The sequence below is a fragment of the Campylobacter sp. BCW_6468 genome (assembly GCF_001762865.1).
GTDB lineage: Bacteria > Campylobacterota > Campylobacteria > Campylobacterales > Campylobacteraceae > Campylobacter_D > Campylobacter_D jejuni.
Genome location: NZ_MJXQ01000031.1, coordinates 1 through 49,902, shown reverse-complemented (window position 1 = coordinate 49,902; position 49,902 = coordinate 1). Strand labels below are relative to the sequence as shown.

Below are 49,902 nucleotides of genomic sequence, written 5' to 3'. Positions count from 1 at the left end.
CTAAACCCTAGTTTGTCCTATAAGATTATTAAGTCTATCCATTATAGAATTAACATAAGAGTCTATACTTTGGTTACTTGCTTTCCAACCATTAGCTTTTACTTGATTAAATTCTCTATCAAACCAAGCTCCACCATAACCTATGCTTGTATTTTGCCAAGCAACTCCTTTTTCCATTGCATATATATCTGCATCAAGCCAGCCATCTTGTGCATAACCTTTTAACAAACTTGCAAAATCAACTTTGCCTGTCATAATGTCATTTAAAGCAATGCTATCACCATTAAAACTTTCTTTAGCCATAGCCCTATTGTAAGCTTCTACTTTTGGATTAAGTGTGGTTTTTGGACTCTCAACAGGTTGTCCGCTACCATATGATTTTAAAAAACTCATAAATAAAGCTTCTTTAGAATAGCTTCCATCTTCATTTTGTGGATAAACTGACATATTAGGATTAAAAGTATCTATTGCAGTGTCTTTATCTAAATTTTGAGTTTGCATACTTTGCGGAGTGAAATTTAATGGTTGTAAGCCTATATTAATATGTCCAAACATTCCTAATTGTTCTGCTTCATTATATTGCTCTTGTGTATTATAATAGTTTGTTATTGTTAGCTTGTCATAATTTTTCGGCATAATACCTATAGTTTTATCAGATGATAATTCACTAATTCCCTTAGGCATAGAATTTATATCTGCTTCAGTGAAACTTGTTCTATTGGTATCATTAAAAACATAATTAATAATTTGATTAAATTGATTATAATATTGTTTTATGGTTTCAGCCATATCTATGTTTGTATAATATTTATCTATACCTAAATATTTTTTTATATCTGAAGTATAAGAGTTATTTTCAGCTTTCCTCTCTATCTCATCCAAAGTAGATTTATGTATCTTAAAATCTTCAGGAAGTCCCGCAGCTTTGTTAAAATCACTTCCCATATAACCATCTTTATCTACACTATAACCATAGGCTGTATTGGTAGAAGTGCTTATATCTGCTTGTTTATATTTTAGAGTATAAATAGAGTTTTTAAATTCACTAGATATATTATAATTAGGGGAAGCTGTTTGAGTGGTATTATTAATGCTAAGATTAGTGCTATTGCTAGTATTTGTTGTATTAGTAGAATTTGAATTATTGCTTAATGCATTGTTGTTACTTAATATTTCACTTCTTGCTAGAGTTTGTGAATTTTTACTTTCTATATCACTTAACTTGCTGGCATTTTGTTTTAAAAAAGCATTAGCAAAACTTATTTTAGAATTTTCTTTACTTTCTTTATTAGCTTTACTTTGTGAAAGTATAGAATTATAATTTGAGTTATCATTGATGCTAAAGATACTCATATTAATTCCTTGATTTAGATTTTTTTGCCTTCAATCTAAATATATTAAAATAATATAAGCAAGATCTGTTCCGTTTTGGGGTGAAAAGAAAATATTTATCACACCAAAGGTAAGGTAAAATAAAAATTCTTAGGATCACTTTGAAAACTTAACTCTCCCTTATGAGCGTTTATGATTTCTTTAGAAAGAGACAAGCCAAGTCCATTGCCTTTAAGTTTTGTTGTTTTAAAAGCTTCAAAAACCAATTTCTCATCTTTTATTTCACAACCATTATCATACACTCTGATGCATATTTTTTCATTATCATAACTTGCTAAAATTTTAATCATAGGCTTTTCACATTCGCTTTCTTCTATCGCATCAATAGCATTATAAATCAAATTTTGCAAAACCAAACCAAGAAGAGCTTTATCAGCACAAATCTGCTTATCCAAAAAAGATATTTCAAAGTCTATTTGAGAAGTGAAATTATAAGAGTTAATGGCACTTTCACACTCTTCTTTTAACTCTAAAAGATTAAAATTTAAAGCATTGATGTGTACACCCTTAGTAAAAAGTAGAGTTGAATTTACGATACGCTCCACTCTAGCAATAGCCTTTTGGATTTCAAGAACTATATGCTTATTTTTAAGCTCACTACGAGCAAAAAGGGTTGAAGCAAGTAAAGATATAGATCCAATAGGATTTCTTATCTCATGTGCCAAATGAGCCGCTACACTACCCATGCTTGCAAGCCTTTCATTGCGTTTTTCATCGCTAATATCTGTAGCTGAAACTATAGTTTTTTCATTATGCGCTATGATTTTTACCGCATAAAACCTACCTTCAAATTCAAGCTCATCACGAATTTTATCAAGACTAATGATACTAAGTAATTTTGGATTTTTCAAGGCTTCTTGATTTTGTAAAATAATATTTTTTTCTTTATCTAAAATCCAAAGCGCACTAGGCAACACCTCTATAATCTCATCAACCATTGCGCGTAAGGAGTTATAGTTTTCATTTAAAGTTTTGTATTCATTTTCTATTACATAAGTTTGTTCTATAAGACTTTCTAAGCCTTTTTGTAGGGTTTCTTTTTCATTTGAGTCTAAACTTTTTAAAATACTTTCATTCATTTATCATTCCTCTAATAAAATCTTAAAATCATTCAAATCAAGTAAAAGCAAATTCTGTTCGCATATTTTATCAAATTCCTTGCTAAAACCATTTTTTGAGATTATAATGTAATAATTTGGAGCCAAATTCAAAGACTTTGCTTTTGATTTTAAAAGATTTAAAATATTTTTACAAATTTTTTTATTTTTAAATTTAACTTCTCCGACAAAACGCAAATTTTCATCTCGATAATAAAGATCAAGTTCTAAATTCTTATCCCAGTAACTTTGCACTCCATTGATATTGAATTTTTTCTCAAGCAATTCTCTAGAAAGCTGTTCAAAACAAAAACTTTGATAAAGTTCAAATTTTTCTTTAATGCATTCTAAAACTTCTTTATAACGATTTTGCAAAATAAGCTTTTCATTGGGCTTTAAAAAATAAAAAAAGAAACGAGTAAATTGGTTGCTAAATATAATCTTATCTTGGACAACATAAGATCTTAGTTCTTTTTTGATTTTTTGTCTTTTATCTTTTATTTTTTTAGCTTCCTTACTATACTCAAGTTTTATTATACCTGTTTCTAAAAGATATTTAAGTGTAGATAAAGCTTTAAAATGCTGAATTTTTCTATTGATAGAAAAACGCTTGCGATTGTTTTTAGCTAGTAAAGTAAGAGCGTAAGAACTTGTTTCATCCAAGGCGAAATAACTTTTAATTTTTAGATAATCATCAAGCAAAATTCGCTCTATATTTGTAAATACATCGTCTTCAAAATTTAAAATGTTTAATTTTTCAAAACCTTCAAACACACTATAAAAATCAAAAAGCTTACTTAAAGACAAATTCTTATGCAAATCTACAAAGTTCTTAAATTTTATATTTTTCCTTTTATAAAGCATTTTTATAGTATAATTTTAGCAAATTTTTATAAGGATTGTATTTGCAAATTTCAGATTTAAAAAAAGAATTGATCTTAAAAAAAGGTATTTTGCATTTTGACTTCACAGCAAGTGCTTTAGCTCTAAAATGTGTAGAAAAAGAAATTTCAAAAATTCTCCCAACCTATGCAAACACACATTCTGATAGCTCTTTGAATTCTTTTAAAACTCAACAAATTTACGAACAAGCAAGAAAAGATATAAAAAAAAGTTTATCATTAGATGAAAATTTTGCCCTTATAGCCTGCGGAACAGGATCAAGCAGTGCTATTAAAAAATTTCAAGAATTGATCGGCATTTACATTCCCCCTCTTGTAAAAGAAAGATATTTTACGCAAATTGATAAAAATACCTTACCTTTAGTTATCGTAGGGCCTTATGAGCATCATTCTAATGAACTTTCATTTCGAGAAGGCTTGTGCGAATGTATTAGAATTCCCTTGGATAAAAATGGGGAAATTGATTTTGATTTTCTAGAAAAAACTTTACAAAAAAACAAAAAAAGAAAAATAATCGCTAGCTTTTCTTTAGCCTCAAATGTTACTGGGATATTAAGTGATTACAAACGCATTTCTGAAATGGTTCGTAAATTTAAAGGGATAGTTGCTTTTGATGCATCTAGTTTCATTCCCTATAAAAACATATCTTGTCAATACTATGATGCGTTGTTTATAAGTTCTCATAAATTAATCGGTGGTATTGGCGGTTCTGGACTTTTAGCCATCAAAAAAGATCTTTGTGGAAACAAGCCTAGCTTTGCAGCAGGTGGAACTGTGGGCTATGTTTCTCGCACTTCACAATGCTACCTTTGCAATGAAGAAGCTTTAGAAGAAGGAGGAACACCTGGAATTTTACAACTCATTCGCGCTAGCTTAGCTTTTAAAATCAAAGATTCTATAGGGATTAAAAATATAGAAAAAAAAGAAGAAATTCTAAAAGATTATTTTTTTGAAAAACTAAAAACTATACCTAATTTAATTTTATACGCAAAGAATTTAAAAACCCGATTGCCTATTTTTGCTTTCAATATCAAAGGAATTTCTCCTTTTGATATCGCTTACGAACTTAGTAAAAAATACCACATAGAAACACGCGCTGGATGTGCTTGTGCTGGGCCTTATGGTCATGATTTGCTAGGCTTAAAAGATAATCAAAAACTTAAAACAAAACCAGGTTGGTTAAGAATAAGCTTGCATTATACGCATGAAAAAGAGGATATTGATTATTTTTTTAATGCTTTAAATAAAACTATAATAAAATTATCGCATTAAAATATTATAGTTTTATTATTATATATAAAAATTCTATCTTCAAAAGCCAAATCAAGTGCTTTTGAAAGAACATCTTTTTCTATATTTCTACCTGCTTGCTGCATATCTTGCCAAGTAAATTCATGATTTACAGGCGAAACAGCTTGAGTGATAATAGGACCTTCATCAAGATTATTATTTACAAAATGTGCCGTAGCTCCAATTATTTTAACCCCTCTTTCAAAGGCTTGTTTATAAGGATTTGCTCCTATAAATGCAGGTAAAAAAGAATGGTGAATATTTATAATCTTGCCTTCAAAATGCCTAACAAAATCAGGAGATAAAATTCGCATATATTTTGCTAAAACCAAATAATCAAATTTATATTGTTCAAGACATTTTAAAATCTGATTTTCTTGCTCTTTACGATCTAAATTTTCAGCGCTGATAAAATGATAAGGAATTTCAAATTTCTCAACTAAATCCTTTAAAGAGTTGTGATTTGAAATCACAGCTTTGATATTTGCTTCAAGTTCGTTACTATAATGCTTTATTAGCAAATCTCCCAAACAATGACTTTCTTTAGTAGCAAAAACAACGATATCTTTTTTTCTCTTCTCGCAAAGCTCTATCAAGGCTTCTTGTCCAAGCATAGCCTCAAGCGTTCCTATAAAAGCTTCTTTATCAAACTCACCTTCTAAAAGAGCACGAAAAAAAAACATTCCTTCGCCTACAAATTCATCGTTTTTTACTATATTGATATGATATTTAAAAATAACATCAGAAATTCTATAGATTAAACCTTTTTGATCTTTGGTGCAAATTTTTAATACAGAAATCATTTAGCTAAACCTTTTATATATTCTTTTAATTCATTCTCTCTTGCTTCTTGAAGCTTTAAGCCAAGAATTTTACCACAAAATCCAGCATTTATGAAATCTTTTGCTAAAATTTTACTTTCAAACTTATTCTCATAAAGCCCTAATCTTTTAGCTTGCTCAATACGCTTTTTACTCCAAAGTCCAAGCCATTTCTTCAAAGGCATTTCAAAAGCAATTTTTGCTAGCTCAAAATCACTTATATCATCAAGATAAAAAGCTTGATTTGCGTATTTTAGGTATTCTTTTTGAAGTTTGGTTCTTTTAAAAAATATATCTTTTTCTAAATTAAAAAAATTCAAATACAAATACAAGAATAAAGCATCGCTTTTTACAAATTCTCTACTTTGTCTGAGCAAATTTTGAAATTCCAAACTCTTAAAAATACTCTCAAAGCCGAAAATCTGTTTTTCTAAGTCAAGTTCTTGCAAATATCTATAGCCAACATCAAGTCTAGGGCTTTTAAAGAATTTATAAAGCTCCGCATTGATCCTATCTTTGCTAAGATCAGTTATATCCATACTTTGCATCAATTTCAAGCTTTCGCTAGTTATCTTAAAGTTAAACCTTGAAGCAAATACTACCGCTCTTAATACTCTTAAACTATCCTCTTGAAAGCTTTGTTTATCAATATGCCTTAAAAAGCCTGCTCCTAGATCTTTTAATCCTCCATAAAAATCTAAAAACTCATCGTTAAAAAGATTAATCATCATAGAATTTATGGTAAAATCGCGTCTTTTGGCGCCAAGTTTTTCATCATTACAAATTTGAACTTCAAAACCTTTATGTCCATAGCTTATTTTGTTTTCGGTTCTAGCAAGAGCTAAATCATAATTTTTAAACTTATACACAAAAAAACTTTTTCCAAAGCCTTGTGCGCCCAATTTTTGCATAATCTTTTCAAAATCTTTAGGTTTTATATCATAAAGCTCTATATCATAGTCACAAATTTTTAAGCCTAAAAACAAATCCCTAACGCTACCTCCAACCAAATACGCTCGTTTAGTATAAGGCTTTAAAAACTCAGCGATAAACTGTAAATCGGGATTATTTTTTAAGCTTATCTTCGATATTTGCAAGCAAAAACTCTAAAAAATTTATGGTCAAGTTTAACCTATTTTCAAGATCATCTTTTTTTATGCTATTTAAACCTTCAAAAAGAACTAAAATTCTCTCTCTAAGATGTTTTAAAAAAATATCCTCATTAAGCGTTTGAACCTCTGTCATAACACTGGGATTTAAAATTTCACTTTGTAAAAAAGGCTCTTCTTTTTTAAACTCTTCATTTTCCTGAGTAGAAATTTCAATATTATTTTGTATTTTTTGCTCTTCTTCAAATTTTGCCATAGAAATTTTATCTTCTAAGTCTTGCGGAGTATCAAGCTCTTCGCATACAAACTCCATAGGCGGTAATTCATCTTTTATTTCAGTTTTTCTATTTAATTCTTGTTCTTTTAAAATTTCATTTTGTCTTCTTTGCTCTTCCATGATAGAGCTAACTTCGCTAATGGTTTTTTTAGCTAAATCTTCCAAATTCATATTTTTATCAACCACCTTTTAAATTCATTAATTTCTTCATCGCTTTTCATATTAATAAAAAAATCCAACATTTGAGTGTTTAAATCTTTATGCTTGGATCTAAAACCACTAAGACGACGAACCGCATCGATAGCGTTTTGGTTATCTGGATCTTCTTTTAAGATATTTTTATAAATTTCTAAAGCTTCGTCTTTTAACCCTTGAGCCTCATAGATAGAAGCTTCAGTGACTGTATTTTTCATCACTGTTTCCTAAAATTTTTCTTTAATTCTAGCAAAAAGCTTTTTAATTTATCTTTAAGAAAATAAGATGATTTTTAATGTCTATTTTGTTTTAAACAATTTTTCTATATATTCTTTTTTTTCTTTCTCTAAGCTAGAATTTAATTCTTTTTGTTCTTTTTTAACTTGCACTTTTAAATCTTGATTTTTAAAATACACATAATCAATTCCAAAAATAACACCAATTATAATAAGCAATGGGATTAAAAATACCATATACTTTACACTTTAAGAAAATTGATTAAATACACTACCATAGTAGCGAATATTCTCAGCATTTTCATTTTTTTCTATCGTTTCTATTGCGCCGCTATTGATTGCTTTTTGGATATCATCATTTAAATCTTGATAAGAAAAAACCATATTAATGCTGATAATATTTGGCAATTTCTCAAGCATTTTATAAGAGTTTAATTCATCTTCTAAATTTTCACTTTCAATCACAACTATAATCTTTTCATTTTCACAAAGTTCTACAGAACAAAAAGGAATTTCAGATATAGCCTTTTTTAAATCATTTATATATTCTTCTTTTGCTAAAATCAAAACACTAGAAAGATTATTCATCAATACTCCTAAACATTATACTATCACCAAAGCCTGAAACGATAAAATCTTTATTGTTTAAAAAAATAATAAACTCACTCATCAAATTTTCATTATTAAAAGTTTTAACAGGCTTAAAATCACTTGTGCTAAAAACTTCACTAACTCCAGCTTCATTATCGCTATAAACAGCCAATTCTCCATTAAGACTTAAAGCACAAGTATATATCAAAAAATCTTTTTGTAAAAAATTTTGTTCTTCATTTTTTACAACTCCTATACGCCTATCCGTTCCACAACTTAAAATAACATTATTTTTAAAATCTACTTGATAGATATTATCTTTATGCATTTTATCATAGTTTTTCAACATCTTCCAATTTTTCAAATCAAAAAGTTCTACTTCGCCACTCTCAAAACCTGCAATTAGTCTACTCTTATCTTCATTTAAAGCTGCATCATTAAGACTGGAATGGGAAAAATTAAATTTTTTTATATTTTTTAAACTTTTATCAATCAATTTTATTTCAGAACCAATAGAAATCAAAAGATAAGTATTTTCATTGATAAAAAATGCTTTTATTATGCTATTTTCTTCGAGCTTTTTGATTTGTAAATTTTCCTTATAAAAACTTAAATTTTTAGCACCAAAATCACCCTCGCTAAGTATTAAAAGTGTATGTTTAAAAATATCAATGTTGTAAATTTTAGCAAAATCATCACCATAATAATTTTTAATCTTTGGCAAAGATAAAAGTTCTTTTAAACTTTTATCTTTAATGTTATATTGCAAAATTTCACCTTTATCAGTGCCTATATATAAGTTTTGCTTATCAAGCTTTAAAGCTGTTATATTGGCATTTAATTTCAGCTCATAAGCATAAGACAAAACACAAAAAAGACTCAAAATAAAAAGAAATTTTTTCATTTATTTACTTTACACCCTCATTAATCACATCAATTAAATTTGAACGACTTTTTAATTGTTCATTTTTAAATTCAGGTTTAAAGCTATTTCCCACTAAAGGTTTTGCATCACTTTGTGGAACATGACACTGAGTGCAATTAAAACGACTATCGCTAATCACATCTCCTGTGGTTTTATTGTGTCTAAAATCATAATAATGACTAGCAGGAAGTGGAGTTGCACCAGCATCTGCTGCTATAGCCTTATCATGGCAGCTTAAGCACATATTGTTATCTTTAGTTATAGGTAACAAATCTTCAATAGCATGCGGAATTAATGGTGGTGCATTTTCATAAGAACGCTCAAAACGAGTAGATTCCCCAGGTTGTAAAGTTGTGAAATTTGCTTCCACTAAATTTACTTTATTTTCATTTTCTAAACTTGCTTTTCTAAGTCCAATTTGTTCCGAACTTACCCCACTATTCATTGCACAAGCGGCAAAAAATACCACTGCAGCACTTCCTAATAAAACCAATTTCTTCTTCATTATTTATTCCTTAAATCAAAAATATTAAAATTCAAAGCATCATCATTACAAACTTCTATACATCTTGCACACCTTATACACTCTCCTGATTTCACGCTAGTACTTTCTTTTCCAACCATCCACAAAACCTGTTTTTCAGGACAAATACGGATACATTCATAACATTTAGTGCATTTATCACTATCATGCTTTATTTTAAGCAAAGCAAAACGAGAAATAAAAGCATAAAAAGCTCCTAGTGGACAAAAATGTGAACAAATTGCCCTAGGACTTAAAAAAGTATCGATACAAAAAAGTATAAAGGCTACAAAAATCCAAGAACTTGTAGCAAAAATAATCCCTCTATGTATCATTCCTATATAAGAAAAACTTTCAAACACAGGCAATGAAAATACAAAAGAAAGGACTAAAACCAAGACCAATACAAAATAGCGTAAATTTTTAGGCAAAATTAAAAATTTATTATTAAGGGTTAATTTATTTCGCACAAAAGCAGCAAAATCTGTGATTAAATTAACAGGACAAACCCAAGAGCAAAAAACCCTTCCTAAAAGCAAACCATAGATAAAAAATATAATCAAAGCTCCTATTAAAGCCACTAAATCTATACTCCAGCTTGCTAGAATGATTTGCAAAACCGCAAAAGGATCGCTTAAAGGTATGGTATTAAAAAGTCTAGAAGAACTTAAATTTCCCTGCAAGATAAAATCTGTAGCTTTAAAACTAAAAAGCGCTAAAATTCCAAGCTGAACGATGCGTCTAGCAATTAAATACTTCATCACAGTTCTCCATCATTTAAATAATTGGTTGCTTTTTTAGCATCAAAATGTTTTGAAGTATCTGCATTTTTTATACGACCTTCATCTTTTTCATCCCAGCCTTTTACATAATGAGATCCTGCTTTTCCCAATACATACTCCCTTGGCAAAACACGAATGGCCGGTTTTTCAGTAATACAAGCCAGTTCACAAAGCCCACAACCTACACACACTTCATGATCCACACTAGGTAGTAAAAAAGCATGTTTGGCGGTGCGTTCATTGCGTTTAAGCTCAAGTTTTAAAGCCCTATCTATCAAAGGACAAGCTCTATAACAAGCATCACATTGAATTCCCCAGTGTGCCACACAAGAAGCACTATCAACAATAGCAATACCCATTTTCAAAGATTCTATACCCTGCTCTAAATGCTTTTTATCTAAAGCATCAGTTGGACATTCTCTAATGCAAGGAATATCCTTACAAAGATAGCAAGGAATTTCTCTTGCCTTAAAAAAAGGCGTGCCATTTTTTGGACTATCTAACAAGCTAGCAAGCTTTAAAGTATCATAAGGACAGGCTTTTACACAAAGCCCACAACGAATACATTTGCTTAAAAATCTAGCTTCATCTTCAGCCCCAGGAGGACGCAAAGCATAATTATCATCGGCTTTTAAAGCCAAATTAGCCAAAAATCCACCTCCTGTACATAAACATGCAGCCTTAAAGGCACTAACGAAAAATTCTCTTCTACCTTTCATTTAATCAAAACCCTAAATTAAGCCTTATAAATTTTTACAGCACATTTTTTAAAGTCAGTTTGTTTTGAAAGCGGACAAGTCGCATCCAAAGTAACTTTATTGATATATACATTCTCATCAAACCACGGCACATACACAAGTCCTACAGGCGGTTTGTTTCTTCCACGCATATCTACTCTTGCTTTTACTTTACCACGACGAGATTCCACCCAAACCAAATCACCTTGATTTAAGCCTAATTTCTCTCCATCTTTCTCACTCATATAGCAAAGTGCTTCAGGCACAGCACGGTAAAGCTCAGGCACACGCATAGTCATAGTTCCACTATGCCAATGCTCTAAAACCCTTCCTGTTGCAAGCCAGAACGGATACTCTTTACTTGGTCTTTCAGGTGCTTTCATAAATGGCCTAAAGAAAATTTTAGCCTTATTTTTAATACTGTGCTCTTTTTCATCTTTAGGAGCTATTAAATCCCCATTTGTAAGCATTTTGTTAAAATCACCATAAAAAGCAAAATCTGAATTTGGAGCCGCTTTTTTAGCATAATAATCAAATTTAGTATTAAATCTCCACTGTGTTTCCTTGCCATTAACCACAGGCCATCTTAAACCCCTTACTTTATGATAGGTATCAAAATCCGCTAAATCATGTCCGTGTCCTAAGCCAAATTTACGATATTCTTCCCAAAGATATTTTTGAACGAAAAAGCCATAGCCTGTAAATTCTTTTCCATCACTGCCTTGAATTTTTCTCTCATCACCTTTAACATCGGTATTATCAAAGCCTTTTGCGATGGCATCGTTTGGATTAAAGCTTTTTGCTTCTTTATTGGCAAATAGTACATCAAAAAGTGTATCATCTTCGCTATAACCCATAGCTTTCGCCTCTTCTAAAACACTTGGCAAGGTAAGCTTATTATCCACTTTTTGCTCTTTCCAAACTTCTTTAAGCTTAAAGCGTTTTGCAAATTCTAAAATTTGCCAAGTATCACTCATGGCAGCACCTACAGGTAAGACTTGTTGTTTCCAATGTTGAGTTCTTCTTTCAGCATTACCATAAGCACCCCATTTTTCATAAATCATAGCGCTTGGTAAAATAAGATCAGCTACTTTTGCTGAAATTCCAGGATAACAATCACTTACAACAATAAAATTATCCATTTCTCTTGCTGCTGCAATCCAGTGATTTGCATTTGCAGTGTTTTGCCATGGATTATTCACTTGCACCCATGCAAATTTAATTTTTCCATCTTCTAAATCTCTCATGATATTAAGATAAGGAGAACCTGGTTTTGGGTTGATAGTCTTTGCAGGAACTTTCCAAATTTTTTCAGAAATTTCTCTGTGTTTTGGATTGGCTACAACCATATCTGCAGGCAAACGATGTGAGAAAGTTCCTACCTCCCTAGCTGTTCCACAGGCACTTGGCTGTCCTGTTAAAGAAAAGGCTCCACTACCTGGTTTAGCTTGCTTTCCTAGCAAAAAATGTACCATATAAGCTTGTTCATTTACCCAAGAACCTCTTGTGTGTTGATTAAAGCCCATAGTCCAAAAACTTACGACTTTGCGATTTTTCTCTATGTAAAGATTAGCTAATTCTTGAAGTTTTTTCTTAAAATCTTCCAAAGACTCATTATCATCACCTTTGGCTACTCTTGCAGTGTATTCTAAAGTATAAGGGGCTAAACCTTTTTTAAATTCGTCAAAAGAAATTTCCCAGTTTTTATCAGCCACACCTTGATGTTTCATTTCAAATTTATCACCCGCTTTAACGCCAAGATAAGATAAAGAAGTAGCCTCTTCATCGTCTAAAGTGATTACATTTTCTTTTTCAACCGTATCTTTTTCACTTTCTTTAAATTTTGGATGATTTGGATTATTTCTCATACCATAACCAATATCAGCATAACCAGTTGCAAATACGCAGTGATCTTTGATAAATTTCATATCCAGAGCCTCTGGATGATTATAAACAATCTCTCTTGCTATGTAGTTCCAAATAGCCAAATCTGTATTTGGTTTAAAAATAATTTCAATATCAGCAATATTTGAAGTACGGTTAGAAAAAGTGCTTAGATTCACAACTTTAACCTTATCAAGATTGCTTAGTTTTCTATCACTTACTCTTGACCAAAGGATTGGGTGCATTTCAGCCATATTAGCTCCCCAAGTGATAATAGTATCTGTAAGCTCTATATCATCATAACAGCCTGATGGCTCATCTACACCAAAAGTTTGCATAAAACCAACCACTGCAGAGGCCATACAATGTCTTGCATTTGGATCGATATTATTTGTTCTAAAACCCGCTTTTGCAAGCTTTAAAGCAGCATAACCTTCTTGGATAGTGTATTGCCCACTACCAAAAATCCCTATACCTGTAACGCCGAGTTCATTGTAGGCTTTTTTAAATTGTTTTTCCATTTCATCAAAGGCTCTTTGCCAAGAAACTTGTTGAAATTTGCCTTTTTTATCAAATTCGCCTTTTTCATTCATGCGAAGCAAAGGCATAACAAGACGATCTTCACCATACATGATCTTAGCATTAAAATAACCTTTGATACAATTAAGTCCGCGATTTACGGGTGCTGCAGGATCACCTTTTGTTGCTACGATTTTGCCATCTTTTCTAGCTATCATAATTCCACAGCCAGTTCCACAAAATCTACAAACAGCTTTATCCCATTTCCAATCTTCTTCTTGCGCGCCAAGCATAGAGCTTGGAACACTAAGCCCTGCAACACTAGCAGCACTTGCAATAGCGGTATTTTTAATAAAATCCCTTCTATTCATCCTTATTCCTCCAAAATAAAAAAATCATCTTATTATAAAAAATGAAGTATAAAAATCTCTTGAAATTTTAATAAAAATAATAATTTTAAAGCTCTATTTTATAGGAGTTTTATTGTCCTTTTTATATTATTATTACACAAAATAAATATTAAAAATAATCAACTTAACAATTAAAATATAATCAACTTAAAATAATAAAAAAATGAAGATATAAAAATTAAGCCCTAAGAATGGGCTTAATCAAAATTAATGGCAACCACAACCACCGCAGCAGCTAGAGCCACCAAAAAATGCATCAAGTTTTGCAATATCTGGCATTTCTGTGATTTCATTTACAAGTTCTTTATATGCCACTTTACCCTCTTTAATCACAAATACGGCACGAGCTAAAAGCCCTTCTAAAGCACCTTCATTTATCAAAACACCATATTTTTCACCAAATTCTTTTGCCACAAAATCACTTGCAACACTTAAATTTTCAATACCTTCTGTACTGCAAAATCTTCCCATAGCAAAAGGTAAGTCCATACTTACTACAATCACTTCAGCACCATTGTAACTGGCTACTTTTTTATTAAATTCTCTAGCCTCTGTAGCACAAACTGGTGTATCTAAGCTTGGAACACTTAAAATGATTTGAGTTTTACCCGCTGCACCGATTTCAATCACGCTTAAATCTTTAGCTTTAAGATTTACCTTAGGAGCATCTGCTCCAACTTCTACTGAATTTCCTTTAAGTTTTACAGGATTTCCTTTAAAATTTACTGTACTCATTTAATTTCCTTTTTTTGATATTTTAAACATTATTGCAATTAATGTTTTAGGAGTGATTATATCCTATAAATATTAATTATTTTTTAATTTCACTCAAAATTATTTTACTTCTTTCCAAGTATATTTTTTCCACACTTTTTGAGCTTCCTTACTCTTAATAAAATCTACAAATTCTAAAGCTTTTTTATTTTCTAAACCTTTTTTTGTAGGAGCAATTTCAGCTGCACGATAAATCACTGCATTTTTATCTTTGATAAATAAAGCTTTATCATCGCCTAAAGCCTTTGCCCAATGAGACCAAATGATTAAAGCATCAATATTTGGATTGTTATTCCACTCATCTACAGCAGCTTTGGAATTTTTAGCATAAATTTTTATATTTTTACGTAATTTTACCAAATTTTCTCTTTTTGCACTTTTTAAAGCCATATCTTCATAAAGTCCAACTTGTCCTGCACCATCAACCACCATAACATTTATGCCATCTTTTAAAATGTCTTCAAAATTTTTAATATTTTTTGGATTATTTGGACGCACGATAATACCTGATGGACGCACATTTAAAACGCTTAAATTTTCTAAACTTAAACTTGGAATTTTTTTAGCAAAATCATCCATCATTGAAGTATTGCCTGAAAAAATCAAATCTGCATTTTCTTTTGCTTTGTCTATCCAAGCTGGAGTTGGACCTGCGGTTACAATCACCTTTTCTTTTGTTTTTTCTTCAAATTTTAAAGCAAGCTCTTTTAGCACAGGAGCGGGACCACCTGGACCATAAACTAAAATTTCAGCATTTAAAAAACTTGCTGCTGCTAAACTTAAAATTAATATTTTTTTCATAAAATAAACCTTTCTTTATAATAATATAAAGGAAATTTTATCAATCTATAGTTAACTCTCCCTTGCAAAGCCCTGCTTCTATAAGAAAACGAGAAGGAGCGAAAGAAGTTTTTTTATTTTTATCATATTTAGCATAGCTTAAATAAAGTATATTTTTTGCCCTAGTTACTGCAACATAAAAAAGCCTTCTTTCTTCTTCTAAGCTTCCACCCATTCCCATAAGCTTTTGATTAGGAAAGCGACCTTGCGCAAGATCAATCACAAAAACAAGATCAAATTCCAAGCCCTTGCTTGCATGTACGCTAAGCAAATTAACTCCTTTGCCACTACTCATTTCACTTGCACCTAAAGTTAGAAAATTATAATACTTATAAATATCGCTATAATTTTTTGTAAGCTCTTTTAAGACATTGAATTTTGTTTCTATTTTTTCTAAATTTTCACTCTTTCTTAATAAATCCACCTGTCCTGCTTTATTTGTTGCTCTTTTGGTTGCAAGTTCTTCACAAATTTCTCTATAAAAAGAATTTTCACAAATTAAATTTACCAAAGTCAAAGAATGTTTTATTTCCATAGCTTTTTTTAAAAAAAGATAAATTTTTTCTAAATTTCTAGCACATAAATCATTGATTTTTGAAAGTTTTAAAATAGGATGTGCATCAAATTCACTCTCAAATTTAAAACGAGTTTCGCTGGCTAATTCTTCTAAATCCGCAAAAAGCCCAAGTTGATAATTTCTTTTTTGATGATTTTGCAAATTTACATTTTTATCAGGATCTAAAAAACCTTTTATTAAATTTCCATGCCCTAATTTTAAAAGTGCGTCAAAAATTTCTTTTGCTAAAACTCCACCCACACCTTTGGTATATTGAACCAAATGAATAAAAGCCATGATATCTTTAGGATTTACCACAAGAGCAAGCATAGAGCTAAAAGCTTTAACTTCTAAACTTTCAAAAAAACTTCCACTTCCCTTTCTCACACTTGCAATGCCCTGCTCCCTTAAAGCTACTTCAACCCCATCAGCACTTGAGTTGTTGCGAAAAATCACGGCAATTTCTTCCAAACTTACTCCGCTTGTAAGTATCATTTTGGCTATATTTTGATACTGATCAAATAATTCTTCAAAAGTAAGCAAAGATGGGGCTTTAAACTCATCATTTCTTGTAACAATAAGTTCTTTTGGATATAATCTTTCGTTATTTAAAATCACTTTATTAGCCAAAGCTAAAATACTTCTTGATGAACGGTAGTTTTTATTTAAAGAAAAAATTTTTGCATCTTTAAAACGATCTTTAAACCCACCTATGATATTAATATCCGCTCCATTAAAAGCATAAATACTTTGATCATAATCCCCTACGCAAAACAAACTTTTACTATGAAAAGCCTCTATTAAGGAACTTTGCAAAGTATTTGTGTCTTGATATTCATCTACTAAAATTTCATCAAATTCATATTTTTCTTCTTTTAAAAGATCTTTTAGATTGATAAGCAAGTCATTAAAATCTACATAATTAAAACGCTTTTTTTCATTATCATATTCTTTTAAAATATCTTCATAAATTTCAGCATAAATACTTTGATCTTCGTAGTTTTGGCAAAACCAAGTATAAAAATCTTGATTGTGCGCTTTGTTTTGAAACAAAGAATAAAGATCATATAAATAACTTGATTGATAAGGTTTTATATCACTTAAATGCCTAAAAGTTCTTTTTTCATAGACACTTTTAAGTAGAGTTTTTAACTCGCTTGCTTGCTTTAAGGCTATATTTTTATCCGCATTTCTAAGTAAGGTATAAGCCGTACTATGAAAAGTTCCTGCAAGTATTTTACTGGTAATATTTTTATCAAAAAATTTCCCTAAACGCCCTATCATTTCTTTACTGGCTTTATTTGTGAAAGTTAAAAGCATGATTTTTTGAGGTGCCACTCCCTTGCTTAAAAGATAAGAAATTCTTGCAACAATAGTAGAAGTTTTTCCCGTCCCTGCACTTGCAATAACAAGATTGTGTCCAAAATCAGCAGTAGCAGCAAGATATTGTTCATTATTTAATTTTGAAAGTGGCATTATTTTCCTTATAAAAGTTAAAATTATAAAAAAAAATTACTTAAAAATATAAAAATTTAAAATTACTTTATATTAGATTATAGTACAATGCTAAAATTATTTAACTTTCTGTTTTTAAGGGATAGCAAATGAATTTGAAAATTTTTTCTATTATTGTTGGCATATTAATTGCTGTTATTGTGATATTAGGTGGAACATATTATTATCTTTTTGAATATTCAAAACCAAAGAATTACACCTTAAATACCAACACTTACACCGAACAAAAATCGTATACCAATAACTACGATAATTCCTATTCACCCTCGATCCAAACCAACAATAGTTCATCAAATGTAAATACTAATAACAATACCATCCAAAAGCAAGAAACAAACCCATTATTAGACGAAAATCAAAGCTTAAATAACGATACATTTAATACATCAATAAGCGAAAACAATCAAAGCTTAAATAATGACACCAATACAAGTAATAATATTAATACAAATGAAAATAAGCAAATTTTAGATACGGATAAAGGAAAATTAAAACAAGAAAATAAACAAGCCAAAATAGAAGCTCTTAAAAAAGAAATCAGTAAACAACAAAAGATCTTAGAAAGAGAAAGAGCTGTAAAAAAAGAACTTCAATCAAACAAATCAAACAAAAATAAATATCTAAATACCGCTAGAGAGTATCTAAACATAGGAAAAAACAGTCGTTTAGAACCTGAGCTTAGCACAGAAAATATGAAAGTTTATGTTTTAGATGGAAAATTTTTAAGCCAATACAGAATCAATCTGTTAAAAGATATGCTAAGCATTATACAAGATAATGCAAAAGATTATTATCTAAGTATTTTTGTTAAAATGCTACCAAAAGGGGAAATGAAATTAACTATCTATAACAAAGAAATTATCTTTTCAGATATGAAAAAAGCTTATAAATATATTAGTTTAGATAGATTAAGCCCATATTTAAACAATCCAAAAGAATTAAATGAACATGTAGCACGTGAAGAAATTTTAGAAAGACTTAAACTTCAAATTAAAAAAGATGGCAAAGGAAGTGATTTTTCTAAACATATCAAAAGTTTGAAAACTGGACTTAATACAGCACAATATTTCTTCCCGTTTTGTGAAATTATAGAAATTAGCTCTATTAAATAAGCTAAAACAATAAAGGCAAATAATGTATGATAAAAATTTAGAAAAAGAGTATTATCAAATTTGCGAAGAACGCGGATATTTTGAAATCGATGGCAATAAAACCATACAAGAAAAAGATAAAAATTTCTGCATTATGATGCCTCCTCCTAATGTCACTGGAGTTTTACACATAGGACATGCTTTAACTTTTACTCTACAAGATATTATGACGCGTTATAAAAGAATGGATGGCTATAAGGTTCTTTATCAACCAGGGCTTGATCACGCAGGTATTGCCACTCAAAATGTTGTAGAAAAACAACTCCTTGCTCAAGGCATTAAAAAAGAAGAACTAGGTAGAGAGGAATTTATAGAAAAAGTCTGGGAGTGGAAAGAGCAAAGCGGTGGAAAAATTTTAGACCAAATGAGAACACTAGGCATCACTCCTGCATGGAGTCGCTTGCGTTTTACTATGGATGAAGGTTTGGTTAATGCCGTAAAAAAAGCCTTTGTAGAACTTTATGATAAAAGACTTATTGTACGTGGAAACTACATGATAAATTGGTGTACTCATGATGGCGCTTTAAGTGATATAGAAGTTGAATACAAAGAAAACAAAGGAAAACTTTATCATATTAAATACTTTTTAAAAGATAGCGATGAATTTTTAGTAGTAGCCACAACGCGTCCTGAAACTTTTTTTGGCGATACTGCAGTTATGGTGCATCCTGATGATGAACGCTATGCTAAATTTGTGGACAAAGAAGTGATTTTGCCTATAAGCAAAAAAGCCATTAAAATCATAGCCGATGAACATGTAGAAAAAGAATTTGGAACAGGAGTTGTAAAAGTTACTCCCGCTCATGACATGAACGATTATGAAGTAGGACTTAGACATAATTTAGATTTTATAAGTGTTTTTGATGAAAAAGGAATTTTAAACGAACATTGTTTAGAGTTTCAAGGTTTAGAACGCTTAGAAGCAAGAGAAAAAATCGTAGCCAAACTTGAAAGTCTTGGTTTTATAGAAAAAATAGAAGAGTATAACAATCAAATAGGATATTGTTATCGTTGCAACAATATAGTTGAACCTTATATCTCCAAACAATGGTTTGTAAAAAAAGAAATCGCCCAAGAAAGTATAGAAAAAGTTGCGCTTGGAGAAAGTAAATTTTACCCAAATCACTGGATAAATAGCTTTAATGCTTGGATGAAAGATTTAAGAGATTGGTGTATTTCAAGACAACTTTGGTGGGGGCATCAAATTCCTGTGTATTATTGCGAATGCTCTCATGAATGGGCAAGCCAACATACGCCTAAAACTTGTCCAAAATGTCAAAGTCAAAATTTCAAACAAGATGAAGATGTGCTTGATACTTGGTTTTCTTCAGGACTTTGGGCTATGAGTACTCTAGGCTGGGGAAATGAAAATTGGGGTAAAGATAAAATTTGGTCTGAAAAGGATTTAAAAGATTTTTATCCCAATTCTTTACTCATTACAGGTTTTGATATTTTATTTTTCTGGGTGGCTAGAATGATGTTTCAAAGCACTAATGCCTTACATCAACTTCCTTTTAAAGATATTTATTTACATGCTCTTGTGAAAGATGAGCAAGGTAGAAAAATGAGTAAAAGCCTTGGAAATGTTATCGACCCAAATGAAAGCATTAAAGAATATAGTGCTGATATTTTACGCTTTACTTTAGCACTTCTTGCTATACAAGGACGCGATATTAAACTTAGCAATGATAAACTTTTACAAGTTAGAAATTTTACAAATAAAATTTATAACGCTACAAATTATCTGCTTTTAAATGAAAGTAAATTTGAAGATTTGGAAAATATCACACTTCATTCAGAATTAGCAAAATATATTTATGCCAAATTTCAAACTTGTGTTAAGGATGTAAGAGAAAATTTAGACAATTATCGCTTTAATGATGCGGCTAATACTCTATATAAATTCTTTTGGGATGATTTTTGCGATTGGGGTATAGAGCTTAGCAAAGCCGAAAAATCAAGCGTTAAAGAACTTGGTAGTATTTTCAAAGAAGCTTTAAAACTTTTAAATCCTTTCATACCTTTTATCAGCGAGTATTTATACCACAAACTAAGCGATACAGAACTTAAAACAAGCCCTTCTATTATGATAAGCAAATATCCAAAATTTAAAGAACAAGATAAAAATATAGAAAAAATCTTTTCTTTGCTCATAGAAAGCATAGTTAGTATCCGCCGTGCTAAAAGTTTAATCGATCTTGGAAATTCTAAAATAGAAAAAGCTTATATCAAATTTAACGATAAAAAAATCAAAGATGAAATCAAAGCTTATATGAATTTTATCATAATGCTCGCAAAGTGCGAGCAAATAGAATTTAGTGAAGAAAAATTACCAAAGGCAATATGTGATGTTAGCGAGAATTTAGAAATTTTTATTACGCTTGAAAATGTTGATTTAAGTGGTATTTTAACAAGACTTGAAAATCAAAAAAATAAGCTTGAAAAAGAAAGTTTCAAGCTTAACTCCATGCTTTCAAATGAAAAATTCATCGCTAACGCACCTAAAGAGGTGGTGGAGCAAAATAAAGAAGCTCTAGAAAATTTAAAAATTCAACTTGAAAAAATATCAGTTGAACTTCAAAATCTAAGAGGTTAAAAATTTGATAAAAATAAAAAATTTAAAAAAATATTATGGCAAGGAACTCGTGATAAACGATGTTTCTTTGGAGATTAAAAAGGGTGAAATTTACGCCATAGTAGGTCATAGTGGAGCTGGAAAATCCACTCTTTTAAGATGTATTAATGGACTTGAGAATTATCAAGAAGGAAGTTTAAAAGTCTTTGATCAAGAAATTAAAGATTTAAGTCAAAAAAAATCAAAAGAGTTAAGAATGCTTAGAAAAGATATAGGGATGATTTTTCAAAATTTTGCCCTAATGGAGCGCAAAAATGTATTTGAAAATGTTGCTATGCCTTTAAGAACACACTATACTCAGTGTAAATTTCATGCCAAGCTTTTTAATAAAGAATACATGAGCGAAAAAGAAATTGCCCAAAAAGTCAATTCCTTACTTGAAATCGTAGGGCTTGATCATAAAAACAAATCCTACCCAAGAGAACTGAGCGGAGGGCAAAAACAACGCGTTGCTATTGCTAGAGCCTTAGCTTTAAACCCAAAAATTTTACTTAGTGACGAAGCTACTTCGGCTCTTGATCCAAACACTACAAAAAATATTTTAGAGCTTATATCTAAAATCAATGCTGAATTTGGGATTACTGTTGTTTTAGTAACTCACGAAATGGATGTGGTAAAAGACATAGCTCAAAAAGCTTTATTACTTGAACATGGACAAATCATAGGAAGTGGAGCAATTGATGAGCTTTTTTTAAGGCCTAATGCCAAAATGAAAGAATTTTTAGGAGAAAGCGACTTCTTGCCTGAGCACGGACTTAATATCAAACTTTACTTTCCAAAAGAAGTTGCCCAAAATAGCGTCATTACTCATATGGCAAGAACTCTAAATATAGACTTTAACATAGTTTGGGGTAAAATAGAAAAACTGAATGGAAAAGCCTTGGGAAATTTAGTTATAAATATAAATGAAAAGGATAAAGACAAGGTTCTTGATTACATAGAAAAAAGTGGAGTATTATGGGAGGTGGCATCATGAATGAAGAAAACATCTCTATCATCAGTGCTTTTTTTAGTAGAATTTCTCAATTTTTTAATGAATTTTCTTGGCAGGATATTAAAGAAGTGAGTTTAAGTTCTATCACGAGTTTCAATGAAAATTATGAAAACATTTTAAAACCTGCGCTTAATGAAACAATTTATATGAGTTTAATGGCTGTACTATTTGGATTTTTATTGGCTATCATTCCTGGAATTTTACTTGCTATTTGGGATAAAAATGGAATTAAAGAAAATAAAATCGCTTATAGTATTTTAGATTTTATTACCAATATATTACGCGCCTTTCCATTTTTAATTCTTATAGTTGTTCTTTTACCACTTTCTAAAATCATAGTAGGCACAAGCATAGGTACAAATGCTGCCATAGTTCCATTAGCTATCGGAATAGCTCCTTATTTGGCAAAGATGCTTGAAAGCGCTTTTAAAGAAATAGACAAAGGAATCATAGAAGCTGCAAAAAGTTATGGTGCTAGCAATATTCAAATTATTTTCAAGGTTATCTTTAGTGAAGCTCTTCCTGCTATAATTAGCGGAATTACCCTAACTTTGATCTTTACCATTGGTTTTTCTGCTCTTGCTGGAACTGTCGGTGGAGGAGGATTAGGAGATGTAGCTATTCGCTATGGTTATGAAAGATTTAACAAAGAAGTTATGATTCAAACTGTAGTTATTTTACTTATATTAGTTCAATTAGTTCAAATTCTAGGTAATTTATTTTATACTTGGGCTAAAAATAGTAAAACTACATATATCATTGCCACTCTATTGATTTTACTTGGAGTTAGTATAGTTATCAATATAAACAATGATGAAAATTTCTTTTGGCAAGTAATTGTTTTTATCTTATTTTTAGGAAGTTTGCTTTATAAAGGTTTCAAAAAATAAGGAGATTATATCTCCTTTTAAGATAAATATAAGTTTTTTTAAGTAAAATTTAAACAAAAAATTAAAGGAATTAAAATGATGTATCAGATGCGTTAATCTGACTATCAACAAGTTTTTATATGCTTCTTCCTGATAGTCAGAGTGAATTTATTAAGATTAAAGCAAGCACAAAATGACTAAAAAGGAAAAAAATGAAAATCAAATCTTTATTTATAGCAAGTATTTTAACATTAAGTCTTAATGCAAATGCATTAGAAACCATCACAGTTGCAGCAACTCCCGTCCCTCATACTGAAATCCTAGAACAAGTAAAACCTGATTTAGAAAAACAAGGCTATAAACTTGAAATCAAAGAATTTACAGATTATGTTTTACCTAATCTAGCTGTTGATAACGGAGAAGCCGATGCAAATTTTTTCCAACACACTCCTTATTTGGAAGAATTTAATAAAAACAAAGGCACCAAACTTATCAAAGTAGCTGCCATACACATAGAACCTATGGCTGTTTACTCCAAGAAATATAAAAGTCTAGATGATATTAAAGAAGGGGTTAAAATCGCCATTCCAAATGATCCAACCAATGAAAGTAGAGCTTTAGATATTATTACAAAAAAAGGTTTGGTAAAATTTAAAGATAAGGCTTTAAAAACACCTCTTGATATTATAGACAATCCTAAAAAAATTAAATTTATAGAATTAAAGCCCGCACAACTTCCAAGAGCTTTAGATGATGTTGATTTTGCTGTAATTAATTCCAACTACGCTCTCTCTGCAAATCTAAATCCTGCAAAAGATAGCGTATTTATCGAAGATAAAGAAAGCCCGTATGCAAACATTCTTGTTGTAAGAGTGGGACATGAAAACGATCCAAAAATCAAAGCCTTAATCCAAGCTCTACAAAGTGATAAAATCAAACAATTTATCATAGAAAAATACAACGGATCTGTTTTACCTGCTTTTTAATTTTGTCCCTTACCTAGGGACTTTTTTCTTAAATACAAAGGAGTTTTTATGAATTTATTTAAAATTATTATACTCGCTTGCATTCTAAATTTATCTAGCCTATTTGCACAAAACATTACTATAGGAGCCACTCCAAATCCTTTTGGTAGCTTACTAGAACTAATGAAAGATGATTTTAAAAACAAAGGGTATGAGCTTAAAATAGTAGAATTTTCAGACTATATTTTGCCCAATCGTGCATTAGAGGAAAAAGAACTTGATGCAAATTTATATCAACACAAACCTTTTTTAGAAGAATACAACCTAAAAAAAGGTTCAAATTTAATTGCAACAACGCCTGTACTTATAGCTCCAGTAGGAGTTTATAGTAAAAAAATCAAAAATTTAGAAAATCTTAAAGAAGGTGCTAGAGTTGCTATACCTAATGATGCGACCAATGAAAGCAGAGCTTTAGAGCTTTTAGAGAAAGCAAAATTAATAGAGCTTAACAAAAATACTCTAAAAACCCCATTGGACATAAACAAAAATCCAAAAAAACTTAAATTTATAGAACTTAAAGCCGCACAACTTCCAAGAGCTTTAGATGATGTTGATATTGCTATAATTAATTCTAATTTCGCACTTGGAGCCGGTCTGAATCCAAGTAAAGATACTATTTTTAGGGAAGATAAAAATAGCCCTTATGTAAATTATGTTGTGGTACACTCAGAAGATAAAAATAGCGAAAAAACCAAAGTAATTGATGAAATTTTAAGAAGCGATAAATTTAAAGCCATCATTAATGAACATTATAAAGATATATTAATCCCAGCTTTTTAGGAGTATAATATGAATATTAAAAAAATATTTTTAAGTGTTTTATTTACAATTAGCCTTAGTTTTGGGGCGGATAAAACCATAATCATAGGTGCAACACCAACGCCTTATGCTGAAATTTTAAATTTCTCTAAACCCTTATTTCAAGAAAAAGGTTGGAAGTTAATAGTTAAGGAATTTAATGACTATAATATACCTAACATCGCTTTAAATGAAAAAGATTTAGATGCAAATTTATATCAGCATAAACCTTTTTTAGATGATTTTAATACCCACAAAGGAACAAAATTAAGTTCTTTAGGTGCTATTGTTTTAGTTCCTATGGCTATATATTCTAACTCCATAAAAGATATAAAAGACATTCCTAATGGTGCTAAAATCGCTATACCTAATGATGCTACCAATGAAAGCAGAGCTCTTGATTTACTAGCTAAAGCAAATTTAATAGAGTTTAAAAGTCAAAGCACCCTTAAAACCCCTATTGACATAAGTAAAAATCCAAAAAAACTTAAATTTATAGAGCTTAAAGCCGCACAACTTCCAAGAGCCCTAAATGATACTGATTTGGCTATTATTACCACAAACTATGCTCTTGGAGCAGGCTTAAACCCTTTAAAAGATGGTATTTTTATGGAAGATAAAGATAGTTTATATGCTATTGTTTTAGCTACAAGAAAAGGTGAAGAAACAAGTCAAAAAAGTCTTGTTATTAAAGAAATTTTAACAAGCGATAAAATTAAAAATTTTATCATAGAAAAATACAAAGGCTCTGTTATCCCTACTTTTTAACTCTATACAAAGCCTTCTAAAGGCTTTGTTAAACTTATAAAAGCTAAAATACTATTTATTGCATTATAATTCTTAGGATAAAAATGAAAATTATTTTTTTAACTTTTTTTATTGTGATAAATTATATCCAAGCAGCTAGTTTAGAAGAAATCAAAACAGCACTAGCTAAAGAATTTAGAAATAATTTTCCTAAAATTATAATTTCTCAAATTGATTTAAAAATAACATCATTGCCTAAAGATTTTGATCAATATGAATTTCTAAGAATCGCTAATGGGCGTTTTAATCAAGCACAAGGCTTTTTAAGGGCTGAATTTAAAACTCCGCAAAATATACAAAAAAATGTATTTTTTAGATATTTCATTCAAGCAAATTTAGAAGTTTTAAAAAGCGAACGCGCTATAAAAAGAGGAGATAAACTTGGAGCTTTTGACTATAAAAGCGTATTGATTGATTTTGATAAAGTTCCTTTAAATGCCTTAACCTTAGATGATGTAGATAATCTTGTAGCTAAAAGCAATATTAACAAAAACGCCATTTTAAGAGCAAATATGTTTAAAACCACAGCTTTAATACGCCGAAATGATCCTATAATCGGGATTTTAAGCGAAGCAAATGTTGATGTTTTAATCGAACTTGTGGCTTTGCAAAGTGCAAATATGGGCGAAAGGATTCGTGCAAAAAACAAAGAAGGTAAAGTTATGCAAGGCATCGTAGTGGGTAAAAATAGGATGATTATACAATGAAGGTTTTATTAGGAATTTCTGGTTCAAGCAGTGTCAATTTAGGCTTAAAATTATTAAAAAATCTAGAAAACCAATGCGAACTTTATTGCATTTTAACCCAAGGTGCAAAACTTAGCTTCAAAACTGAAAATCAAGCAAATTTAGAAGAAATTTGTCAAGAAAATTTTAAATACACTTATTTTTTAGATGATAAAAATTTAAGTCTAAGTGTAGCAAGTGGATCTTTTGGAATAGAAAAAACCATCATTGCTCCTTGTTCAATTTCAAGTTTAGCAAAAATTCACGCTGGTTTTGCAGACACTCTTTTAATGCGTGCTGCAGCAGTGGCCTTAAAAGAAAGAAAAAAACTTATCTTAGGCGTACGCGAAATGCCTTTTTCTACTTTAAATTTAGAACATATGTTAAAACTTAGCCAAATGGGAGTTATTATCGCCCCTCCTATTATCGCAAGCTATTCTAAAGCAAACAATCTAGAGCAAATGGAAAATTTTATCGCAGGTAAATGGTTAGATCTTTTAGAAATAAAACACAATTTATATGAAAAATGGCAAAATTTTTAGTTTAAATTTGTTATATTTTTAAAAAAAATTGGAGCAAAAATGACTTGTTTATATCCTGGGACTTTTGATCCTATTACCAACGGGCATTTAGATGTTATAAAACGGGCTTTAAAAATTTTTGATGAAGTCATCGTTGCCATAGCAAAAAGTGAACATAAAAAACCTTGCTATGATTTAGAAAAACGCAAAGAACTAGCCCTGCTCGCAACACAAAATTTAAAAAATGTTAAAATCATTGCTTTTGATAATTTACTTGTAGATTTAGCCAAAGAATTAAAAGTTAATACTATAATCCGTGGACTTAGAGCAGTGAGTGATTTTGAATACGAATTGCAAATTGGCTATGCAAATCACGCACTTTGGGAAGATATGGAAACCATTTATCTTATGCCAAGTCTAAAACATGCTTTTATTTCAAGTTCTATTGTGCGTTCTATAGTAGCACATGGGGGTGATGTAAGTTCTCTTGTTCCAAAAGAAATTCTACCTTTTTTAAAGGATCAATCTTGTATGTAGTTTTTGAAGGTATTGACTGCGTAGGAAAAAGTACGCAAATTTCACTTTTAAAAGAAATTTACAAAGATGCCATTTTCACACTCGAACCTGGCGGAACAGAACTTGGAAAACATTTAAGAGAAATTTTACTTAATAAAACTCATCCTATTAACAAAAGAGCTGAACTCTTGCTTTTTTTAGCTGATCGTGCTCAACATTTTGAAGAAATCTTAAAAACCAATCAAAACAAACTCATTATTAGCGATAGAAGTTTTATTTCAGGCATGGCTTATGCCAAAGATTTTGAAAACGATTTGCTTTTTGCTTTAAATAGTTTTGCTTTAGAAAATTTTTTTCCACAAAAAATTATCTTTTTAAAAGGAGATGCAAACCTTATCCAAGAACGCCTCAGTCAAAAAGAACTAGATAGTATAGAAAAACGTGGCATTGAGTATTTTTTAAGTGTACAGGACAAACTCGAAAAAGTGCTTCATTTTTTAAAAGAAAAAATTTCTGTAGAAATTTTAACACTTGACGCAAAAGAAAGTAAAGAAAAATTACACCAACAAATAAAGGAATTTTTACAATGATTAACGCTTTAAAAGGAATGAAAGATTTATTAGATAAAGATGCATATTATTATGAAAAAGTGATTAAAACCTGCGAAGAAGTAGCTAAAAACTATGGCTTTACTTTTATCAATACACCGCATTTAGAACTTTGCACCCTTTTTAAAAGAAGCGTAGGAGAAAGTTCTGATATAGTAGGTAAAGAAATGTATGAATTTATCGATAAAGGCGAAAATCATGTTTGCATGCGTCCTGAAGGAACTGCTGGGGTGGTGCGTGCCTATATAGAAAAAAAACTCGATAAAAACACTAGTGTGAAAAGATGGTTTTATCATGGTTCTATGTTTCGTTATGAAAGACCTCAAAAGGGTCGCTTAAGAGAATTTCATCAATTTGGAGTTGAAAGCCTTGGCATACCTAATGTTTATGAAGATGCAAGCATTATTTTAATGCTAGTAGAAATTTTCTCACGCCTTGGTATTGATTTTAAACTTCAACTTAATTCTTTAGGCTGCTTACAATGCTTGCCAAAATACCGCGATAGGCTCGTTGAATTCTTAGATTCCAAAGAAGGTTTTTGTGAAGATTGTTTGCGTAGAAAAAATTTAAATCCTATTCGTGTCTTAGATTGTAAAAATGAGCATTGTCAAAATTTGCTTGAAAATGCTCCGCTTTTGATCAATAATTTATGCACCTCTTGCCAAAAAGACTTTGAAACACTGCAACAAATTTTAAAGGATAATGGAGTTAAATTTGAGTTAGATTCAAAACTTGTGAGGGGTTTGGATTATTATTCTAAAACGGCTTTTGAATTTATAAGCGATGAAATAGGAGCAAAGGCTGCTATCGCAGGTGGAGGACGCTACGATAGACTTATAGAGTATTTAGGTGGAAAAAGTGGCTATGGTATAGGTTTTGCCATGGGTATAGAAAGAATTATAACTATTTTAGAACAAAAAGAAGAAAAGATTCAAAGAGAAGGAATTTATCTTTGTGCTATGGATGAAATTTATATCCAAAAACTTTTGCATATCGCTACAAATTTAAGAAAAGAATATAAAGTACTTTTAAGCTATGAAGCAAGAAAACTAGCCAAACATCTTGAAAACGCGGATAAAAATAATACTGAAATTTTTCTTTGCATGGGAGAAAATGAAGCACAAAATGAAAGTTTGTTTTATAAAAATTTAGCAAAAAAAGAAGAAAAAATGATTAAAATTTCAGACTTAAAGAAGGTTTTATGATGGATTATGGTATTGATATTTGGGGAAATGAAAATTTCATTATCAAAAATGGTAAAGTTTGTATCAATTACGAGAAAAAACCTGCTATTATTGATATAGTTAAAGAATTAAGAGATGATGGATACAAGGGGCCTTTACTTTTAAGATTTCCTCATCTTATCCAAAAACAAATTGAAAATATTTACGGAAATTTCAATAAAGCAAGAAAGGAATTTGGCTATAAAGGAGGATTTAACGCTGTTTATCCTTTAAAGGTCAATCAATACCCTGGTTTTGTAAAAAATCTTGTAAAACTTGGAAAAGACTATAACTATGGACTTGAAGCAGGTTCTAAGGCAGAGCTTTTACTCGCTATGGCTTATAATAACGAAGGCGCACCTATTACCGTAAATGGCTTTAAAGATAGAGAACTTATCAACATAGGCTTTATCGCAGCTGAAATGGGACATAATATCACTTTAACCATAGAAGGACTTAATGAACTTGAAGCTATCATAGACATAGCTAAAGAACGCTTTAAACCTAAACCAAATATAGGCTTACGTGTACGTTTGCATTCTGCTGGAGTTGGAATTTGGGCAAAAAGCGGTGGGATTAATTCTAAATTTGGACTTACATCCACTGAACTCATAGAAGCGGTAAATTTACTCAAAGAAAACAAACTTTTAGAACAATTTACCATGATTCACTTTCATCTAGGCTCACAAATTACCGAAATTCACCCCTTGAAAAAAGCCTTAAATGAAGCAGGAAATATCTATACAGAACTTAGAAAAATGGGAGCTAAAAATCTAAAAGCTATCAATCTTGGTGGCGGTTTAGCTGTGGAATACTCACAATTTAAAAATGAAAAAAGTAGAAATTACACCCTAAGAGAATACGCTAACGATGTAGTTTTTATCCTAAAAAACATAGCCGAACAAAAAAAAGATTTAGAGCCTGATATTTTCATAGAAAGTGGACGTTTTGTAGCAGCCAATCACGCTGTTTTAATCGCTCCTGTATTAGAACTTTTTTCTCAAGAATACGCAGAAAACAAACTCATACTTAAAAAACAAAATCCAAAACTTATCGATGAGCTTTATGATCTTTATAAAAGTATAAAACCTTCCAATGCTTTAGAATACTTGCACGATAGCATAGATCATTTAGAGAGTATTTTAACTCTTTTTGATTTGGGCTATGTGGATTTACAAGATCGTTCCAATGCTGAAATTTTAACTCATTTGATTACAAAAAAAGCCATCTTGCTTTTAGGCGATAAGCAAAATCCTGCGGATTTACTTGCCATACAAGATGAAGTGCAAGAAAGGTATTTGGTAAATTTTTCACTCTTTCAAAGCATACCCGATTTTTGGGGTTTAGAACAGAATTTCCCCATCATGCCACTTGATCGCTTAGATGAAGAACCGACACGAAGTGCAAGTATTTGGGATATAACCTGCGATAGCGATGGAGAAATTTCATACTCTAAAGATAAACCTTTATTTTTGCACGATGTAGATGTAGAAAAAGAAAATTATTTTCTAGGGTTTTTTCTTGTAGGTGCCTATCAAGAAGTACTTGGAATGAAACACAATCTTTTTACTCATCCTACTGAAGCTATTATAAGCATCAATGAAAAAGGCTATGAAGTCGAGGGGATTATAGAAGCGCAATCCATACTTGATACCTTAGAAGATTTAGACTATGATATACACGCTATCATGGATATACTTAATGAACGCATAAGTAATTCTAAGCTTGTAAATGATAAGCAAAAAAAGCATATTTTAGGCGAACTTTATCTTTTCTTAAATGATAATGGTTATTTAAAAAGCATAGGAGTTTAGATGAATTTTTGGGGTATTATAAAAGAAGATTTTTCTCAGCCAAAGGCACAAGATCCAGCTTTTAATTCTTGTATAGAACTTTTTTTTAATTACCCTGGAGTATGGGCTGTAGTAAATTACCGCTTTGCACATTTTTTTTACATAAGAAATTTTAAACGCATTGCTAGAATGATTAGCGGAATTTCACAATTCTTAACTGGGGTAGATTTGCACCCTGGAGCAGAACTTGGAAGGCGTATTTTTATAGATCATGCCAATGGAGTGGTTATAGGTCAAACAGCAATTATAGAAGATGATGTTTTAATTTATCAAGGCGTTACTTTAGGTGGAACAAGCCTTGAAAAAGGTACTAAACGCCATCCAACCATAAAAAAAGGAGTGATCATAGGCTCAGGCGCAAAAGTGCTTGGCAATATCACCATAGGAGAAAATGCCAAAATAGGCTCAAATGCTGTAGTGGTTAAAGATGTAGGTGCAAATTTAACTGCCGTTGGAATTCCTGCTTATATTATCGAAGAGCGTAAAAATAAAAACATTAGAGCCATAGATGCAAATTGCGATGACAAACTAGAAAAGTTAGAAAAGAAAATTTTAGAACTTGAAAATCTTATATTAAAACAACCTGAATCACAAAAATAATAATTTTTTATAATACATAAAATTATATGTATTATTATGCGTATTAATTTTTCCTAAAAATTAATACAAATTTTCACATTTATTGAAATTTACAACTCATTTTTAAATTAAATTTATTGTAAAAATGCAATTTTCTGCTAAAATTAAACAAAAATTATCAAGGATTGAAAAATGCTTACAAAAAGATCTCAAGTTTTAGAAGAATCTATCACTTTAGCTATCACTGCACTTGCCAATGAACTTAAAGCCAAAGGCGAGGATATCATTAGTTTTTCAGCGGGTGAACCTGATTTTGACACACCACAAACCATCAAAAATGCCGCTATAAGTGCTATTGAAAAAGGATGTGGAAAATACACTGCTGTTGCAGGAATTCCTGAAGTATTAAAAGCTATTCAAACCAAATTTAAAAAAGATAATAATCTTGATTATGAAACAAATGAAATCATCACCAATGTAGGCGCAAAACACTCTCTTTTTGAATGTATAGAATGCTTAGTAGAAAAAGATGATGAAGTGATTATCCCTAGTCCTTACTGGGTAAGCTATCCTGAAATGGTAAAATTTGCAGGTGGAAAACCTGTATTTATAGAAGGCTTAGAAGAAAATGGCTTTAAAATTACCGCTGAACAATTAAAAAAAGCTATCACAGCTAAAACCAAAGTTTTGATGCTAAATTCTCCTTCAAATCCTGTGGGATCGATTTATTCTAAAGAAGAATTAACTCAAATTGCTAAAGTTTTAGAAGGAACGCAAATTACTGTTTTAAGTGATGAAATGTATGAAAAACTTCGCTATGATGGTTTTGATTTTGTAGCTTTTGCAAGTGTAAGCGAAGATGCTTTAAAACGCACTGTGACCATTAACGGACTTAGCAAATGTGGAGCTATGCCAGGATGGCGTTTTGGCTATATGGCAAGCAAAAATAAAGCCCTAATTTCAGCTGTTAAAAGACTTCAAGGACAAAGCACTTCAAATATTTGCTCCATCACTCAACATGCAGCCATTCCTGCTTTAAATGGAGAATGTGATGAAGATATAGAAAAAATGCGTCAAGCTTTTGAAAAACGCCGTAACTTAGCCTTAGATATGCTTAAACAAATCCCAAAGATCAGTATTTATAAACCAGAAGGTGCTTTTTATCTTTTTGTAAATATACAAAAAATAGAAAAAGATTCTATGAAATTTTGCCAAAAATTACTTGAACAAGAAAAAGTTGCCGTTGTTCCAGGTATAGGTTTTGGAATGGATGGATATTTTAGGCTTTCTTATGCTACGAGCGATAAGCTTATCAAAAAAGGTTTAGAAAGAATAGCAAATTTCATTAAAAACTATAAATAATTCTAGGTTAAAGCCTAGAATTATTTAAGCAAATTAAAACCTTATAAAATCAAAATAAAATCAAGGCTTTTTAAGCACAGCATTTACCCTTTGAATACTATCTGATTTATTTAAACTCAATCTTATTATAGAATTTTCCAATCCACCTAAAGAATGCGCTACATTTGCCTCTAGGCCTATCATATCTAAAACATTTAATTCAAATTTTTCCTTTTCCACTTCAAACCAAATTTTACCGCTTAAAACTTGAACATGTATAGCAAAAGGAGCTTTATGCTCTTTCATCACGCTATCTTTAGCTAATAAAATTTGAATTTCTTTACCTTTTTCATTATCAATTAAAACATTGATTTTCACTTCTTTTGGGCTAAATTCCGCTCCATTCCATTGAATGATTTTCACAAAATCTCCTTTTTTAGTTTTATAAAACTATAGCAAAAGCCAAAATATAAATTATAAACTTGTGTTAATTTATTCTTCTTTCCACCAAAAATCCTGTTTAAATTTAGCTCCTACTTCATAAGCCTCGCCCATTTTTGGTGTGATAAGGGGTAAATCTAAATTTTCATAAAGAAATTTTACCACCTCATTCCATGCATGAGTTCCTGCTAAAAATCTCCCCCAATGTATAGGCATGACAGCTTTTGCATTAAGATCTTTTGCTTCTTTTAAAATTTGCTCAGGAAAAGAGTGTGAATATGGCCAGGCGATATTAAATTGTCCGCTTTCAAGACAAGCTAAGTCAAAATCTCCAAAATACTCACCTATTTTTTTAAAATGTGTAAAATACCCTCCATCTGCGCTAAAAAACACTCTCTTATCTACACTTAAAAATTCCATCACAAAAGAAGCCCAAAGGGTTTTGTTTTTACCATCTCCCCTGCTTGAACTGTGTTGTGCAGGTGTTGCAATGATTTTTAAATCACCAAATTCTATGCCGCTCCACCAATCAAGCTCTATGATTTTTTTCTCACTCACCCCATAGCTTTTTAGATAATTTCCCACTTTTAAAGGTGTGATAAAAAATCGTGCTTTTTCTTTTAAAGCTTTGACACTCTTAGCATCTAAATGATCAAAATGTGAATGCGTGATAATCACAGCAAAAATTTCATTAAAATCATTTACATTATAAACAGGAGCATTTTTAAAAGCCTTGTTAATAAAAGAAATAGGCGAAGCATGAGTGTTAAAAACAGGATCGATCAAAATTTTATATTCTTTAAAACTTATAAAAAGCGAAGAATGTCCAAGCCAAGTAATATGCGGAGTGCTAAAACCACTCAAATCAGGCTTGAAAAAAGGTAACTTAAAAGAAGGGATGGCATTTTTTGGATAAAGATAATAATACCTCAAAATTTCTTTAAAAGACACTTTAGGAGTTATAAGACTGTGCTCATTTTCATTAAGAAAAATTTCATATTTTTTACCCTGCACTTTTTTAGCTTTTGATCGTTGTGTATTGGAAATATCAAAGGTTTTAAATGATAAATTCAAATTTTTCCTTTTATGTTTATTAAGATTATATCTAAAAAGTTTTTAGATTAATTTTATTTTATTGCTAATTTTTTAGTTTGCTTACACTAAAATGAATTGTCTGATTTAAATTAGAACTTCAAAAAGAATTGGTTAAAAAATCAATGAAAAATTAGGTAGCAAGCTAATAAAAGAATTATACTTTACAGATTTTGTCATTTATTTAAAATTTTAAAAAATTTTCAAGCCTTTTAAAAAGGCTTGAATAGAGATTTTAAGATTACTCAACTTCAGCGTCGATTACATCGTCATCTTTTTTCTTTTTATCATTTGCTGTGTTTGGCTCATCTTTTTTATACATATTTTCAGCTAGTTTGTGAGAAACTTCACTTAAAGCTTTCATTTTGCTTTCAATCTCTTCTTTGCTTGCATTTTGATTTTTCAAAGTCTCACGCAAATCATCAAGAGCTTTTTGAATATTTTCTTTATCAGCAGCGGCAACTTTTTCACCCAACTCACTTAAAGATTTTTCTACTTGATGCGCCAAGCTATCAGCTGCATTTCTAGCATCTACAGCTTCTTTGCGTTTTTTGTCTTCTTCTTTGTGAAGTTCAGCATCTTTTACCATGTTATTAATCTCTTCCTCGCTAAGTCCGCTTGAACCTGTGATTTTGATCTCTTGAGCCTTACCTGTTGCTTTATCTTTTGCACTAACAGTTAAAATACCATTTGCATCGATATCAAAAGTAACTTCGATTTGTGGCATACCGCGTGGTGCTGGTGGAATTCCTTCAAGATTAAAATTTCCTAAAGATTTATTATCACGACTAAATTCTCTTTCCCCTTGTAAAACATTGATAGTTACAGCACTTTGATTATCTTCAGCGGTTGAGAAAACTTGCTCTTTTTTAGTTGGAATAGTTGTACCTTTTTCGATAATCTTAGTCATTACCCCGCCTAGAGTTTCTATACCCAAAGAGAGCGGTGTAACATCAAGTAAAAGCACATCTTTTACATCACCTTTTATAACCGCACCTTGAATCGCCGCACCGATAGCCACAACTTCATCAGGATTTACAGACTTATTAAGATCTTTATTAAAGGCTTTTTTCACTTCTTCTTGCACTAAAGGAACACGAGTAGAGCCCCCTACCATAACGATTTCTTTGATCTCATCTTTTTTAAGCCCTGCATCGCTTACTACTTCATTGATTTTAGTGATGGTTTCAGCCACTAAAGAATCAATCATACCTTCAAATTTAGCTCTAGTAAGTTTTTTAACCAAGTGTTTTGGGCCACTCGCATCAGCTGTGATAAATGGTAAATTAATTTCAGTTTCATTAGCTGAGCTTAATTCTTTTTTAGCATTTTCTGCTGCTTCTTTCAAGCGTTGCAAAGCCATAACATCATTTTTAAGATCTATGCCTGTTTCATCTTTAAATTCACTTGCTAGAAAATCGATAAGTTTATTATCAAAATCATCACCACCTAAGAAAGCGTTACCACCTGTTGCTAAAACTTCTACTACATTATCGCCAGTTTCAAGCACAGTAACGTCAAAAGTTCCCCCACCTAGATCATAAACCACAATTTTTTCACTATCTTTTTTATCAAGTCCGTAAGCTAGAGCTGCTGAAGTAGGCTCATTGATAATTCTTAATACATTAAGTCCTGCGATAGTTCCTGCTTCTTTTGTTGCTTTTCTTTGTGCATCGTTAAAATACGCAGGCACAGTAATAACCGCATCTACAACACTCTCGCCCAAAAAAGCTTCAGCATCTTCTTTTAGTTTCATTAAAACTTTCGCTGAAATTTCTTGCGGAGTATAAATTTTCCCTGCAATTTCAATAGCACAAGCACCATTTCTTTCAGTAATATGATAAGGAAGTCTATTTTTAGCTTCTTTAGCCGCATCTTCATTGATCATTAAACCCATAATTCTTTTGATAGAATAAATGGTTTTTTCAGGGTTGGTTACCGCTTGGCGTTTTGCACTATCGCCTACTAAAACTTCGCCTTTATCTGTAAAAGCTACCACTGAAGGAGTTGTGTTTTTTCCTTCTTTGTTTGGGATTACTTTGCTCTCGCCGCGTTCATACACAGCAACACAAGAATTGGTTGTTCCTAAATCTATACCTATAACTTTACTCATTTTTTATCCTTTTATTAAAATTTATTTTGCTACACTAACTTTGGTTGGGCGGATCACGCGATCGGCTATTTTATAACCTTTTTGAAGCACTTGAACCACTTCACCACTTTGATGGTTTTCACTATCTACATGAAACATTGCTTCGTGTAAATTAGGATCAAACTCTTTTTCATCTTTGATAAGAGCCACCCCATGTTTTTCAAGTTTTTTAAGAAATAAATCTAAAGTATTTTGCACTCCTTCTTTGATTTTTAAGCTAATTTCATCTTGGCATTCGACATTAACAGCAGCTTCTAAAGCATCTAAAACATCGAGCAAATCCTTAGCAAAGCTTTCATTTGCATAAGCCATAGCGCTTAACTTTTCTTTTTCCATTCTTTTTTTAATATTTTCAAATTCAGCGTTTGCACGCATATATTTGTCTTTTAATTCATCATAGTCTTTTTGCAATTTGTTTTGCTCAACATCTTCGATATTTTGCAAATTCTCATCTTGCAAATGTTCAGAATTTTCTGCGTTTTCGTTTTCAAATTCTTGCTTTTGCTCGCTCACGCCGCCTCCTTTATGTATTGTAATATCTTTTTATAATCCGTATAAACACTACCTGCTAAGATAATATTTACATCTTCGCCCAAAAACTGCGCATCCACCTTAAGCCCCATAAAACCTTCTTTAAATAAAGGTTCAAATTCAAGACTTTCTTTAAAATGACGGTGAATTTGACAATCTAAGAGCTTAACAAATTCATCATTTTGATAAATTTGATAAGCTCTTTCTTCATTGCTTCTATAGCAAATCAAATTTTGTCTTAAGCTAGCTATTTTTTCTACAAGATCTATAAAATGAACTCTCAAAGCTATTTTTTCTATACTAGAAAGATCAAGCCCTATAAGACTTTGTAAAAAATTCCACGCTTCTTTTTCATATTTTAAAACGAGCTCTTCTTCTTTAAAATCAAGTACTATAAACTTAGCATTTAGATCAAGTACTTCTTTAAGTACTAAACTTCTACCTCCATAAACAAGACAATAAATTTCAAATTCTTTACTTAACTCTTTCAAAAAGCTTTCGTTTTTGATATGGATATTTTTATCTTGTTCTTTTTCCCAAAAACTTTGCCAATAATTTTGCATCGTTAAAATAGTAGGAATTCTACCACTACTTATATGAAGCTGAGTGATCAAACCCTCATCGCTAAGTCTTTTAAGATAAACGCGTATAGTCGAAGCAGGTATACAAAGGTTTGAATTTAATTCATTAGAACCAATAGGTGCATTATCCAAAAGATAAGTTTGGATAATAGACTCTAAAATCAAATCCTTTTTATCTCGACTTTTCATCATGTTTTCCTTTAAAGCTAGCACTCTATTTTTTGATTGCTAGAAGTATTATACAACATTGAGTGTTATTTTGTCAAGTATAAATATAAAAAAATATACTTAATTTTATTTAGTCTATATAACTAAAGTTTTATTAGTTACTTTTTTATAAGGATAGGATATATTTCAAGATTGGTAAACAGAGTGATAATTAGATAAGAAATTTTAAATAGATTCGATAATTTAACTTTTTTAAAAGCACAAGATGCTATAAACAAAAAACCAAAGAAGCCTTTACAAGCTCTTTGGCTTTTCTATCAAAGCTTAAAAACTACCATTAATGGAAATATATATTCTTCTTCCTTCTTCTATGCGATTGTAAGTATTGACCCAAGTAGTAGTACCGCTATTTTGATAAGATTCCCAACCATCTGTAAAACTTTTGTTAAAAAGATTATAAATAGCTGCGTTGATACTCCATTGCTTATTGATATCATAACGCACACCCATAGAAGCTAAAAAGATATCCTTATAATATTCCCTATTTATATTAGTATCACCCATATAGCGATCTATTTGCCATTCGCCTTTTATCCAAGGGGTAATTTTATTATAGAAGCTGTATTCAGTTTTCAACATAATATTATGTTTTAAACTATCCTGCTCAGGTTTACCTATCACACTTTTATCTTGTGCTTCTTTAACCTCACTATCAAGATAAGTATAAGCAAAATTTACATTTAAATTATCAAGAGGGCTTATCCCTGCTCCAAGCTCTACACCTTTGTACTCAACCTTACCATGATTGATCGCTCTAAAACATCTATCAGCATTACAAGTACCAATTCCTGGAATCATATTGCCTTTATCATATCTTTGGGTTGAAATTTTATCTTTAAAATTTGTTAAAAAACCTGTTGCTGAAACATAAAATAAATCATTATTATAAATAGCTGCTATTTCATAATTTAAAGATGTCTCTTCTTTTAAATCAGGATTTCCATATATAGGGAATCTACCTTGACCACTATAATTATAAGCTCCATTTATCAAACGATTTGCATAAGGAGTCCTAAAACCCGTAGATACACCGCCTTTTAAAGTAAGTTCATCGGTAGGATTATAAACCAAATAAGCTCTTGGCGAAATATTATTTCCAAAAATTTCATGATGATTATATCTTGCTCCAAAAGTAAATCTTAAATCATCTTTTATACTATACTCATCCTCTGCAAATATTGCCAATAAATACTGATCAAAATTAGTAGGATTAGCTATTTTATCTTGCATTTTTTCAAGCCTATATTCACCGCCTACGCTTAAAATATGACTTTGTCCTAGAGGAATAACAGACTTAGTATCTAAGATAATATCTTCTGCGACTATATCCCTATTTTCTCCCAAAAACGGCTGCGTGGCTTGTCCTACGACTTCACGGCCGTTATTGCTTACTCTATTATACTGCAAACCAGAAGTGATAGAAAAGTTTTCATAAACACCCTCATGACTTAAATAAGTCACAAATTTATCAACTTCCATTATATCAGTATAACCACCTATTAAGCTACCTTTATCACCTGGTTTTGTAATAGTTCCTAATTGACCTTTTTTATTATCATAATGATTTCTTGAAAAATCTATATCAAATATAAAGGTATTATAATCATTAGCTAAATAACTAATTCTTGTTCCTATGTTAAAATTATTTGCCTTTGTAGGACTTTGAGCTTGATCTCCTGGAACTCTTTGTCCACTTCCATTTGTAAATTCAACATTAGATTGCTGTCTGTAAAATTCTCTAAAACGAAGCGTTAGACCTAATTTATCATTCATCAAAGGACCACTAGAATAAATACTTGCTCCATAAGTATTGCCCCAGTCTTTATTTTCATTTAAAAGAGCATCCAAACTTACAGAAGTTTCCCATTTATCACTCACTTTTTTGGTAATGATATTTACCACCCCACCTAAAGCTTCAGAGCCATATAAAGTACTCATAGGACCTTTTATAACTTCTATCCTTTCTATACTAGAAATCGGAGGTAAGAAAGAATTTGAATTTCATTAAAACCATTAGGGCCCACCTCTCCGCCAATACCCTGACGACGCCCATCAATCAAAACCAAAGTATATCCAGTAATACCCCTCATAGTGATATTATAAGAACCTGTTTTTCCCTTGCTAGCATATAAATCAACACCTGGGATGTCTGCAATAGCTTCTGCAATATCTCTATAAGGCTTACTTTGCAATTCTTTTTTAGTGATAACATTGATGGTAGCAGGAGCTTCTTTAATATCTTGAGCAAATCCAGAAGCACTAATGATCGAACTGTCTAGCTCTACATTTTGCGATATAGCATTAGAAGCCAAAAGGCCAATGGCACAAACTGATAGACATATTTTTTTCATTTTTCTCCTTTTGTTAAATATTGATTTAGAAATCAAAATATTATGATAATAATTATTAATTTAAGATAAATTTTGTATCAATTGTGATAATTAGTATTAATTAAAAATTTATTTTTTCTTGCTATAATTCTTGAAAAATAAGCTTTTTAAAGAAATAAGTAGAAAAATAAAAATACCTATATATATAGAGTATACTTTGGGTATTTTATTGCTATTTTCTCTATAGTTTTTATTAAACAAAAAATAGAAATTAAAATCATAAATGGAGTAAAAATGAAAGCATTTATAAGCAATCATAAAAATCAATCTTCTCTTATCACTTTATTTGTTTTTACACCTTTATTTTTTGTTTTTCTTTATTATAAAAATTTTTTACACATACAACCCAATGACACTATTAAAGAAAATAAATTTAATATAGCGATAAAACATTTTGTACAAAATTCCTCCGATATAAAACCGACACAGCCAATACAAACTATACAAGAACCTTCTAGCATACAACCCGAAGAATCTGTACGAGAAATAATCAAAAAAACAAAAACAAGAAAAGAAAAACCTATCACCAAACCTAAAAAGGCAATTCCCTCAATAAACCCTAAAACAATAAGTCAACCCAAAAAAGATACAAGCTCGCAACAACCGATCGTGCAGCAACAAACCCCGCAAACCAACTCTCATCAAAGCGTATCTTTAACTAGCAATAGCGAGCTTTTAAAAGAAATAAAATCAGCAATAGATGAAGCCTTAATTTACCCTAGACAAGCTAGAAAAATGCGTATGAGTGGGGAAGTTCTTGTAGAATTTACTTGGACGAAAGAAAAGAAATTAGAAAATTTAAAAATACTTAAACCTTCAAAATATGATTTTCTAAATAAAAGTGCTTTAGAAACTATACGCATAGCTTCTAAAAAATTTCCACAATATGAAAAAACTTTTCATATAAAAATACCATTGGTATATAAATTAAGCTAAATCTTTCACAATATACTCTATTTTTAATGCAAATCACTCCAGCTTTGCTAACGCTTAGAAGTAGAAGCTTCCTAGCTAAAGCTAACTAGTATTAGCTAATTCGAAAGGCTTTGAGTTTATAGTCCTCAAGGCTAATTCCTAACCCAAACGACTTTAATCCACGCTTTAAGATATTATTTGCAGCATTAATATCTCTATGTAAAGTATTGCCACATTTTTCACAAAGATACACTCTATCTTTCAACATAAGATTTTTTTTGATATTTCCACATACACTACAAGTTTTGCTTGTATATTGTGGATTGACTTTTATAAAGAATTGGCCATTATGCTTTGCTTTATACTCTAGATATTGAGAGAATTGATAGAATGAAATATTAAGAATAGATTTATTTAAACCACTTTTAGCTTTTATATTCTTTAATTTAGCTCTTTTAGACATATTCTTAATTTGCAAATCTTCAACTGCTAGCAAGTCAAATTCTTGTATGAGTTTTGAAGTTATCTTGTGATAACTATCCTTTTTGATATTTGAACTTTTTTCATAGATTTTATTTAATTTTAATTGTGTTTTTTTGAAATTATGGCTTAACTTTATTTTCTCCTTTTTTATTTTTAATATTCTCTTGCTTTGTTTTCTTTGTAATCTTTTAAATGCTAAATCATATTTAGCTCTACTAAGTAGCTTTGAGTTAGTAGCTATTAACTCTCCACTGCTTAAGGTAATCTCATTGATATTTAAATCAATGTCAACTGCTTTTTTAATATCAAAATCTTTGCTAGATATTAAAGAAACATTTGATTCATCATAAATGATACTAAAAGCTAAATAGTATTTATTGTGATTTTTGATAATAGTGATTTGATTAAACTTATAAGTATTTGGTAAATCTCTGTGATAACGCATTTTAAAAAATGTATTCATAAGTCTAAATATCTTAAACTTAGTAGTATCACTATCTTTGATTTTGTAGGCTTGATTATTCCAATTAAAGCTTTGCTTTGCAAATTTAGAGTTTTTAAATTTGGGAAAGCCTTTGTTTTTATCTCTAATTGCTTGCTCTAAGGCACGAGAAGATTAATCCTTGCTTGTTGGGTTACAACACTTTTATAGCTTAATTCTCTTGCTTTTATAAGGCTAGTTTTATTGATTATCTATCTTACTTGCCTTTAAATAACTTCTATCTTTTTTATCTAAATTCTTATTTTTATCCCACTGCTCTTGCTGTAAATTTAAACAAATATTATAGGCTTGATATAGATGAAACATTGATGATTAATAAGCTTTTGTTGTTCTTTGTTTAGGTAGAATTCTATATTTAAAACCTTTGGTTATTTGCATTGCTTTGTTCCATTAGGGCTTTTTTTCTTTTTGGTTATATATTTTTTCTTAGGGTAATTATCTTCTATGCCTTGATTTTCTACATATTTTTTAAGAGTTTCTAGCATTATTCCGCATAGGTATTCTATAAAAAATTACTGATTATGTCAAATACCTAACTAGAGCCATACAACTAACACTGTAAGCAATTCATCTCCCACTTAAGAAGTGAGAGTTTTATTGAATAAAAAAAGATAAATTTAAAGCAAGCAATCTTTTTTTAGACAACACTTAAACCCTTGCATGTATTTACAGCAATATTTATTTCATCATAAACAACCCCCAACCCATAAAACCTCAATAAACACTATAAAATAAAAGTATTTGTAAAGAACAAGCAAACAATAAATCTCAATCACTCAGACAAAAACAATCTCAACCGACCCATAAAGCAATAAATCAAGCAAGCATAATTAATTTAATTGATTAAACTAATAAATTTAATTTATAAGATTAACAATAAAAAACCATAAATTAACCAAGCTAATCCCACCCAAACCCAAACAAGCCATAAATTACACACACTTTTTTACAAACATCAATTAAATAGCAAGACCATCGATGATAAAAAATTTATCTCAAGTATAACATTCATTCTCGCCAACAAGAATAAACAATCATAGTCTATCCACCCTAACCCAACATTAACCCCTAACCCAACCAAGAAGTGTATAACAACCCCAACCCATAAACCTCAATAAACACTATAAAATAAACTTGAGTGATTAAAAATCCAACCCAATTATTGAACAAACCCAACCTACATAATAAAATATAAACTAGACATATAAAGAACAATTGACACATAAAAATAGATTGAATAAATAAACCTATACAAGTAAACATAAAGATTAATTATTGATACAAAAGATTCAATAAATAAAAAGAATAATTGAGATATAAAAACATATAAACTAAACAACTCAAACAACCATTAAATTAACCCAAGCCAATCAACAACCATAGCTAAGCTGACAACACAACAAATCAATTTAAATATAAAACTACAAATTAAATCAACCCAAGCTAATTAAACCTATAAACATAAAAAATAATTAAATATAAAAACAACGATTGACATATAAAAACTAAGATTTTAAATCTATAAGAATAAGATAAAGCAGAATTAACAAGTCCGCAATGAGCTACTTTCCCCCTGCCAGTAAGGCGTAGTATCATCACCCACGATGTGCTTAGCTTCTTGGTTCGGGATGGAGCAAGGCGTTTCCACATCTGTATAATCACGGACATTGTTATTTAAATATTCTTTGAAAAATTGAATTTAAGAATAAAACTTAATCTTTTATTCTCTTTCTTCTTTTCTTATCTTTTATCTTTGATAAGTTTTTATATAGAATACTTAAAAAACAATGTTAAGAGCAAGTTCTAATACAAACTTTACTTGAAAGATTTCTATTAAACTCTAAATATTATCTATATTCAAAGTCTTCTTAAAAACCTTAACAAGGAAGTGATGCTTTATTAAAGATAAGCCAAACGCTCTATTAGTACTGGTCAGCTAAAGGACTTTCATCCATTACACACCCAGCCTATCAAACTAGTAGTCTTCTAGAGAGCTTAGAGAAGATTCATCTTAGAGTTGGCTTCACGCTTAGATGCTTTCAGCGTTTATCCTTTCCAAACTTAGCTACGCTGCGATGCTCTTGGCAGAACAACAGCTACACCAGTGGTTTGTTCAACCCGGTCCTCTCGTACTAGGGTCAAATCTCTTCAATCTTCTTACGCCCACGGCAGATAGGGACCGAACTGTCTCACGACGTTCTGAACCCAGCTCGCGTACCGCTTTAAATGGCGAACAGCCATACCCTTGGGACCTGCTCCAGCCCCAGGATGCGATGAGCCGACATCGAGGTGCCAAACCTCCCCGTCGATGTGAGCTCTTGGGGGAGATCAGCCTGTTATCCCCGGGGTACCTTTTATCCTTTGAGCGATGGCCCTTCCACACAGAACCACCGGATCACTAAGACCGACTTTCGTCTCTGCTTGACTTGTATGTCTTGCAGTTAAGCTGGCTTATACCTTTATACTCTACGAACGATTTCCAACCGTTCTGAGCCAACCTTTGTAAGCCTCCGTTATTATTTGGGAGGCGACCGCCCCAGTCAAACTACCCACCAGACATTGTCCCACTTGAGGATAACTCAAGCTGGTTAGCTACCCAAATAAGAAAGAGTGGTATCTCAACAATGGCTCATATACAACTGGCGTCATATACTCAAAGCCTCCCACCTATCCTGCACATTCTTATCCAAGTAGCAGTGTCAAGCTGTAGTAAAGGTCCACGGGGTCTTTCCGTCTTGCCGCGGGTAGGAGGAATTTTCACCTCCACTACAATTTCACTGGATCCCTCTTTGAGACAGCTCCCATCTCGTTACGCCATTCATGCAGGTCGGTATTTAACCGACAAGGAATTTCGCTACCTTAGGACCGTTATAGTTACGGCCGCCGTTTACTCGGGCTTCGATCAAGAGCTTCGCTAATGCTAACCCCATCAATTAACCTTCGAGCACCGGGCAGGCGTCACACCCTATACATCCTCTTACGAGTTAGCAGAGTGCTGTGTTTTTGGTAAACAGTCGGGAGGGACTCTTTGTTGTAAGTTTCCTTGCTTTCGGAGTAAATCCTAATACAAAGCTAACCACACCTTATACCGAAGATACGGTGCTATTTTGCAGAGTTCCTTAAAGAGAGTTCTTCCACGCGCCTTAGAATACTCATCCCACCCACCTGTGTCGGTTTACGGTACGGGCAACATTAGCTAAACTTAGAAACTTTTCTTGGCTCGACGGCATCAGGGGTTCTTCTATCCATCCGAAGACTTCAAAAAGCCTTTCAGTTCTCGGAGTATTGTTATACGGATTTGCCTGTACAACCTCCTACGACCTTAGACTAGCACTTCCATCCGCTAGCCCCCTTAGCCCTAAGCGTCCTTCCATCGCACACTAATGTTGGTATTGGAATATTAACCAATTTGCCATCGTCTACCCCTTTCGGACTCGACTTAGGACCCGACTAACCCTACGATGACGAGCATCGCGTAGGAAACCTTGGGTTTACGGCGTTAATGATTCTCACATTAATTATCGCTACTCATGCCTGCATGCTCACTTCTATTCGCTCCAGCACTCCTTACCGGTATACCTTCGACGCAAATAGAACGCTCTCCTACCACTTAGTAAACTAAGTCTACAGCTTCGGTACTTACTTTAGCCCCGTTATATTTTCCGCGCAAAATCACTAGACCAGTGAGCTATTACGCTTTCTTTAAAGGATGGCTGCTTCTAAGCCAACCTCCTGGTTGTTTAAGTAACTTCACATCGTTTTCCACTTAAGTAAGATTTAGGGACCTTAGCTGGTAGTCTGGGTTGTTTCCCTCTTGACGACGGATTTTATCACTCGCCGCCTGACTGCTGTGATTACATATAAGGTATTCGGAGTTTGATAGGGTTTGGTACATTGGTGTATGCCCTAGCCCATTCAGTGCTCTACCCCCTTATATTACGACACAACGCTATACCTAAATATATTTCGGAGAGAACCAGCTATCACGAAGTTTGATTGGCCTTTCACCCCTATCCACAAGTCATCCCGGGGCTTTTCAACGCCTATGGGTTCAGTCCTCCACTAGTTCTTACACTAGCTTCAACTTGCTCATGGATAGATCACTTCGTTTCGGGTCTGCAGCATCTGACTAAGCGCCCTATTCAGACTCGCTTTCGCTACGGCTTCGCGTTTGCTTAACCTTGCCAGACACCACAACTCGCAGGCTCATTATGCAAAAGGCAGTCCATCACCCTGTATTGCTACATAGGGCTCTGAATGATTGTAAGCAAATGGTTTCAGGTTCTATTTCACTCTGATCACCTCAGTTCTTTTCACCTTTCCCTCACGGTACTTGTGCACTATCGATCTGGTATTAGTATTTAGGGTTGGATCGTGGTCGACCCGGATTCAGACAGGATTCCTCGTGTCCCGCCCTACTCAGGATACTGCTAGCTAAGGTTTGTTTTTCGCATACGGGACTATCACCCTCTATGGTTATACTTTCCAGAATGTTCTGCTAAACTTACCTCTTGCACATTGCAGTCCTACAACCCCCAGTGCAAGCACTGGGTTTGCCCTCTTGCGCTTTCGCTCGCCGCTACTGACGCAATCTCTATTGATTTCTTTTCCTGAGGGTACTAAGATGTTTCAATTCCCCTCGTTCGCTCCTATATAGGTAATGTATATCTCTATACATTGGGTTGCCCCATTCGGAAATCTACGGATCAAAGCTTCTTGACAGCTCCCCGTAGCTTATCGCAGTCTAGTACGTCCTTCATCGCCTTTACCAGTCAAGGCATCCACCATTCGCTCTTAGTAGCTTACCTTTTTTACCTTTTATTATTGATTCTAAAACGCATCACTTCCTTGTTAAAGTTTTTATGATAAGACTTCTTTATCTTAAGACGGAAAGCATTCAAACACTTAATATAAAACTAAATGATTTAGTCTCAACTAAGCAGTGAGTTTGAAACTTGTCTTTAATTTATAATCCTTAAATCTAATATTCTCTTTATTCATAGAAGAGAAGACAGCTAAAAGTAAGTTAAACTAAAGAAAAGATAAATAGGTTTTATCCTTTAACAAGTCCTGTAAAATTGTTTTTATTAAAACTTGCTTGTGACTCTTAACAATGATAATTAAAAAGAACATTTAGGTTTAAAACCTAAAGGAAGTATATATATTAACATAATCATTATAAATATAAATGCATAATGTATATGCTACTTATATCTATTAAAGTATATTCTTTTATAGTTAAAGATAAAAAATAAATCTAAGTATAGAGTTTATATTTTATATTTAATCTATTTTATATACTTGCTTTAGATTTTAAAGCTTCTTTATTCAAATCTTTTTTATGGTGGGCCTAACAAGACTTGAACTTGTGACCTCACCCTTATCAGGGGTGCACTCTAACCAGCTGAGCTATAGGCCCTTAATAAATGGTGGAGAATAGCGGGATCGAACCGCTGACCTCCTGCGTGCAAAGCAGGCGCTCTCCCAGCTGAGCTAATTCCCCATAAACAATTAGCTTTATCATCAATCTTTGAAATCTAAACAAGAATCAATTGAGTTTATATATTGAAGTAATAGTTGTGAGACTTATTACTTTGTACTCTAGAAAGGAGGTGATCCAACCGCAGGTTCTCCTACGGTTACCTTGTTACGACTTCACCCCAGTCGCTGATTCCACTGTGGACGGTAACTAGTTTAGTATTCCGGCTTCGAGTGAAATCAACTCCCATGGTGTGACGGGCGGTGAGTACAAGACCCGGGAACGTATTCACCGTAGCATGGCTGATCTACGATTACTAGCGATTCCGGCTTCATGCTCTCGAGTTGCAGAGAACAATCCGAACTGGGACATATTTTATAGATTTGCTCCACCTCGCGGTATTGCGTCTCATTGTATATGCCATTGTAGCACGTGTGTCGCCCTGGGCATAAGGGCCATGATGACTTGACGTCGTCCACACCTTCCTCCTCCTTACGAAGGCAGTCTATTTAGAGTGCTCGGCCGAACCGTTAGCAACTAAATACGTGGGTTGCGCTCGTTGCGGGACTTAACCCAACATCTCACGACACGAGCTGACGACAGCCGTGCAGCACCTGTCTCTAAGTTCTAGCAAGCTAGCACCCTCTTATCTCTAAAAGGTTCTTAGGATATCAAGCCCAGGTAAGGTTCTTCGCGTATCTTCGAATTAAACCACATGCTCCACCGCTTGTGCGGGTCCCCGTCTATTCCTTTGAGTTTTAATCTTGCGACCGTACTCCCCAGGCGGTACACTTAATGCGTTAGCTGCATTACTGAGATGACTAGCACCCCAACAACTAGTGTACATCGTTTAGGGCGTGGACTACCAGGGTATCTAATCCTGTTTGCTCCCCACGCTTTCGCGCCTTAGCGTCAGTTGAGTTCCAGCAGATCGCCTTCGCAATGGGTATTCTTGGTGATATCTACGGATTTTACCCCTACACCACCAATTCCATCTGCCTCTCCCTCACTCTAGACTATCAGTTTCCCAAGCAGTTTAATGGTTAAGCCATTAGATTTCACAAGAGACTTGATAATCCGCCTACGCGCCCTTTACGCCCAGTGATTCCGAGTAACGCTTGCACCCTCCGTATTACCGCGGCTGCTGGCACGGAGTTAGCCGGTGCTTATTCCTTAGGTACCGTCAGAATTCTTCCCTAAGAAAAGGAGTTTACGCTCCGAAAAGTGTCATCCTCCACGCGGCGTTGCTGCGTCAGGGTTTCCCCCATTGCGCAATATTCCCTACTGCTGCCTCCCGTAGGAGTCTGGACCGTGTCTCAGTTCCAGTGTGACTGATCATCCTCTCAGACCAGTTAAGCGTCATAGCCTTGGTAAGCCATTACCTTACCAACTAGCTGATACTATATAGTCTCATCCTACACCGAAAAACTTTCCCTACTCAACTTGTGTTAAGCAGGAGTATAGAGTATTAGCAGTCGTTTCCAACTGTTGTCCTCTTGTGTAGGGCAGATTAACTATACCTTACTCACCCGTGCGCCACTAATCCACTTCTAGCAAGCTAGAAGCTTCATCGTTCGACTTGCATGTATTAGGCACGCCGCCAGCGTTCACTCTGAGCCAGGATCAAACTCTCCATAAAAATTATAGATAGTTTAATCTTTTTCTTCAAAGAAAAAGTTATGAAAGATTAAAAGAAAAACTTTTAATCTTTTTAATTATTAGATTGAATAGATTTTACATAATTACTTATGCCTAAATCTTTCTGGCTCAATCGATCACTTATTTAGATTTCAAAGATTGACTAATAAGATTTGAATAACAATACTAAGTTAAAAGAACAAAACAAAAAATCATTTTTAAAAGAAAAGTTTTTAAATTAAAAAACAAGATTTATAAAAAAGCTTTTAGTTTATAAGACAAAAACCAAAAGAGTTAATTTATAAAATCTACTAAGCTAGTGAAACTTTATAATTTAAAAGATTTTAAGTCCTTTTTTCAAAAAAAGGAAATGAAAGTATAACCAATTAAACTTAAAAGGGGATTAAACAAAGGATTAAATAGTATAAATATTTGTGTAAGTATTTATAT

Annotated in this window: 41 protein-coding genes, 2 tRNA genes, 3 rRNA genes and 2 pseudogenes; 17 read left to right on the top strand and 31 right to left on the bottom strand. The window is 31.9% G+C overall.

Translation table 11 applies throughout. From position 1 onward, the window contains the following. The 3 genes from AJ889_RS04535 to AJ889_RS04525 all read right to left on the bottom strand — a co-directional run bounded on the left by AJ889_RS04535 (position 1) and on the right by AJ889_RS04525 (position 3,353). Positions 1 to 1,353 (bottom strand): Cj0814 family flagellar-dependent secreted protein, encoded by a 1,353-nt coding sequence (locus AJ889_RS04535; RefSeq protein WP_070293201.1) that lies wholly within the window; start codon positions 1,351 to 1,353, stop codon positions 1 to 3. Between the two features lie 98 nt (positions 1,354 to 1,451). Further along, the gene (gene flgS / locus AJ889_RS04530) at positions 1,452 to 2,471 is read right to left on the bottom strand and encodes a fla regulon two-component system sensor histidine kinase FlgS (protein WP_002852488.1); all 1,020 of its coding nucleotides are present in this window, start codon (positions 2,469 to 2,471) and stop codon (positions 1,452 to 1,454) included. A 3-nt stretch (positions 2,472 to 2,474) separates the two neighbouring features. Then, on the bottom strand, positions 2,475 to 3,353 hold the full coding sequence (locus tag AJ889_RS04525) for a DUF234 domain-containing protein (RefSeq protein ID WP_074484757.1): 879 nt from the start codon (positions 3,351 to 3,353) through the stop codon (positions 2,475 to 2,477). Between the two features lie 35 nt (positions 3,354 to 3,388). On the opposite strand from AJ889_RS04525, the gene AJ889_RS04520 reads away from it, so the two are divergent. Beyond that, on the top strand, positions 3,389 to 4,663 hold the full coding sequence (locus AJ889_RS04520) for an aminotransferase class V-fold PLP-dependent enzyme (protein ID WP_002860760.1): 1,275 nt from the start codon (positions 3,389 to 3,391) through the stop codon (positions 4,661 to 4,663). Here AJ889_RS04520 and purU read toward each other — a convergent pair. The 14 genes from purU to AJ889_RS04450 form a co-directional block, all read right to left on the bottom strand. Further along, positions 4,660 to 5,484: a formyltetrahydrofolate deformylase gene (purU, locus tag AJ889_RS04515; protein WP_002859821.1), complete on the bottom strand. Its 825-nt coding sequence runs from the start codon at positions 5,482 to 5,484 to the stop codon at positions 4,660 to 4,662. The genes AJ889_RS04520 and purU overlap by 4 nt on opposite strands. Continuing rightward, the gene (locus AJ889_RS04510; protein WP_002902791.1) at positions 5,481 to 6,599 is read right to left on the bottom strand and encodes a CCA tRNA nucleotidyltransferase; all 1,119 of its coding nucleotides are present in this window, start codon (positions 6,597 to 6,599) and stop codon (positions 5,481 to 5,483) included. Before AJ889_RS04510 ends, purU begins: the two co-directional genes overlap by 4 nt. Beyond that, complete coding sequence (locus tag AJ889_RS04505; protein ID WP_002867966.1) at positions 6,568 to 7,059, bottom strand: CiaD-like domain-containing protein; 492 nt, start codon at positions 7,057 to 7,059, stop codon at positions 6,568 to 6,570. The genes AJ889_RS04510 and AJ889_RS04505 overlap by 32 nt, the downstream gene beginning before the upstream one ends. Next, a complete protein-coding gene (locus AJ889_RS04500) occupies positions 7,056 to 7,304 on the bottom strand; it encodes a tetratricopeptide repeat protein (protein ID WP_002859818.1) in 249 nt (82 codons plus the stop codon). Before AJ889_RS04500 ends, AJ889_RS04505 begins: the two co-directional genes overlap by 4 nt. Positions 7,305 to 7,382: 78 nt before the next feature. Further along, positions 7,383 to 7,556: a Sec-independent protein translocase subunit TatA2 gene (gene tatA2, locus AJ889_RS04495; protein WP_002852615.1), complete on the bottom strand. Its 174-nt coding sequence runs from the start codon at positions 7,554 to 7,556 to the stop codon at positions 7,383 to 7,385. Between the two features lie 12 nt (positions 7,557 to 7,568). Beyond that, positions 7,569 to 7,907, bottom strand: coding sequence for a chaperone NapD (locus AJ889_RS04490; RefSeq protein WP_002867967.1), 339 nt, complete (start codon positions 7,905 to 7,907; stop codon positions 7,569 to 7,571). Beyond that, a complete protein-coding gene (locus AJ889_RS04485; protein ID WP_032584608.1) occupies positions 7,900 to 8,814 on the bottom strand; it encodes a WD40 repeat domain-containing protein in 915 nt (304 codons plus the stop codon). Before AJ889_RS04485 ends, AJ889_RS04490 begins: the two co-directional genes overlap by 8 nt. A gap of 4 nt (positions 8,815 to 8,818) precedes the next feature. Further along, positions 8,819 to 9,343 carry a nitrate reductase cytochrome c-type subunit gene (locus AJ889_RS04480; protein ID WP_072227270.1) on the bottom strand — a complete coding sequence of 175 codons (525 nt, stop codon included), beginning with the start codon at positions 9,341 to 9,343 and terminating at the stop codon, positions 8,819 to 8,821. Then, complete coding sequence (napH, locus tag AJ889_RS04475) at positions 9,340 to 10,122, bottom strand: quinol dehydrogenase ferredoxin subunit NapH (protein ID WP_074470854.1); 783 nt, start codon at positions 10,120 to 10,122, stop codon at positions 9,340 to 9,342. The genes AJ889_RS04480 and napH overlap by 4 nt, the downstream gene beginning before the upstream one ends. Continuing rightward, on the bottom strand, positions 10,119 to 10,859 hold the full coding sequence (gene napG, locus AJ889_RS04470) for a ferredoxin-type protein NapG (protein WP_002866909.1): 741 nt from the start codon (positions 10,857 to 10,859) through the stop codon (positions 10,119 to 10,121). The genes napH and napG overlap by 4 nt, the downstream gene beginning before the upstream one ends. A gap of 17 nt (positions 10,860 to 10,876) precedes the next feature. After that, positions 10,877 to 13,651 carry a periplasmic nitrate reductase subunit alpha gene (gene napA / locus AJ889_RS04465; protein WP_002870179.1) on the bottom strand — a complete coding sequence of 925 codons (2,775 nt, stop codon included), beginning with the start codon at positions 13,649 to 13,651 and terminating at the stop codon, positions 10,877 to 10,879. Positions 13,652 to 13,897: 246 nt separating this feature from the next. Continuing rightward, positions 13,898 to 14,425 (bottom strand): thiol peroxidase, encoded by a 528-nt coding sequence (gene tpx / locus AJ889_RS04460; protein ID WP_002856712.1) that lies wholly within the window; start codon positions 14,423 to 14,425, stop codon positions 13,898 to 13,900. Between the two features lie 99 nt (positions 14,426 to 14,524). Next, positions 14,525 to 15,265 (bottom strand): AcfC family adhesin PEB2, encoded by a 741-nt coding sequence (gene peb2 / locus AJ889_RS04455; RefSeq protein ID WP_002856943.1) that lies wholly within the window; start codon positions 15,263 to 15,265, stop codon positions 14,525 to 14,527. 40 nt (positions 15,266 to 15,305) lie between these two features. Beyond that, positions 15,306 to 17,336, bottom strand: coding sequence for an ATP-dependent helicase (locus tag AJ889_RS04450; protein ID WP_002857005.1), 2,031 nt, complete (start codon positions 17,334 to 17,336; stop codon positions 15,306 to 15,308). A gap of 128 nt (positions 17,337 to 17,464) precedes the next feature. On the opposite strand from AJ889_RS04450, the gene AJ889_RS04445 reads away from it, so the two are divergent. The 15 genes from AJ889_RS04445 to AJ889_RS04375 all read left to right on the top strand — a co-directional run bounded on the left by AJ889_RS04445 (position 17,465) and on the right by AJ889_RS04375 (position 33,041). Further along, positions 17,465 to 18,487 (top strand): hypothetical protein, encoded by a 1,023-nt coding sequence (locus AJ889_RS04445; protein WP_002876098.1) that lies wholly within the window; start codon positions 17,465 to 17,467, stop codon positions 18,485 to 18,487. Positions 18,488 to 18,509: 22 nt separating this feature from the next. Beyond that, a complete protein-coding gene (locus AJ889_RS04440) occupies positions 18,510 to 21,122 on the top strand; it encodes a valine--tRNA ligase (protein ID WP_002935453.1) in 2,613 nt (870 codons plus the stop codon). 4 nt (positions 21,123 to 21,126) lie between these two features. Further along, positions 21,127 to 22,137 carry a methionine ABC transporter ATP-binding protein gene (locus AJ889_RS04435; protein WP_002852619.1) on the top strand — a complete coding sequence of 337 codons (1,011 nt, stop codon included), beginning with the start codon at positions 21,127 to 21,129 and terminating at the stop codon, positions 22,135 to 22,137. Further along, a complete protein-coding gene (locus AJ889_RS04430) occupies positions 22,134 to 23,045 on the top strand; it encodes a methionine ABC transporter permease (protein WP_002870175.1) in 912 nt (303 codons plus the stop codon). The genes AJ889_RS04435 and AJ889_RS04430 overlap by 4 nt, the downstream gene beginning before the upstream one ends. Before the next feature lie 191 nt (positions 23,046 to 23,236). Further along, the gene (locus tag AJ889_RS04425) at positions 23,237 to 24,010 is read left to right on the top strand and encodes a MetQ/NlpA family ABC transporter substrate-binding protein (protein WP_032584611.1); all 774 of its coding nucleotides are present in this window, start codon (positions 23,237 to 23,239) and stop codon (positions 24,008 to 24,010) included. Positions 24,011 to 24,058: 48 nt separating this feature from the next. Beyond that, positions 24,059 to 24,829 (top strand): MetQ/NlpA family ABC transporter substrate-binding protein, encoded by a 771-nt coding sequence (locus AJ889_RS04420; RefSeq protein WP_020246959.1) that lies wholly within the window; start codon positions 24,059 to 24,061, stop codon positions 24,827 to 24,829. 9 nt (positions 24,830 to 24,838) lie between these two features. Next, positions 24,839 to 25,615, top strand: coding sequence for a MetQ/NlpA family ABC transporter substrate-binding protein (locus tag AJ889_RS04415; RefSeq protein ID WP_002852406.1), 777 nt, complete (start codon positions 24,839 to 24,841; stop codon positions 25,613 to 25,615). Between the two features lie 83 nt (positions 25,616 to 25,698). Continuing rightward, entirely contained in the window at positions 25,699 to 26,361 is a 663-nt protein-coding gene (gene flgA / locus AJ889_RS04410) for a flagellar basal body P-ring formation chaperone FlgA (RefSeq protein WP_002876101.1), read from the top strand. Then, on the top strand, positions 26,358 to 26,921 hold the full coding sequence (locus AJ889_RS04405; RefSeq protein WP_002860748.1) for a UbiX family flavin prenyltransferase: 564 nt from the start codon (positions 26,358 to 26,360) through the stop codon (positions 26,919 to 26,921). Before flgA ends, AJ889_RS04405 begins: the two co-directional genes overlap by 4 nt. A gap of 39 nt (positions 26,922 to 26,960) precedes the next feature. Then, complete coding sequence (gene coaD, locus AJ889_RS04400; RefSeq protein WP_002852633.1) at positions 26,961 to 27,437, top strand: pantetheine-phosphate adenylyltransferase; 477 nt, start codon at positions 26,961 to 26,963, stop codon at positions 27,435 to 27,437. Beyond that, positions 27,428 to 28,006: a dTMP kinase gene (tmk, locus tag AJ889_RS04395; protein ID WP_002852526.1), complete on the top strand. Its 579-nt coding sequence runs from the start codon at positions 27,428 to 27,430 to the stop codon at positions 28,004 to 28,006. The genes coaD and tmk overlap by 10 nt, the downstream gene beginning before the upstream one ends. After that, complete coding sequence (gene hisS, locus AJ889_RS04390) at positions 28,003 to 29,229, top strand: histidine--tRNA ligase (RefSeq protein WP_002860747.1); 1,227 nt, start codon at positions 28,003 to 28,005, stop codon at positions 29,227 to 29,229. The genes tmk and hisS overlap by 4 nt, the downstream gene beginning before the upstream one ends. Further along, a complete protein-coding gene (gene speA, locus AJ889_RS04385) occupies positions 29,226 to 31,061 on the top strand; it encodes a biosynthetic arginine decarboxylase (RefSeq protein WP_032584612.1) in 1,836 nt (611 codons plus the stop codon). Before hisS ends, speA begins: the two co-directional genes overlap by 4 nt. Continuing rightward, complete coding sequence (gene cysE / locus AJ889_RS04380) at positions 31,062 to 31,700, top strand: serine O-acetyltransferase (protein ID WP_002860746.1); 639 nt, start codon at positions 31,062 to 31,064, stop codon at positions 31,698 to 31,700. A gap of 171 nt (positions 31,701 to 31,871) precedes the next feature. Further along, positions 31,872 to 33,041: a pyridoxal phosphate-dependent aminotransferase gene (locus AJ889_RS04375; RefSeq protein WP_002860745.1), complete on the top strand. Its 1,170-nt coding sequence runs from the start codon at positions 31,872 to 31,874 to the stop codon at positions 33,039 to 33,041. Between the two features lie 60 nt (positions 33,042 to 33,101). Here AJ889_RS04375 and AJ889_RS04370 read toward each other — a convergent pair whose 3' ends face one another. The 6 genes and pseudogenes from AJ889_RS04370 to AJ889_RS04345 all read right to left on the bottom strand — a co-directional run bounded on the left by AJ889_RS04370 (position 33,102) and on the right by AJ889_RS04345 (position 40,396). Beyond that, positions 33,102 to 33,443, bottom strand: coding sequence for a cupin domain-containing protein (locus AJ889_RS04370; RefSeq protein WP_002869841.1), 342 nt, complete (start codon positions 33,441 to 33,443; stop codon positions 33,102 to 33,104). Between the two features lie 69 nt (positions 33,444 to 33,512). Beyond that, positions 33,513 to 34,535, bottom strand: coding sequence for an MBL fold metallo-hydrolase (locus AJ889_RS04365; RefSeq protein ID WP_002868517.1), 1,023 nt, complete (start codon positions 34,533 to 34,535; stop codon positions 33,513 to 33,515). 259 nt (positions 34,536 to 34,794) lie between these two features. Continuing rightward, positions 34,795 to 36,666 carry a molecular chaperone DnaK gene (gene dnaK / locus AJ889_RS04360; protein WP_002869842.1) on the bottom strand — a complete coding sequence of 624 codons (1,872 nt, stop codon included), beginning with the start codon at positions 36,664 to 36,666 and terminating at the stop codon, positions 34,795 to 34,797. A 21-nt stretch (positions 36,667 to 36,687) separates the two neighbouring features. After that, positions 36,688 to 37,218 (bottom strand): nucleotide exchange factor GrpE, encoded by a 531-nt coding sequence (gene grpE, locus AJ889_RS04355; RefSeq protein ID WP_002780052.1) that lies wholly within the window; start codon positions 37,216 to 37,218, stop codon positions 36,688 to 36,690. Further along, entirely contained in the window at positions 37,215 to 38,009 is a 795-nt protein-coding gene (locus AJ889_RS04350) for an HrcA family transcriptional regulator (protein WP_072215643.1), read from the bottom strand. Before AJ889_RS04350 ends, grpE begins: the two co-directional genes overlap by 4 nt. Positions 38,010 to 38,309: 300 nt before the next feature. After that, a pseudogene (locus tag AJ889_RS04345) lies at positions 38,310 to 40,396 on the bottom strand (TonB-dependent receptor domain-containing protein). A 273-nt stretch (positions 40,397 to 40,669) separates the two neighbouring features. Here AJ889_RS04345 and AJ889_RS04340 point away from each other — a divergent pair. Further along, positions 40,670 to 41,371, top strand: coding sequence for an energy transducer TonB (locus AJ889_RS04340; RefSeq protein ID WP_002868519.1), 702 nt, complete (start codon positions 40,670 to 40,672; stop codon positions 41,369 to 41,371). 91 nt (positions 41,372 to 41,462) lie between these two features. Here the strand turns inward: AJ889_RS04340 and AJ889_RS04335 are convergent, their stop codons facing one another. From AJ889_RS04335 to AJ889_RS04300, 8 genes and pseudogenes are all read right to left on the bottom strand, one after another. Next, positions 41,463 to 42,425 carry a transposase gene (locus AJ889_RS04335; RefSeq protein ID WP_228589099.1) on the bottom strand — a complete coding sequence of 321 codons (963 nt, stop codon included), beginning with the start codon at positions 42,423 to 42,425 and terminating at the stop codon, positions 41,463 to 41,465. Positions 42,426 to 42,515: 90 nt separating this feature from the next. After that, the gene (locus AJ889_RS09645) at positions 42,516 to 42,641 is read right to left on the bottom strand and encodes a hypothetical protein (RefSeq protein ID WP_002852480.1); all 126 of its coding nucleotides are present in this window, start codon (positions 42,639 to 42,641) and stop codon (positions 42,516 to 42,518) included. Positions 42,642 to 42,725: 84 nt separating this feature from the next. Beyond that, a pseudogene (locus AJ889_RS09180) lies at positions 42,726 to 42,820 on the bottom strand (hypothetical protein). 1,064 nt (positions 42,821 to 43,884) lie between these two features. Beyond that, positions 43,885 to 44,001 (bottom strand): 5S ribosomal RNA (gene rrf, locus AJ889_RS04320). Positions 44,002 to 44,236: 235 nt separating this feature from the next. Then, positions 44,237 to 47,143: ribosomal RNA gene (locus AJ889_RS04315) — 23S ribosomal RNA — on the bottom strand. Between the two features lie 534 nt (positions 47,144 to 47,677). Then, positions 47,678 to 47,754: transfer RNA gene (locus AJ889_RS04310), tRNA-Ile, on the bottom strand. A gap of 8 nt (positions 47,755 to 47,762) precedes the next feature. Beyond that, positions 47,763 to 47,838: transfer RNA gene (locus tag AJ889_RS04305), tRNA-Ala, on the bottom strand. Positions 47,839 to 47,940: 102 nt separating this feature from the next. Next, positions 47,941 to 49,453 (bottom strand): 16S ribosomal RNA (locus AJ889_RS04300). Together the 16S, 23S and 5S rRNA genes with 2 tRNA genes alongside form the textbook arrangement of a ribosomal RNA operon. Positions 49,454 to 49,902: the final 449 nt, after the last annotated feature.

Excerpts from the sequence above, each read along its gene's own strand:
- AJ889_RS04535 (WP_070293201.1), bottom strand. The coding sequence starts at position 1,353 with ATGAGTATCTTTAGCATCAATGATAACTCAAATTATAATTCTATACTT.
- AJ889_RS04525 (WP_074484757.1), bottom strand. The coding sequence starts at position 3,353 with ATGCTTTATAAAAGGAAAAATATAAAATTTAAGAACTTTGTAGATTTG.
- AJ889_RS04440 (WP_002935453.1), top strand. The coding sequence starts at position 18,510 with ATGTATGATAAAAATTTAGAAAAAGAGTATTATCAAATTTGCGAAGAA.
- AJ889_RS04415 (WP_002852406.1), top strand. The coding sequence starts at position 24,839 with ATGAATATTAAAAAAATATTTTTAAGTGTTTTATTTACAATTAGCCTT.
- AJ889_RS04375 (WP_002860745.1), top strand. The coding sequence starts at position 31,872 with ATGCTTACAAAAAGATCTCAAGTTTTAGAAGAATCTATCACTTTAGCT.
- napG (WP_002866909.1), bottom strand. The coding sequence starts at position 10,859 with ATGAAAGGTAGAAGAGAATTTTTCGTTAGTGCCTTTAAGGCTGCATGT.
- coaD (WP_002852633.1), top strand. The coding sequence starts at position 26,961 with ATGACTTGTTTATATCCTGGGACTTTTGATCCTATTACCAACGGGCAT.
- hisS (WP_002860747.1), top strand. The coding sequence starts at position 28,003 with ATGATTAACGCTTTAAAAGGAATGAAAGATTTATTAGATAAAGATGCA.
- flgA (WP_002876101.1), top strand. The coding sequence starts at position 25,699 with ATGAAAATTATTTTTTTAACTTTTTTTATTGTGATAAATTATATCCAA.
- peb2 (WP_002856943.1), bottom strand. The coding sequence starts at position 15,265 with ATGAAAAAAATATTAATTTTAAGTTTAGCAGCAGCAAGTTTTTTAAAT.
- AJ889_RS04505 (WP_002867966.1), bottom strand. The coding sequence starts at position 7,059 with ATGAATTTGGAAGATTTAGCTAAAAAAACCATTAGCGAAGTTAGCTCT.
- AJ889_RS04420 (WP_020246959.1), top strand. The coding sequence starts at position 24,059 with ATGAATTTATTTAAAATTATTATACTCGCTTGCATTCTAAATTTATCT.
- AJ889_RS04430 (WP_002870175.1), top strand. The coding sequence starts at position 22,134 with ATGAATGAAGAAAACATCTCTATCATCAGTGCTTTTTTTAGTAGAATT.
- purU (WP_002859821.1), bottom strand. The coding sequence starts at position 5,484 with ATGATTTCTGTATTAAAAATTTGCACCAAAGATCAAAAAGGTTTAATC.
- AJ889_RS04445 (WP_002876098.1), top strand. The coding sequence starts at position 17,465 with ATGAATTTGAAAATTTTTTCTATTATTGTTGGCATATTAATTGCTGTT.
- AJ889_RS04340 (WP_002868519.1), top strand. The coding sequence starts at position 40,670 with ATGAAAGCATTTATAAGCAATCATAAAAATCAATCTTCTCTTATCACT.
- AJ889_RS09645 (WP_002852480.1), bottom strand. The coding sequence starts at position 42,641 with ATGTTTCATCTATATCAAGCCTATAATATTTGTTTAAATTTACAGCAA.
- tatA2 (WP_002852615.1), bottom strand. The coding sequence starts at position 7,556 with ATGGTATTTTTAATCCCATTGCTTATTATAATTGGTGTTATTTTTGGA.
- AJ889_RS04350 (WP_072215643.1), bottom strand. The coding sequence starts at position 38,009 with ATGATGAAAAGTCGAGATAAAAAGGATTTGATTTTAGAGTCTATTATC.
- cysE (WP_002860746.1), top strand. The coding sequence starts at position 31,062 with ATGAATTTTTGGGGTATTATAAAAGAAGATTTTTCTCAGCCAAAGGCA.
- AJ889_RS04450 (WP_002857005.1), bottom strand. The coding sequence starts at position 17,336 with ATGCCACTTTCAAAATTAAATAATGAACAATATCTTGCTGCTACTGCT.
- flgS (WP_002852488.1), bottom strand. The coding sequence starts at position 2,471 with ATGAATGAAAGTATTTTAAAAAGTTTAGACTCAAATGAAAAAGAAACC.
- napA (WP_002870179.1), bottom strand. The coding sequence starts at position 13,651 with ATGAATAGAAGGGATTTTATTAAAAATACCGCTATTGCAAGTGCTGCT.
- dnaK (WP_002869842.1), bottom strand. The coding sequence starts at position 36,666 with ATGAGTAAAGTTATAGGTATAGATTTAGGAACAACCAATTCTTGTGTT.
- AJ889_RS04405 (WP_002860748.1), top strand. The coding sequence starts at position 26,358 with ATGAAGGTTTTATTAGGAATTTCTGGTTCAAGCAGTGTCAATTTAGGC.
- tpx (WP_002856712.1), bottom strand. The coding sequence starts at position 14,425 with ATGAGTACAGTAAATTTTAAAGGAAATCCTGTAAAACTTAAAGGAAAT.
- AJ889_RS04490 (WP_002867967.1), bottom strand. The coding sequence starts at position 7,907 with ATGAATAATCTTTCTAGTGTTTTGATTTTAGCAAAAGAAGAATATATA.
- AJ889_RS04425 (WP_032584611.1), top strand. The coding sequence starts at position 23,237 with ATGAAAATCAAATCTTTATTTATAGCAAGTATTTTAACATTAAGTCTT.
- speA (WP_032584612.1), top strand. The coding sequence starts at position 29,226 with ATGATGGATTATGGTATTGATATTTGGGGAAATGAAAATTTCATTATC.
- AJ889_RS04485 (WP_032584608.1), bottom strand. The coding sequence starts at position 8,814 with ATGAAAAAATTTCTTTTTATTTTGAGTCTTTTTTGTGTTTTGTCTTAT.